Annotated in this window: 54 protein-coding genes (1 of these 54 only partly in view); 9 read left to right on the forward strand and 45 right to left on the reverse strand. The window is 38.1% G+C overall.

What is annotated here, in order from left to right:
* The 5 genes in view from RWU19_RS01655 to RWU19_RS01675 are tightly spaced (at most 15 nt apart) and all read right to left on the reverse strand, a layout consistent with a single transcriptional unit that may run on beyond the window.
* A protein-coding gene (locus RWU19_RS01655; protein ID WP_316002637.1) for an alpha/beta hydrolase crosses the window boundary here: on the reverse strand, window positions 1-145 show its 5' end (the start). 821 nt of this gene lie to the left of the window's left edge; only the first 145 of its 966 coding nucleotides appear in the window; it begins with the start codon at window positions 143-145; its stop codon lies beyond the left edge, outside the window.
* Between the two features lie 4 nt (window positions 146-149).
* Complete coding sequence (locus RWU19_RS01660) at window positions 150-1,517, reverse strand: glycoside hydrolase family 1 protein (RefSeq protein WP_316002636.1); 1,368 nt, start codon at window positions 1,515-1,517, stop codon at window positions 150-152.
* Window positions 1,501-2,415 carry an ROK family protein gene (locus tag RWU19_RS01665; RefSeq protein ID WP_316002635.1) on the reverse strand — a complete coding sequence of 305 codons (915 nt, stop codon included), beginning with the start codon at window positions 2,413-2,415 and terminating at the stop codon, window positions 1,501-1,503. The genes RWU19_RS01660 and RWU19_RS01665 overlap by 17 nt, the downstream gene beginning before the upstream one ends.
* Window positions 2,415-3,761 (reverse strand): PTS sugar transporter subunit IIC, encoded by a 1,347-nt coding sequence (locus tag RWU19_RS01670; RefSeq protein ID WP_070704161.1) that lies wholly within the window; start codon window positions 3,759-3,761, stop codon window positions 2,415-2,417. Before RWU19_RS01670 ends, RWU19_RS01665 begins: the two co-directional genes overlap by 1 nt.
* A 15-nt stretch (window positions 3,762-3,776) precedes the next feature.
* Window positions 3,777-5,981 carry a glycoside hydrolase family 3 N-terminal domain-containing protein gene (locus tag RWU19_RS01675; RefSeq protein WP_316002634.1) on the reverse strand — a complete coding sequence of 735 codons (2,205 nt, stop codon included), beginning with the start codon at window positions 5,979-5,981 and terminating at the stop codon, window positions 3,777-3,779.
* Window positions 5,982-6,187: 206 nt separating this feature from the next.
* Here RWU19_RS01675 and RWU19_RS01680 point away from each other — a divergent pair, with 206 nt between their 5' ends.
* The gene (locus RWU19_RS01680) at window positions 6,188-7,333 is read left to right on the forward strand and encodes an AraC family transcriptional regulator (RefSeq protein WP_316002644.1); all 1,146 of its coding nucleotides are present in this window, start codon (window positions 6,188-6,190) and stop codon (window positions 7,331-7,333) included.
* Between the two features lie 119 nt (window positions 7,334-7,452).
* Complete coding sequence (locus tag RWU19_RS01685; protein ID WP_316002633.1) at window positions 7,453-8,202, forward strand: DNA-binding response regulator; 750 nt, start codon at window positions 7,453-7,455, stop codon at window positions 8,200-8,202.
* 52 nt (window positions 8,203-8,254) lie between these two features.
* On the opposite strand, the gene RWU19_RS01690 is transcribed toward RWU19_RS01685, so the two are convergent.
* The 8 genes from RWU19_RS01690 to RWU19_RS01725 form a co-directional block, all read right to left on the reverse strand.
* On the reverse strand, window positions 8,255-9,514 hold the full coding sequence (locus tag RWU19_RS01690; RefSeq protein ID WP_316002632.1) for a GHKL domain-containing protein: 1,260 nt from the start codon (window positions 9,512-9,514) through the stop codon (window positions 8,255-8,257).
* Between the two features lie 76 nt (window positions 9,515-9,590).
* Entirely contained in the window at window positions 9,591-11,318 is a 1,728-nt protein-coding gene (locus RWU19_RS01695; protein WP_316002631.1) for a hypothetical protein, read from the reverse strand.
* Between the two features lie 13 nt (window positions 11,319-11,331).
* Complete coding sequence (locus RWU19_RS01700) at window positions 11,332-12,348, reverse strand: DUF916 and DUF3324 domain-containing protein (RefSeq protein WP_123861202.1); 1,017 nt, start codon at window positions 12,346-12,348, stop codon at window positions 11,332-11,334.
* Between the two features lie 13 nt (window positions 12,349-12,361).
* On the reverse strand, window positions 12,362-13,036 hold the full coding sequence (locus RWU19_RS01705; RefSeq protein WP_316002630.1) for a WxL domain-containing protein: 675 nt from the start codon (window positions 13,034-13,036) through the stop codon (window positions 12,362-12,364).
* Window positions 13,037-13,077: 41 nt separating this feature from the next.
* The gene (locus tag RWU19_RS01710) at window positions 13,078-13,737 is read right to left on the reverse strand and encodes a WxL domain-containing protein (RefSeq protein ID WP_316002629.1); all 660 of its coding nucleotides are present in this window, start codon (window positions 13,735-13,737) and stop codon (window positions 13,078-13,080) included.
* Window positions 13,734-14,054: an LPXTG cell wall anchor domain-containing protein gene (locus RWU19_RS01715; RefSeq protein ID WP_316002628.1), complete on the reverse strand. Its 321-nt coding sequence runs from the start codon at window positions 14,052-14,054 to the stop codon at window positions 13,734-13,736. The genes RWU19_RS01710 and RWU19_RS01715 overlap by 4 nt, the downstream gene beginning before the upstream one ends.
* Window positions 14,055-14,302: 248 nt before the next feature.
* A complete protein-coding gene (locus RWU19_RS01720) occupies window positions 14,303-15,184 on the reverse strand; it encodes a LysR family transcriptional regulator (protein WP_316002627.1) in 882 nt (293 codons plus the stop codon).
* A 19-nt stretch (window positions 15,185-15,203) separates the two neighbouring features.
* Complete coding sequence (locus RWU19_RS01725) at window positions 15,204-15,581, reverse strand: MerR family transcriptional regulator (RefSeq protein ID WP_002302962.1); 378 nt, start codon at window positions 15,579-15,581, stop codon at window positions 15,204-15,206.
* A gap of 223 nt (window positions 15,582-15,804) precedes the next feature.
* Between RWU19_RS01725 and RWU19_RS01730 the strand changes: the two genes are divergently transcribed.
* Window positions 15,805-16,998 carry an MFS transporter gene (locus RWU19_RS01730; protein WP_316002626.1) on the forward strand — a complete coding sequence of 398 codons (1,194 nt, stop codon included), beginning with the start codon at window positions 15,805-15,807 and terminating at the stop codon, window positions 16,996-16,998.
* Window positions 16,999-17,210: 212 nt separating this feature from the next.
* Here RWU19_RS01730 and RWU19_RS01735 read toward each other — a convergent pair whose 3' ends face one another.
* The 6 genes from RWU19_RS01735 to RWU19_RS01760 all read right to left on the reverse strand — a co-directional run bounded on the left by RWU19_RS01735 (window position 17,211) and on the right by RWU19_RS01760 (window position 22,717).
* Complete coding sequence (locus RWU19_RS01735) at window positions 17,211-19,298, reverse strand: hypothetical protein (RefSeq protein WP_316002625.1); 2,088 nt, start codon at window positions 19,296-19,298, stop codon at window positions 17,211-17,213.
* 4 nt (window positions 19,299-19,302) lie between these two features.
* Window positions 19,303-19,617, reverse strand: a complete 315-nt coding sequence (locus RWU19_RS01740; RefSeq protein ID WP_070770306.1) for a hypothetical protein — start codon at window positions 19,615-19,617, stop codon at window positions 19,303-19,305.
* Window positions 19,618-19,634: 17 nt separating this feature from the next.
* Window positions 19,635-20,669, reverse strand: a complete 1,035-nt coding sequence (locus RWU19_RS01745; protein WP_316002624.1) for a DUF916 and DUF3324 domain-containing protein — start codon at window positions 20,667-20,669, stop codon at window positions 19,635-19,637.
* On the reverse strand, window positions 20,656-21,336 hold the full coding sequence (locus RWU19_RS01750) for a WxL domain-containing protein (protein ID WP_316002623.1): 681 nt from the start codon (window positions 21,334-21,336) through the stop codon (window positions 20,656-20,658). The genes RWU19_RS01745 and RWU19_RS01750 overlap by 14 nt, the downstream gene beginning before the upstream one ends.
* 221 nt (window positions 21,337-21,557) lie before the next feature.
* Complete coding sequence (locus RWU19_RS01755; protein WP_316002622.1) at window positions 21,558-21,872, reverse strand: hypothetical protein; 315 nt, start codon at window positions 21,870-21,872, stop codon at window positions 21,558-21,560.
* Window positions 21,873-21,928: 56 nt separating this feature from the next.
* A complete protein-coding gene (locus RWU19_RS01760; RefSeq protein WP_316002621.1) occupies window positions 21,929-22,717 on the reverse strand; it encodes a helix-turn-helix domain-containing protein in 789 nt (262 codons plus the stop codon).
* Window positions 22,718-23,086: 369 nt separating this feature from the next.
* Here RWU19_RS01760 and RWU19_RS01765 point away from each other — a divergent pair, with 369 nt between their 5' ends.
* The gene (locus RWU19_RS01765; RefSeq protein WP_316002620.1) at window positions 23,087-23,800 is read left to right on the forward strand and encodes a hypothetical protein; all 714 of its coding nucleotides are present in this window, start codon (window positions 23,087-23,089) and stop codon (window positions 23,798-23,800) included.
* 161 nt (window positions 23,801-23,961) lie between these two features.
* On the opposite strand, the gene RWU19_RS01770 is transcribed toward RWU19_RS01765, so the two are convergent.
* From RWU19_RS01770 to RWU19_RS01785, 4 genes are all read right to left on the reverse strand, one after another.
* Window positions 23,962-25,134 (reverse strand): class C sortase, encoded by a 1,173-nt coding sequence (locus RWU19_RS01770; RefSeq protein ID WP_316002619.1) that lies wholly within the window; start codon window positions 25,132-25,134, stop codon window positions 23,962-23,964.
* Between the two features lie 453 nt (window positions 25,135-25,587).
* A complete protein-coding gene (locus RWU19_RS01775) occupies window positions 25,588-27,018 on the reverse strand; it encodes a SpaH/EbpB family LPXTG-anchored major pilin (protein ID WP_316002618.1) in 1,431 nt (476 codons plus the stop codon).
* Window positions 27,015-28,517 (reverse strand): SpaH/EbpB family LPXTG-anchored major pilin, encoded by a 1,503-nt coding sequence (locus RWU19_RS01780; RefSeq protein WP_316002617.1) that lies wholly within the window; start codon window positions 28,515-28,517, stop codon window positions 27,015-27,017. The genes RWU19_RS01775 and RWU19_RS01780 overlap by 4 nt, the downstream gene beginning before the upstream one ends.
* On the reverse strand, window positions 28,514-30,841 hold the full coding sequence (locus RWU19_RS01785; RefSeq protein ID WP_316002616.1) for an MBG domain-containing protein: 2,328 nt from the start codon (window positions 30,839-30,841) through the stop codon (window positions 28,514-28,516). The genes RWU19_RS01780 and RWU19_RS01785 overlap by 4 nt, the downstream gene beginning before the upstream one ends.
* Before the next feature lie 344 nt (window positions 30,842-31,185).
* Between RWU19_RS01785 and RWU19_RS01790 the strand changes: the two genes are divergently transcribed.
* Window positions 31,186-31,842, forward strand: a complete 657-nt coding sequence (locus RWU19_RS01790) for a CPBP family intramembrane glutamic endopeptidase (protein WP_024635493.1) — start codon at window positions 31,186-31,188, stop codon at window positions 31,840-31,842.
* 87 nt (window positions 31,843-31,929) lie between these two features.
* Here RWU19_RS01790 and RWU19_RS01795 read toward each other — a convergent pair whose 3' ends face one another.
* The 11 genes from RWU19_RS01795 to RWU19_RS01845 all read right to left on the reverse strand — a co-directional run bounded on the left by RWU19_RS01795 (window position 31,930) and on the right by RWU19_RS01845 (window position 38,953).
* Window positions 31,930-32,223, reverse strand: a complete 294-nt coding sequence (locus tag RWU19_RS01795; protein ID WP_002335881.1) for a DUF2087 domain-containing protein — start codon at window positions 32,221-32,223, stop codon at window positions 31,930-31,932.
* A gap of 260 nt (window positions 32,224-32,483) precedes the next feature.
* Window positions 32,484-32,831 (reverse strand): 50S ribosomal protein L19, encoded by a 348-nt coding sequence (rplS, locus tag RWU19_RS01800; protein WP_002290284.1) that lies wholly within the window; start codon window positions 32,829-32,831, stop codon window positions 32,484-32,486.
* A gap of 135 nt (window positions 32,832-32,966) precedes the next feature.
* A complete protein-coding gene (gene trmD, locus RWU19_RS01805) occupies window positions 32,967-33,728 on the reverse strand; it encodes a tRNA (guanosine(37)-N1)-methyltransferase TrmD (RefSeq protein WP_002313567.1) in 762 nt (253 codons plus the stop codon).
* The gene (gene rimM / locus RWU19_RS01810) at window positions 33,718-34,242 is read right to left on the reverse strand and encodes a ribosome maturation factor RimM (RefSeq protein WP_002290281.1); all 525 of its coding nucleotides are present in this window, start codon (window positions 34,240-34,242) and stop codon (window positions 33,718-33,720) included. Before rimM ends, trmD begins: the two co-directional genes overlap by 11 nt.
* Window positions 34,243-34,393: 151 nt before the next feature.
* The gene (locus RWU19_RS01815; RefSeq protein WP_047929500.1) at window positions 34,394-35,185 is read right to left on the reverse strand and encodes a hypothetical protein; all 792 of its coding nucleotides are present in this window, start codon (window positions 35,183-35,185) and stop codon (window positions 34,394-34,396) included.
* Between the two features lie 123 nt (window positions 35,186-35,308).
* Window positions 35,309-35,560 carry a KH domain-containing protein gene (locus tag RWU19_RS01820; protein ID WP_002290277.1) on the reverse strand — a complete coding sequence of 84 codons (252 nt, stop codon included), beginning with the start codon at window positions 35,558-35,560 and terminating at the stop codon, window positions 35,309-35,311.
* A gap of 11 nt (window positions 35,561-35,571) precedes the next feature.
* Complete coding sequence (rpsP, locus tag RWU19_RS01825) at window positions 35,572-35,847, reverse strand: 30S ribosomal protein S16 (RefSeq protein WP_002290274.1); 276 nt, start codon at window positions 35,845-35,847, stop codon at window positions 35,572-35,574.
* Between the two features lie 122 nt (window positions 35,848-35,969).
* Window positions 35,970-36,740, reverse strand: coding sequence for an ABC transporter permease subunit (locus RWU19_RS01830; protein ID WP_316002615.1), 771 nt, complete (start codon window positions 36,738-36,740; stop codon window positions 35,970-35,972).
* The gene (locus RWU19_RS01835; RefSeq protein WP_316002614.1) at window positions 36,737-37,639 is read right to left on the reverse strand and encodes an ABC transporter ATP-binding protein; all 903 of its coding nucleotides are present in this window, start codon (window positions 37,637-37,639) and stop codon (window positions 36,737-36,739) included. Before RWU19_RS01835 ends, RWU19_RS01830 begins: the two co-directional genes overlap by 4 nt.
* Complete coding sequence (locus RWU19_RS01840; RefSeq protein ID WP_002290267.1) at window positions 37,639-37,839, reverse strand: PLDc N-terminal domain-containing protein; 201 nt, start codon at window positions 37,837-37,839, stop codon at window positions 37,639-37,641. The genes RWU19_RS01835 and RWU19_RS01840 overlap by 1 nt, the downstream gene beginning before the upstream one ends.
* Before the next feature lies 1 nt (window position 37,840).
* Entirely contained in the window at window positions 37,841-38,953 is a 1,113-nt protein-coding gene (locus RWU19_RS01845) for a helix-turn-helix domain-containing protein (protein ID WP_123837714.1), read from the reverse strand.
* Window positions 38,954-39,132: 179 nt separating this feature from the next.
* Between RWU19_RS01845 and RWU19_RS01850 the strand changes: the two genes are divergently transcribed.
* The gene (locus RWU19_RS01850) at window positions 39,133-39,687 is read left to right on the forward strand and encodes an NADPH-dependent FMN reductase (RefSeq protein WP_002290264.1); all 555 of its coding nucleotides are present in this window, start codon (window positions 39,133-39,135) and stop codon (window positions 39,685-39,687) included.
* A 208-nt stretch (window positions 39,688-39,895) separates the two neighbouring features.
* Here RWU19_RS01850 and RWU19_RS01855 read toward each other — a convergent pair whose 3' ends face one another.
* From RWU19_RS01855 to RWU19_RS01875, 5 genes are all read right to left on the reverse strand, one after another.
* Window positions 39,896-40,417: a dihydrofolate reductase family protein gene (locus tag RWU19_RS01855; protein ID WP_002320325.1), complete on the reverse strand. Its 522-nt coding sequence runs from the start codon at window positions 40,415-40,417 to the stop codon at window positions 39,896-39,898.
* A gap of 18 nt (window positions 40,418-40,435) precedes the next feature.
* Window positions 40,436-41,008 carry a DNA-3-methyladenine glycosylase I gene (locus RWU19_RS01860; protein WP_002320324.1) on the reverse strand — a complete coding sequence of 191 codons (573 nt, stop codon included), beginning with the start codon at window positions 41,006-41,008 and terminating at the stop codon, window positions 40,436-40,438.
* A 111-nt stretch (window positions 41,009-41,119) separates the two neighbouring features.
* Window positions 41,120-42,538: a signal recognition particle protein gene (gene ffh, locus RWU19_RS01865; protein WP_002291602.1), complete on the reverse strand. Its 1,419-nt coding sequence runs from the start codon at window positions 42,536-42,538 to the stop codon at window positions 41,120-41,122.
* A gap of 20 nt (window positions 42,539-42,558) precedes the next feature.
* Complete coding sequence (locus RWU19_RS01870) at window positions 42,559-42,897, reverse strand: putative DNA-binding protein (protein ID WP_002291603.1); 339 nt, start codon at window positions 42,895-42,897, stop codon at window positions 42,559-42,561.
* Complete coding sequence (locus tag RWU19_RS01875; RefSeq protein ID WP_123837713.1) at window positions 42,857-43,360, reverse strand: DUF523 domain-containing protein; 504 nt, start codon at window positions 43,358-43,360, stop codon at window positions 42,857-42,859. Before RWU19_RS01875 ends, RWU19_RS01870 begins: the two co-directional genes overlap by 41 nt.
* 130 nt (window positions 43,361-43,490) lie before the next feature.
* Here RWU19_RS01875 and RWU19_RS01880 point away from each other — a divergent pair, with 130 nt between their 5' ends.
* Both RWU19_RS01880 and RWU19_RS01885 read left to right on the forward strand, forming a co-directional pair.
* Complete coding sequence (locus tag RWU19_RS01880; protein WP_002291606.1) at window positions 43,491-44,195, forward strand: response regulator transcription factor; 705 nt, start codon at window positions 43,491-43,493, stop codon at window positions 44,193-44,195.
* Window positions 44,192-45,931: an ATP-binding protein gene (locus RWU19_RS01885; protein WP_123837712.1), complete on the forward strand. Its 1,740-nt coding sequence runs from the start codon at window positions 44,192-44,194 to the stop codon at window positions 45,929-45,931. Before RWU19_RS01880 ends, RWU19_RS01885 begins: the two co-directional genes overlap by 4 nt.
* A gap of 94 nt (window positions 45,932-46,025) precedes the next feature.
* Here RWU19_RS01885 and RWU19_RS01890 read toward each other — a convergent pair whose 3' ends face one another.
* From RWU19_RS01890 to RWU19_RS01905, 4 genes are all read right to left on the reverse strand, one after another.
* Entirely contained in the window at window positions 46,026-47,495 is a 1,470-nt protein-coding gene (locus RWU19_RS01890) for a C69 family dipeptidase (RefSeq protein WP_123837711.1), read from the reverse strand.
* A gap of 184 nt (window positions 47,496-47,679) precedes the next feature.
* A complete protein-coding gene (locus RWU19_RS01895; RefSeq protein WP_123837710.1) occupies window positions 47,680-50,148 on the reverse strand; it encodes a cation-translocating P-type ATPase in 2,469 nt (822 codons plus the stop codon).
* A 250-nt stretch (window positions 50,149-50,398) separates the two neighbouring features.
* Window positions 50,399-51,289, reverse strand: a complete 891-nt coding sequence (locus tag RWU19_RS01900) for a phosphate ABC transporter substrate-binding protein PstS family protein (RefSeq protein ID WP_002291614.1) — start codon at window positions 51,287-51,289, stop codon at window positions 50,399-50,401.
* Window positions 51,290-51,483: 194 nt separating this feature from the next.
* Complete coding sequence (locus RWU19_RS01905; RefSeq protein ID WP_002291615.1) at window positions 51,484-51,966, reverse strand: hypothetical protein; 483 nt, start codon at window positions 51,964-51,966, stop codon at window positions 51,484-51,486.
* 207 nt (window positions 51,967-52,173) lie between these two features.
* Between RWU19_RS01905 and RWU19_RS01910 the strand changes: the two genes are divergently transcribed.
* Window positions 52,174-52,539 (forward strand): hypothetical protein, encoded by a 366-nt coding sequence (locus RWU19_RS01910; RefSeq protein ID WP_002308708.1) that lies wholly within the window; start codon window positions 52,174-52,176, stop codon window positions 52,537-52,539.
* Window positions 52,540-52,603: 64 nt separating this feature from the next.
* On the opposite strand, the gene RWU19_RS01915 is transcribed toward RWU19_RS01910, so the two are convergent.
* Complete coding sequence (locus RWU19_RS01915) at window positions 52,604-53,179, reverse strand: type II toxin-antitoxin system Phd/YefM family antitoxin (protein WP_123837709.1); 576 nt, start codon at window positions 53,177-53,179, stop codon at window positions 52,604-52,606.
* 73 nt (window positions 53,180-53,252) lie between these two features.
* Window positions 53,253-54,545: a hypothetical protein gene (locus RWU19_RS01920; protein WP_002316391.1), complete on the reverse strand. Its 1,293-nt coding sequence runs from the start codon at window positions 54,543-54,545 to the stop codon at window positions 53,253-53,255.
* Between the last annotated feature and the right edge of the window lie 93 nt (window positions 54,546-54,638).

Below are 54,638 nucleotides of genomic sequence, written 5' to 3' on the forward strand. Positions count from 1 at the left end.
CACTGCAAAATCCGTACCCTCCTCCTGGAATCACTAGTATAAACGGACGTTTGTCAATACGGTGAAATTCGGGCTTTTCTTCATGAAGATAAACCGTTAGAGTCGTATTGGCTTCGTTGTCAATAGTCATCGTATCGATCTGCATAGGCTTACTCCTCTTCGTTTGATCCATTTTCAGCAATCAATTTTTGGTACCAATAAAAGCTATCCTTTTTATAACGATCCAGCGTCTTCAAAGAATCGTCTGTTCGATCAACATAAATAAAACCGTATCTTTTTTCGATTCCTTCATGGGTGCTGATCAAATCGATCGCGCTCCACGGACAATAACCAATCACCTCTACACCATCTTCCATTGCTAGATACATTTGCTGGATATGCTGTTTCAAATAGTCGATGCGATACTTGTCATGGATTTTTCCATCTTCTGTTAATTGATCTTTTGCTCCTATTCCGTTTTCGGTTATCAATAACGGTAAACGATATCTTGAATAGATCTCATTTAACGTATAACGGAACCCTTCTGGATCGATTGGCCAGCCGAATTCAGTCATTGGCAAATGTGGATTCGTTGTCGCTTGAAAGAAGCCGGGGATACCAAAGCCAGATTGCTGATCGATCTTGTTCTCTTTTTGATAATAGGCTGAAACAGTCATGGTATTGTAATAATTAAAAGCGATATAATCGCATGTACCTTCTAACATGATTTTTTTGTCTTCTTCTGTTACTTCAGGACAGGCATTGATTTTTGACAAAATGTTCCAGGCATTATGGTTATAGACACCATAAACCGCAGCATCTAAAAACAACCAGTTTCTTAAAGCACTCATATTCATTGCAGCCAACTGGTCTTCTGGTTTATCAGAAGCAGCATATACACTGGCAATGTTCGGCGCGGGTCCGATCTTTCCTGGATAATTCCCATCATGATAATTTTTCGTGACCAGTGCTTGAGCAACGAGCATATGATGGTTTTCTTGAAACTTTTCTTTCATTGATTTATTACTTGTACCAATGATCGAACCAGCTAAAGCCATGACATTTTGTTCATTGATTGTTTGCCAATAGTTTACTTCTTGACCGAATGTGTCAAAAAGCAGCTGGCAGTAATCAGCGAAAGCTTGGATTGTCGCCCTATTTTCCCAGCCTCCATTTTCATGGATCTCATAAGGCAAATCAAAATGGAACACCGTCACGATCGGCTCGATCTCATTTTCCTTCAATAATGCAATGAGTTTCTTATAAAACTCCAGCCCTTTTGGATTAACCTTTCCATTGGACATGACTCTACTCCAAGAAATCGAGAACCGATAAGCTTTTAACCCTAGCTCTTTAAATAAACGAACATCTTCCTCAAAGCGATGGTAATGATCTACCGCCACTTTGAAATCACTTGTTCCGTCAGGTATTTCTTTCATATCTTGAACAGACGGCGCTTTATCGTCTGCATCCCAAGCTCCCTCTGTCTGATACGCACTAGTGGAAGCTCCCCATAAAAAATCAGTTGGAAATCTCATTCAATCGTACTCCTTTCGCTGCACCGATCAGATTTGCTTCAGACTCAAAGGCGGCAGCTTCTATCGTCATTTTCGTAATCGTTTGTTCGATCATCGGCGACACAGAAAAGATGGCTTCATAGTTTTTCTGGATATCACGGATCAGCCTTTTTTGTTTACTGATTCCACCGCCAATAATCATTTTGTCCAAATCCAGCAAACATTGGATATTGAAACAGAGAATCGCTACTTGATTGCAGTATGTGCGATATAAAGTTTGTGCTTGTTCATCTTCTTTTTGATATAGATAATCAAATACAAGAGGTCCTTCTGGTTCACACTGAAATAATTTTGCCAGTTCTTCTACTAATCGAACAGCTGACAAATTGATTCCTGCAAATGATTCAGCCCCATTTATCCCACGATCTTGTATCAAGAAACTAACTTCTCCAGTTTGACAATGCGGCCCTTTTCTCACCTGCCCATCCAGCAAAAGTCCAACACCGACGCCTGTTCCTAGAATGATCCCTGCACCATTTTCAATCCCTTTTAAATGACCGAAACTTGCTTCTCCCAATACAGCAGCTTTCGCATCATTTTCTATAAACACACGAACGGGCAGCCGTTTTTCTATTTCTTGCTTTAAATTGACTTCATTCAGGCATGCGACTGCTCCACCAAAAAAGACGGTTGACGCTTCTTTCACCGCACCAGGAACAGAAAATCCAACAAATTCAATGGGTTCGAGCTGCTGATAAGAACGGATCAATTCGACAAGGGCAAGGATAAAATTGTCCTTATCTGTTTTTGGTGTCTCTATTTGTCTTTTTTCTCTTATTTGCGTATCCATTATTAAAGCTGACTTGATATACGTTCCACCGATATCGATACTTAATGTCCACATGCTTTTCCCCTTCATTATGCTTCGACTTCTGCATTGATGATTTTTTCTGCTTTCGTTTCTGCTTCTTCTTTTTCCAGCGCCGCTTCTAACTCTAGTTCTTTCTTATCTGCGATCTTAATGAATGGGTACCACATCACCACACCGATTGCCATACAAATAACCATCAGGATCGTGTAGTTCAGTCCGCCTGATAAAGGCATCTTCACAAATGTAGGAGTTGTCCAAGGTAATAGCGACATCGTCGGATTCAAAGAAATCGGCAATATGGTAGTGGTTAATCCCCATGTAACGAATCCTGCAATCAATTGTGTAAAGATTTGTGGAATAAAGAAAATCGGATTCAAGATGATCGGCATCCCAAACATCAATGGTTCTGTCACATTGAATAAGGATGGAACGAAAGATAATTTTCCTAACTGTCGCATTTTGGCTGATTTGCTTTTAATCATGAAAAATGTCACGAATCCCATGAATCCAGCTGCGTACATCCCCATGTAGATAACAGATGGAATTAAATAGGGTAATGCTTTTCCTTCTTGGAAGGCAGCAATGTTCCCAACGACCATCGTCATACTGATTGCGCCTAAAGGTCCTTGCAAAACAGCATTGTGGATACCGAAGAACCATAAAACAGCTAATAATTCCATGATAATGATGATCGATAACGGACTCGCTACTAAAGAGTTCAATGGGGCATTGATTACATCAATAAAGAATTGGAAAATCGTTCCTGATTGTGTCAAACCAAACAATACTCGCAAAGCAAATACAACAACAAAAATGATTGTAACGACAAATACTGGTGACAAAGATTGTGTGACCATCGGCGGCACACTTTCCGGTAATTTGATCATAATATTTTTCTTAGCTAAGAAGGCATAGAAACGGGTAATGAGCAAAGCGACAAGCATACCGATAAACAATCCTTGACCACCCAGATAATCCAATCGCAACGCACCGACTGCTTGTTCGACTGCTTTGCCGTCTTGTGTAACAGTCGTCATGACGGATTGCGGCATCAGCATAATGAAACTTGCCAAAGAGATGATGGATGCATTCCGTTCATTGGTCCCTAATTGTTTTGCATAAGAGAAAGCTAAACTGTATACGACATACAACGAGAAAACACCTGTAGCGCCATTAGTGATTGCTTCCACATGAGGAAAAATCCCCACATTTTTCAAAAAATCGATCCAGCCTGGAAATGGGAAATTTCCAATAATCGTAATGAAGGCAATCCCTAATGTAATTGGGCTTGTTCGGATAAATCCTTCCATCAATGCGGCTAACACTTTGTTCTTTTGTAATTTCTCCGACATCGGCAATAGTCTGCTGCTTAAAAACTGTTCTAATTTTTCCATCTTTCTTCTCCTTTTTTATAATTGAATTGTACGGACATCTTCTGAATCTACTGTCGAGAGAGAAAAAGTAAATTCGCCAGACTCCCAAATTTTTTCCCCTTGATTGTTATAAAACATAAGTGCTTCTTTTGATACTGTATAGTTAATCAATTTTTTGTCATCTGCGTGTATGGAAACGACTTGACTCGCAATCAACCGTTTGACTGGTTGCACAATAGAGGCTGTCTTGTCTTTTACATAAATGTGGATAACTGTTTCTATTGGTGTTGCTGAATGATTAACTGCTTCATAAATAAATTGCAGCTTATCTTCTTGATCCTGTATCTCCTGCCAGTTTGCTTCGACTTTTCCATATGTTTTCCCGGCACCAAAAGCAAATAGCGGCTCATTGGATTCATCAATATACTTAGACACAAAACGGGTCGAATGCGTACTTGTTTCTAAAGGTCGGCCAGTTGAAGCATGTGCATAATAGATTGGGACCTGCCCCTCACTCCGTGGGAACGTCATACTAAGTCGAGCACTTGGCACTGCTTCCCCTGCAAGAAGATTGGCAATACCGATGCCTCCCATCGTTCCAGGATACCAAACGAGCAGCAAACTAGAAAAATAAGGTTCGATCTCTGTTAGGACCAGCGGACGTCCGGTATATAAAATCCCTACGATTGGTTTATCCAATGCTGCTAACGCTTTGATCAAACGTTTTTGCTTTTCAGGTAATCGAAGGTTGGTTTTAGAAGCTCCTTCTCCACTTTCTAAAAATTGTTCACCAATCGTCAGCAAAATCACGTCAGATTTTTCAGCAGTTTCCAATGCTTCTTGGATTAACGTTTCCTCGTCCTCAATCGTTCCATTCAGTTGTTCAATTCCGGCTTTTAACGGTCCAAATGGTTCATAGGAATCAAACAGGTTGAATCCTTTTGCAAATAGCAGCTGTTCTTTTGAAAAATGCTGTTCTAGTCCATCTTTGAGCGGGATACTATCTTGTGGTTTACCACTTACAGAGGCCCAGAACCCAATTGTCAGGCGACTTTTGCCGTAAGGTCCGATAACTGCGATTTTCTGATGTTTTTTTAATGGTAGTGTGTCGTCATTCTTCAAGAGGACACAACTCTTTTCGACTAGCTTGACTGCTACTTCTTTCGATTCTTCCGTCAAGATTTCTCCTGTGTTCTCTTCTTCGAGTCCTCGATACGGATCTTCGAATAATCCAAGTTTGTTCTTCAAGACTAAGATTCGCCATACTGCCTCATCCAACAATTGCAAGATTTCTTTGTTTTCTTCTACTAATTTTTCTAAAGAATTGGCATAGACAGAAGTCATCATATCGAAGTCCACACCGGCTTCTAACGCCTTTTTAGCTGAGTCTGCTTGATCTTTCGTGTAGCCATGTACTTGCAACTCTTCAATAGCCGCATAATCAGAGACCAGTACACCGTTAAAGCCGAACCTCTTTCGAAGAATCTCCCGGTTCAGCCAGCGATTACCGGTAGAAGGTACGCCATTCAACACATTGAATGCGGTCATGACTAGTAAACAATCGGCTTCAACTGCCGCTTGATAAGGAGCAAGGTATTCATTGAAGAGACGTTGGTTGGACATATCGACAGTATTGTATTCCCTTCCAGCTTCTGGGGCACCATATCCTGCAAAATGCTTGATACATGCACCAACACGGTATTTGTCAATCAATTGGAGATTGTCTCCTTGGTATCCTTGGACAGCGTGTTTAGCAAACTCTTTTGCAGTATATACATCCTCTCCTGGAGACTCCATCACCCGTCCCCAACGAGGATCTCTTACTAAATCAAGCATGGGGGAAAATAGAACATGTAGTCCGCTTAAATAACTTTCTTTTGCTGTTTCTTGTGCGGCTTTTTGGATCAATTCAAAATCATACGATCCCGCTTGTGCTAGTGGGATAGGAAAAATGGTGCGAAAACCATAAATAACATCCGACATAAAGAGGAGCGGGATTTTTTTACTACTTTCTTCCATTATTTTTGTTTGGATTTTTTTTAGCTTTTCGGGTTCATTGATATTATAAATGGAACCAATCTGACTTAAATTAAAATCATCAGGAAAACCTAATTCCTTTGTTGGTCCAGTATTCATCACATCACTATCAGTAAACAAGTCACCGTTCAACTGGACTGTTTGTGCGATTTTTTCTTTTATTGTCAAGGAATCGGCTAGTTGCTTTAATTGTTTTTCATCCATTAGTTTCTCCTTTTTTGTAACCGTTTTTACATTTTTAATTATAACGATAAAATTTTCTTTGTTATACAACAAAAGAAGACTTTATATAAAAATAGAAGGAAAATACCTGAAAAATTTAATATTCAATATGTTATTTTTGCGTTACAATGGAAGAAAAAGGATAGACAGGAGGAAAATAATTGAAACAGACAGCGATTTCTAAAATAATGGATTTGTTATACAAAAAATATCTGATTCCCATGGTTTTATTTGATTCAAGCGGCAAAGTTTGCCATCCGGAGATTTCATGGGATATACATCCTATCATGGAGACATTCACCTCACCGAAAGAACATCAGCCCGTATGTTTATTTAATCACTTTCCTTTTATGTTTGCTAAGCTTGATTTTATGACAGACAGCAAACCCTATTCCTTATTGATCGGCCCTTGCGGCATGATTGGAGAATCTCCCGATACATTTCTATTCAAAGACCATGTCTATCACTACGGTATTCACTATACGAAAGAAACAACTGCAGCATTTGAAGAATTCGTTCAGCTTGCCTATGCTTTTCTAACACACCAATTATTGAAAAAAGAGGAATTGCACTGGATTTACCAAAAAGAAATCAAGCAGCGCTCGACCACAGATCAACGATTGGAGGACAGTCTATACGACCGGCGGATGCAAGAATCCACTTTTGATTCTTATCAATTCGAGCTTCGATACACAGAATACATCAAACGGAATCAGCCAGAAAAGATCGATTGGTTATTCAAAAAGATGCAAGAAACGTATCATGTCGAATTATCCGAAAATGAATTAGAAGGTTTGAAGCTGAAATTCTCTGCTTTTGTTGCCATACTGACACGTATCAGTATTGATGAAGGAGTCCCAATCAATCAGGCCTTTAGTTTATCAGATGCCTTGATCCAAGGCTTGTTCCGTATCCATTCTTCTAATGAATGGCACACTTATATGAAAGAGGCGACTTATCGTTTCATGGAACTGATCCATCAGCAACCTCTAGCCGATAAATCCATGCTAGTCAAGCAACTAATCAATTATATAGACAGCCATATTTACGACCGTGTAACGCTTGACGAGCTAGCTGAGACATTTGACAAGCACAAAACACATCTTTCTGCTTTATTCAAAAAAGAAATGGGCCAAACGATCCACTCCTACATCCAAGAACGGAAGATCAATGAAAGTAAACATTTGTTGCTTTTTACGGACAAGAGTTATAAAGAAATCAGCGTATTGCTTTCATTTGCAAGTCAAAGCCATTTTATTCAGGTCTTTAAAAAAACAACTTCCCTTACGCCAAGAGAATACCGCGATCAACATTATGCTTATTCCGTCCATTAAAACGATAAAAGTGTATATTTTCTGATTAATAAAAAAACAAATATCATTTATATGATGAAATTTATAGAAAAAATCTGTTATACTAATCGTAATGAAATCTGTCTTAGGGGAATCGAACCATGAAAATCTACTACATTGAAGATAACTTGTTTCATCAGGAATTATTGAAGAAAGAATTACTAAAACATAAAGAGTTGAGTGCCCTCTCTCTTCAAATATACCCGAACAGCGAGTTGGAAACGATTTATAAGCGTTCAGATACACTGGTCTTTTCTTCTTCTGATTTGTTTATTATCGACATTGATTTAAAGACATTGCATAGTGGCATTGATTTTGCTAAAAAAATACGGAACAAGAATCCAGAATGCTCGATTATTTTTCTATCAAACGATAATACACGCGGATTAGAAATCATTAATCAGCAGATTCGCCCAGATCGCTATCTTGATAAATCAAACTTAGAAGAAGTTGCACAATCATTGAAACAGCTACTTTTAGAAAAATTGGAAGCTCAAAAACAATCTTCCTCTATCATTGAACTGCAAGGCGCCACAAAGGTCTTTTTGATTGCGCCAGATGAAGTCAACTATATCTCAACGATCAATGGTTCTCGTTCCACCTTGGAATTTTATGGAACAAATGAGAACTTCGTTATTCATGATAAAATGAAAAATATCAAACAAAAATTCCAAGACTATCATTTCTTTAATGATCTGAAAAGTTTTTCTATCAACCCATTCAATATCAAAGAAGTAGATAAACAAATGATGGAAGTTCATTTCAAAAATAAAGATACACTTCTTTTAAGTTCTTCTAGTGTAAAAAAATTGTTACGCCATATTGACCAACTAAAACAAACAAACGGGTAGGACATGTCTGTCCTGCCCGTTTTTAACTTCCTTATTCCACTTTGTTAGCTATTCATACAGTTTTACTGATTGACTTCTCATAAATCGTCAATTCCAAGACAAACATTTTCGTACGCTTTAAATATTTGATTCCATAGTTGGCATTCAGATATTTATCCGTGATTTTCGAAAAGTTATAAAGACCGAGTCCCCCATTTTTTTTCGTTGAGCTTCCTCTTTTCATCAATTTAGCTAAGCTTGTTGAGGACATATCAGCAGGATTCTCGATTTTGAAATAAAACCGCTCCTTTGTTTGATTGATCGTAATACTGATTGGCTCTTCTTTTCTTGTTTCATCACAATGCTCAATGGCATTATTCAGTGCAATAGATAACAGACGAAGAACATCGATATAATCTGCCTTGATATTATTGATGATATTCAGAACTTGGATATCATAAGAAATGCCAGACTGATTGGCTCTTTCCATAAAATGATAAAAAAGCCCGCGTACTGCCGGATCACTGATTCGCTTCAAGGGATTGTGTCTCGCATCATCGATCGCTTCTAAAGAATAATCCTTTAAATGCGTCAATAGTTTGATAGAATTCTCCTGACTGTCATTCATCAAGCTGTATTCCAACGCAGAAATATAATTCAAATAATCATGACGGAAATCATCTAATTTCTCGTAGTATTCTTTTGTCTCCTGATTGTCTTTCAAATAAAGTTCGATCACTTGGAACTTTTTCTTATATATAATAAAGACAATAAAAAAAGCAGTATAAAAAATACTATATAAAAGCGTGATGATCGAAGTAAGGATATAATCCAACGAGTAAAAACTAATACCTAAATGAAAGATGTAAATCAGCACATAAATCACAACAGATAACATCGTCAAGCCTTTCAGTTTTTTCGTATAGCCACTAAAATAATCGAATATATCATACTTTTGATCTGCTTTTCTGATCAGCAAAAATAAACTAGTTGCTAGTACTAATTCTACTGAAAGATTCAAATAGCTAGTATAAAATCCCAAATACCTTGGGATATCGATTGCTAAGAAAAAGGAAATACCTACCACATTCAATAAAAAATTTTGTAACAGGATCGATAAAAAAATATTTTCTACCAAAAGATATAAAAACCAACACATTGCAGCATAAGCGATTGCAAAGAAAACGAATGTGTATGGAACAAAAAACATATTAGCTATCATTAGCCCCAAATAAAACAAGAGGAATCGCCATTTTGACGCCTCTTTAAACAACAGACTCATCCAAATAAACAAATTTAGATAAGCAATGAGAACAAACATGATTGACTCCATCAACTAACTCCACCCTTTCGCCCCTATCATAACAAAAATAAGAAGGAAAAACAGCCACGTTTCCCCTTCTTATTTTTTATGGTGCTCTTTCAATCGTCCATTCCAACTGTGACTGATATTCACCAGTATAAGCGCCTGGTGAAACAGCTAATCGGAATTGATGGTTCGCATCTTGTTGCAGAGAATAATCCGTAGCATTGTTTTGAACGACTGGCAAGTCTACCGCTGGGTTATTATTGATTAACAGCTTTTCTTCCCCATTCAGATAGGTCAATTGCGCAGGCAAATCTCTTGTTCCGTCAGAAAAAGATGTGGTCTGTTTGACTTTAAGCTGCCAATCTTTCGGAATTCCTGTCGTATCTTCTACAACTACCCCAACAGTTGCTTGTGGTGAAGAATAAACAGTGGTACCGGAAATAACCATCTTATTGAATTGGATCTCCGGATCGATCGATTTAAAGCTGACGTTTCCTTGTTTCAATATGATTTTAAAACTTTCATGATTAGATAACTGACCTTCTGCATCTTTGGCATAAACTTCTACTTGATTATCACCAGTGTTAAGATCAGCGAGAGAAATCTCTTGTGAGAAAGGAAGCCATGAGTCTTTTGCTGTGTTGCTGACATTGTCTTGCAAGACTCTTTCTTGCCCATTCAGCTTATAAAATAAAGAAACAGCATTACTGTCTTTATCTTTCCATTCCCCATCGATCGTCAATGACTGATCTGTTGGAAACACACTGATGGAGGCATTTGCCAAAGAATCAGAGAGTTTGATTTGTGGTGGAACCAATGTTTGGACAAGTGTAATGACCGCATCGTCTTCCGCGACTTGTCCATTACTATCAGAAATTTTGATATGGACATTATTTGTTCCAATGTTCCCTACATTCTTCAAGTCAACTGGGATTTCAAATGTACCATCTTCTTTAAAACTACCATCTGGAATAGGCACTTCTTTACCATCAATCGTCAATACAGGATGGATATCGTCCTTTGCACCAGCCCAAGAACCGGTTAAAGTAGTTTGATAAGAAGAATCGTCTTTTATATCGATTTTTTTGTCTTTAGTAGCTTCGTCAAATGAGATCCCTAAATTTTGGATACTTGGCATAGATGTTGTTAAGATATGATCCCAGTCAAAATTATCGGCTTTGCTGTCATAAACAGCAGCATGTAAGGTGAATTTGTCATTTTTCAATGCTTCTTCTGTCACGGTTGCTTTGTAGCTCAAAATTACTTTATAGCCTTTTTTAACTAATAGATTTGATAAAGAAAACTTATCTTCATAAGGACCATCGTCGTATTCAGTAGTGACTGGTACTTCTGTCATCCGACCAGCATAAGTTAGTGGATCGTTATACATACTGTTTGCTAATGCATTGAATGCCCACATTAGATTACCATATAATTCTTTTGTCGTATCAATAAATCTACCTGTACCGGTTATACCTTCAATTTCATATTTAAATTCAGGCTCTCCTTGTAATTCTAAGCCTTGTGTCTTATCAGGGAACAACATAAGAACAGAAGATTGTTTATACTGATCGGGCAAAGCACCATCATCCACCTTTTCTAAAGTGGTCGTAACCGTTACCGTATCTCCAACTGCTGTATAATTAGGCGAATGATCTTTTTTGTAAGAAATCGATGCTTCAACATGCCCCCCAAGAATTGGTCCTTCGCTAATTTCTGTATAATCAGCTGCCGAAACATCAACGGCGTGAAAACAAATGCTTCCAAAAACACATAAAAAAAACAAACCTAACACATATAATTTATTTAGTGGCTGATTCAATTTCACTTGAAAGACTCACCTACTTTTTTTGTTTAAGTAATTTGTAACTTAAAAATGCGATGATCAATAATAACAAGATTCCGACTGTGATGATAGCTGGGAGATATGGGATTCCTTTGTCTTCTGTCACTGCTTCTTTGTTGATTTTTTTGGCTTTTTCTGACTGGATCGTAAAATCAGTTGTCAGATGCCATGTTTTATCTGTATTGCCTTCGTTGGCATCGATCGTCACCGTATAATCACCAGCTTCGATCTTCTCCTTATTCAAACTGATTGGAAAGTCAAAGTTCGTATTAGGGGCAATCGACATATTCTCCTTTTTTGTTTCATAAAGAACATCTTTTGACCCTTTTTTCGTGATTTTCGCATCAAAATTAACTTTGCTGATGATTCCAGGTGTTGGATTTTGCACATTAGCAAACACAGTCGTATAGGAATTTTGCAGACCAGCTTTTGCTGAGTTCAGTTTCAAATCGGGCGTGACGGCATCTGTATCGTTTTGCAGTTTCACACCGATCACGTACGCATATTTATTACGGATTGCTGTTCCGTCTACTTTTTCACTCACATTATCTTTTTTACTGATGTGTATTCCACCAAGAATGATTCCTTTGAATCGATCTTTTGGCATTTGAACTTGGAAAGTCACATCTTTGGATTCACCAGCTTGTAATTCAATTTCTTGATTTTTAGGAGTGACTAGCTGATTCAATACATATTTAGCAGACGGATCTTTCTTCAAATCTGTTTGTCCGTAGTCAATGACCCCGTTACTGTTTGTGGCAGCATTATTAACATCTACGTTAAAAATCGCTTTTTCTTTTGCTGAGTTAGCTAAATGGATTGAAATCTCTTTTTTTTGATTTGGATCTAATTGCAAATCAAAGTAAGAAACGTTTTTATTTTTTTGAAAGTCGGGAATATTTGCATTGACGCTATACGCTGATTCATTTGAATCAGCGTATGTCGTCAATGGCATCACTACAATACTTAATAAACTAAGAGCAGCAACAAACAATGATTGAAGTTTGTTCATTTTTCTCTCCATTCTAAGCAGTTGGGCCTGCTGTGAGTGTCCAAGTGATCGTTGCCGTGTATTCTTTTGCTTCAACAGAACCTGAAGGCACTTTTAACTGTATTTTATCATTGTCTCCTTTAGTCCCTTGGAAGACGTCTACCCATGAACCTTGTCCTTGCAAACTGTCGGCGGTCATTACTGGTTTTGCTTCCGTATTGTCAAAAACCACATCGTGTGCTGTTGGGTTTTCGCTAGTGTTATCTGAAGTTGTTTGGATTTTCCCACCATTGAATGATAATTCCGCACCTTTTAATTCTGAATGATCTTCCGCTGTAAAATGAGAAGCTGCTGCTGTTAATATCCAGCCACCTTCTACCCCGCGTTTATCAGTGATTTGGACATTGGCTTCTGTATTTTCTGCATGATAAACTTGCTCACTTGCTGAGATCTCTTGTGTACCGAAAGTGATATCAGATACATGGTCAATTGATAATGGTCCATGATCGCCTGTTCCATGGTCGTCAGGATTATCTGGAATCAATGGATCAACTGGATCATCATTTCCACCTGTAAAACTGATTTTTGCTGTAGAAGTAGCTGAATCTTTTGTTGGCTCTATTTCATTTGCTTGTACGTTCAATGTGCTTAATAATGAGCTTGATAGCAATACTGTCGCTGCTAATGTGTAAAATACTTGTTTTTTCATCGTTGTTATTCTCTCCTTATTCGTTCGTAATAAATGTTTAATTAAGCTGGTGCGTCTGACAAAGTCCAGACAAGTGTAGCTGTGTAATCACCCACCAAGTTACCTGATGGGACTTTAAGGGAAACATTTGCTGTATCCATTTCATCTGCCCATGTTCCTAAACCAGCGTTAGCAGCCGCTGTCATAATGTTTTGTGCGGCATTATTGACTACTACTTCGTTTGTAGCAGGAGCTGTAGAACTGTTATCTGCAACAGTTTTAGGAGTTCCGACAGGTAATGTTAGTTCTGCACCATTCAATGTTTTGTCTTCTGAAGTAAAACCTGGTTTTTCTGTATCGTAACTAACTTGTAAATTCCAGCCAGCACCAGTTCCTCGTAAATCTGAAATTTGGACTTCGGTTCTTAACGATGGTTTTTGGGCAGTATATGTTTCGGTTTTTCCTGAAATCGTTTGTTTTCCAAAATCGATTTTTGACATATAATCGATACGCAAGTCCCCAGTATTTCCAGTTGGATCATTTGAAGGAGTATTATCATCAGGGTCGATTGGATCGATTGGACCTACAGGATGATCTGGATCTTGTGTCGTCAAACCGATCTTTGTAGTGCTTTTTCCATTTAGATCATCTGCATGTACAGCTAATGTTCCTGCCAAAAGTGTTGTACTGATTAATGTTGCAGCTAAAATTGTTTTTTTCATTCTCTATTCCTCTTTCTTTTCCAAAATATTAACAACAAACTGATTACTAAAAGAAATACTCCACCCCAAATAATAAATGATTGCTGAATCTCGTTGGTTTTCGGGTATTTCTTTGGTCTGGATTGATCTGCCGATTGATCGGCATCTTGCGAGGATGGTACGGATGGATCGGTTAAGCTTTGCGGAACACTTCCTTCAAAAGTGATACCTACACTACTTTTTTCACTTGCAGCAAACACCACTTGGTTGAAAGCAGAAAGTTGTATCAAGCAGCTCAACACAAAAACCAATGTCAAACATTTTCTAACTCTTTTCATGAAAGCTCCTCCCATTTTTCTTTTCGAACACCTCCAAAGTTATAATCTTCATTTCTTTGTAATGATTACAATCCAGAACAACGGTTATTATAGCTGATTCATTTCCGTTCTTCTTACGTTTGTAAGCGCTTATTTAACAAGTTATGTAAATCTCTTTATTTTTTTTGATTTAAAAATGAAAAAATACAAAAGCAAGACTGTCATACGTCTCGCTTTTGTATTGAAATTTCTTCGATTAAAGATACTTATTACTGTTCAAAAGCTTCTTTGAAACGGTGAATCAATTCATTGACTACAGGGGATAAAATCCGATTCTTTTTCCAGACTAGCATACAGTTCGTTTCAATCATTGGGTCAAGCGGAACGAATGTCACTCGCTTTGAATGATGACTTACAGCACCTTCTATGACTAAAGCAGCACCTACCTGATTCTCAATTAGCGCAAATACATTGAAAATCAAATTGTACGTTCCTGTGATCAGCAACTGCTCCTTTTTTATGCCTAACCAGTCAGCAAACATTCGCTGTACTTCTGGACGCTTTGAGATCAAAAGAGGTACATTCGCAAAGTCTTCTTTTGTTATCGCATCTTTTTTTGCTAAAACAGAATTTTCTGAAATGAGCAATCCCCATTTTTCCTTTCTTGGTAACAAAATCGTTTCGTATTTCTCTGTATCTACTGGATCTAGCAAAATCGCTAAATCTAACAGGCCTTTTTCTAGTCGCTCCGTGATATCATCACTTGTTCCACTGTGGATATGAAATTGAACGTTGGGATAATCACGGATCAGCTTTTCTAGTAATAGTGCCAATGTATTCGAATTATCAGCTTCCACACAGCCAATCGTAAATCGTCCGCTGAATAATTGTTTTTTTCTGTTCTCGAATTCTTGAGTGGTTTGATTTGTTAAATCTAAAATTTCTTCTGCCCGGCTTTTTAGAAAATAACCTGCTTCTGTCAAGATCATTTTGCGGTTTTCACGTACAAACAGTTCTGTTCCTAGTTCCTCTTCTAGCTCCTTCAGTTGTCGGCTTAAGGTTGGTTGTGTAAGATGTAGAACTTCTGCGGCTTGAGAGATTGTTCCTTCTTCTGCAATTGTCCAAAAATATTTTAGTAAGCGTAACTCCATAGCGATGCTCCTTGATTTTTTACTTGATACATTCCATTTTATTTCTAGATAACACACGATCATATTTCTTGATTTTTCCTTGTAAACGTTCCAAACATTCTTGCATTTCAGCAATTTTTTTCGTCAAAAGTTCACTTTCTTCAATCAAAAGCTTACGCCGCTCAAATACAGTTGCTTCTCCTTCGCTAGATAGGCGAATATATTCAATCAAAGACTCGATCGATAATCCGGCATTTCGCATACAGATCGTAAAGTCGACCCATTTTAGGTCTTCTTCTGTATAATCACGGATTCCGCCTTTTGTCCGATTAACTGGTGGAATCAACCCGATTCGTTCATAATAGCGCAATGTATCGGCCGAAATGCCCTTTTCTTCACTGACTTGTTTGATATTCATCTGATCACTCTTTCTCTTAATTTCTTGCCACTTTACTTATGTATTTTATTTATTCTACAACTTTAAGTGTACTCCAAGTCAATACTCATTTCTATTAAAAGTAGGCTGGATTATCTATATCGGTTGTTTGTGTATTATTTCGAATAAAAAAGACTTGTTTTTTTATTCTTTTTTGGATATACTTTTAACAATTTAGGGAAATTTTAGGAAAAGGGGTATAAAAATGACAACGTATCAGCGAAAGGTATTATTATCGACATCGGCGGGAATTGCTTTAGAGAATATGGATATCATGTTTTTAGCTTTTTCATTATCTTCAATGATTGCTTCTTTTCATATTAGTGGTACGCAAGCGGGTTTCATTTCAACGATCACTAATTTGGGGATGCTCATTGGAGGTATTTTTTTTGGCATCATAGCTGATAAATATGGACGTGTGAAAGTATTTTCTCAAACGGTCCTTCTGTTTTCGATTGCTTCTTTATTGATGTATTTTGCTTCAAACATCTACTTGGTTTATCTCTTTCGCTTTATCGCAGGTGTAGGAGCGGGAGGAGAATATGGGGCATGTATGTCCTTGATTTCCGAAAGTTTTTCAAAAAAACAAATTGGACGAGCTTCTTCGGTTGCTGGTATTGGTGCGCAGGTCGGTGCGGCTTTGGCTGCGATTTTAGCCGCTGTGATCATTCCAACGTTTGGTTGGAAGATGTTGTATGTCGTAGGTGTACTGCCGGTGTTGATGGTCTTGTTCATTCGTCGCGGCTTGACTGAACCAAAGGAATTCAAATCTGCACAATCCGCCGAAAAGAAAACCAAACTTAGCAGACTGTTTGAATCAAAACATCTTGCTTGGCAAACATGTGGCCTTAGTATCATGGTGACTGTCCAAATCGCCGGCTATTTTGGGTTAATGAATTGGCTGCCTTCGATTATGCAAGTTCGATTAGGGCTTTCGGTTTCTGGGTCTTCATTATGGATGGTCAGTACTATTTTAGGCATGTCTTTGGGAATGATGACTTTTGGCATGATCATGGATAAAGTGGGGCCTAAACTAGCCTTTTCTCTGTTTTTGATTTGTTCATCCTTATCTGTCTATCTACTTGTGTTAGCCCATAGCCAGTGGAGTTTGGTAGCAGCCGCTGTGATAGTCGGCTACTTTATCAATGGCATGTATGGTGGATATGGCGCAGTGATTAGTAGTTTGTATCCAACAGAAATCCGCGCGACGGCGAATAATTTCATTATGAACCTTGGACGAGCTGTTGGTGGTTTTTCTTCTATCGTCATCGGTTTTTTGATGGATCATTATAGTTTAACTGCCGTAATCTTGTTTTTGAGCGGTATTTACCTAGTCAGTCTGCTGGTCTTGACAACTCTTACTGGTGTTACAGCATTAAGGGAAAGCTTGCAGCATTGACATTTGCTTTTATAAATGACAAGAAAGAGGTGTGGCAAAAGCTTGCATCTGCGGTAATAAGCCCAGCCAAATCAAAAACATGAGACAGTGTTTCCGTTTGGCTGGTCTTATTACTTGATGCAGGGCAGCTTTTTCACGACCTCTGTTTCACGGTGTTCAATCAGTTTGGTCTTCAGTATTCGTTCAAAGCGCTGATTTCACAACCTCTTTCTTTATATCGGCACATCTTCCATTGTCCAAACTAAAGTTCCTTCATAATCCCCAACTTCATCTGAAGGTCTTAGTTTCAGGTGGATATTTCCTATTTGCCCAAAACTTGCTTTCCCCGTTCCTTGCCAAATCTGTTGATCACTTCCAGTTAATTCGATTGTTTTTCCTTGGATAATGAAAAACAAGGGACATAACTGCTGAGACTTATCATTGATCAGCGTTTTTTCTTCTCGGACTTTGATTGTCCATTTGCTTTGTTCTAAATGGCTAGAATCTTCAACCTGAATTTCTTTCTGGTTTACTGCCGCAACAAATGTGTCATTGGCAGGTATTTCTTGTTCCCCAAAATCGATGCTTTTAGGTAAAAGCAATTGCGGGCCTTTTTCGACTGCTAGTTTCCTTCTATCTGGCGGCGACTGTTCTTTGTCGTCAGTCATTACATAGAATGAAACTTCTTTTCCAATCCAATTTTCTGGAAAAGCTATCTTTATTTCGTCTTCTACTTTTTCTGGTACATGTGAGTAGGTCTGTAGTCTTTTTTCTTCCTCATTACATTTAGCCATCAAATAGATAGTTGAATCTCCTTCATGAGAAAATGTGAATTTGATGGTACAGCTTTTACTAAATCTGGATATCATCAAAGGATTTTCTTTATTCAACAATTCAAATCTCAAGGGTTCGCCTTTGCGGTAGCGATGGATGATCGTTTGTGTTTCTGGCTGGAATCTCCCATGATCAGTTTCTTCATTTTTTATCGGAAAGAACCCGCTTATCTCAGGATAATCCTTCGATAAATCATAATCTGTCGTAAGGATACCGGTCTTAACCACTTCTTGACTCAAAGACCTATCTTGTTCATCTAAAAATTGAATGTGGACTTCTCCTAAATAATTGACGAGACTAGTACCTGTATTTTCTGCAGTCTCCTGTCCATTTAAAATCGTTTTGACTTTAAAAGGCAGCGGTAGCCGATCATTTATGATGGCCGAAGTTTCAACTACATTTTCTTTGCCTGTCCATTCCAACTCGACTTCATATTGCAAAACGGTATCATACAATCGATGATCTTCAGGATTTTTCGCAGTGATCACCATTTCCTGCCCTTCGACCTTACTGCTGAATAATTCCGTTATATCTTCTCCACTAAAATTCGTCACTTTTACTTTTTTTGCTTTGTATTGCTGGGTTTTAGCTATTTGCTCTAAACCGAATCGAACTTGGAGTTGATTGGCTTTTTTCCATTGGCTAATATTAGGAATCGTTTGCTTTGCCTTTAAGCAAACATCTTGGTCTGCTTTTTCAAAAAAAGAATCTGTAGCATAAGCAGAAGGAAACTCTGGCTTAGCCAAGAAATCTGTTCGATATATAACTGAGGATGGTGTGCTGTCATTGTTGTGCACCACAACGTGAAGTTGGGAGACTGGATTTGTGATCACCTCAAAGCTTTGTCTAGGATCTCTCCAAGGTACGTTTGGTGTGATGTTTTTATAATAGCCCCAATAGTCTCCCCACTGACGGTCCCCATCTCCATACACGTCATAAACGATATTCGTCGGATTATTTGTACATAAATATTTGATTACTCGGCTAGGATTGCGATACCCTACATACTTATTGACATTCAATCCATAATAGTTGAAAGAGGTCTCAATCGTTAAAGGATTCCCACTCGTATCTAAAAAGTCATAGGTTATGATCATTTCACCAGAAATATCGATACTTAAAAAGTTCCCTTCAGTAAAAAAAACCGATCCGCCATCTAAGTTACTTTTATTTCTTTCAAGCGTTACTTTCAGATTCACTTCTTGCCCCTTATAGAAACCGACATTTTTGATCAAGGCGCTACTTTTACTTGTACTCCAGTCAACTGTGACAATCTTTCCCGTCACTTTTCCCTCAATTGGCTCCACAGAAGTATGCTCACCATAATGCATGATGAATGTATTGTCCGCAGGAGTCGTGATTTGATTGGCCCATCGGAAATAACCTAAATCCGTGAGAGGTCTAGGAGCTGCTGCTACTTTTGGCGATAGCCATAGCAGGACAATAAGCGTAAAAACCGACAGTACTATTTTTTTAGACTTAGCCATTTTCTTACCTCCTGCTTTGCTTATTCTTTTTTTTCATGTGGTATAACATTTCTGCAATCATGATTAGACAAACGCCTAATATGATGAGCAGCCAGCAAGTATTCTCATTTGTTTTCGGAAATAACGTCTCTTCCATGGCCATCGGCTTTTCTGTACTATTTTCTGTAATCGTTACTTTTTCCATCGGAACATGCTTACCTTGGTTATTTTCTTGATAAAAAGAGATACCAGCTTCACTCGTTGTCTTTTCAGTTGCAGAAACTGGTAATGCTATTCCGAACATGAGTACGAAGAATCCTAACCTAATTGCCCATTTCATGTCTATCTCCTCCTAAACTAGCTTTTCTCTCGTTTCAATTTAGAAATATACCAGACCAGACAAATGATGACGATTAGGCAAAAAGCAAGGAAGAAATACATCATGGTATTCGTTGGTTCATCTTCTTTTTCTACATGTACTGCTTCTTTATTCAGTTTTTCGTCATCTCCTTTGATTTCAAATGCTTTTACCAGTGTCCATTTTTTCCCTAAAGCGTCTTTCAAATGGATCGTTAATTCATAGAAACCTTTTTTCAATGGTTTGTTTTCCCAACTGATTGGTAACTCAAATTTGCTTCTTGGAGCCATAGAAATTTTTTTCGACAATTGATGCAAGACACCATCTTTTCCTTTTTTCGTTATCTCTGCTTCCATTTGCATTTGACTCATTAGGACCGGCTGCTTATTCTCCAGAGTAGCAAATAACGTAAGATAGCCGTTTTGCAAACCTGATTTCACTTTAGACAATGCAAATTCAGGATCGATCTTTTTATCTGAACAACTTAATTGAGCACCAATCGTATAGGCGAACTTGTTTGCCAAACTGAATCCATCATTTTTTTCTTCTTTTTCTTTTGTTTCCTCATAACAATAGAATCCACCTAGTATCGTACCGTCAAATCCTTGCTTAGGTATATCTAACTGGAAGGTTGCTTGTCTTATTTCTTGTGGTTTCAACGTAATGGTTTGTGGCTTCGAAGCAATCTCTTCGAAAGTCGGACTTCCTAGTAACTTTTCCCCGTGCTTGGAATAATCCACTGCACCATTAGAGTTGGTCACAGCGTTATTCGCTTCTACTTTGACATTTACTTGACGATTACTTGTATTCGTTAATTGAATTGTCAATTTTTGCTGTATACCAGCTTGTACTTTCAAGTCAAAATAACTAGCTTCTGAAATCTGGTTTTCAGGTAAAATCGCTTCTGCATCAAAACTGACTTTGTTTTGATCAGCAAATGAACTAGCAGAGAAATACAGTAAGATCAACAGAAACAAGCTACTAAAAAAGATGGGAAAGACATATCCCCATCTTCTTGTTTTATGCTGGAGCATCTGTCAACACCCAAGTTAGTTCCGCTGTATAGCTTTGTGCTTCCACTCCCGCACGGGGTACATGAAGCTTGACGTTTTCATTGCTGCCATCTGTTCCTTCAAATACTGCTGCAAAGGCGCCTGCCCCTTCTCCTTCTTTCGCAAGCATCACGTTTTGGTAGTCATTATTCAAAACAAAAGTTTGTTTTGGCGCATCTGCTAATGTTGGCGGTGTGGATTGATTGTCTTTTGTCACTACTTTTCCATTAGCTAATGATAGTTGTGCGCCAGTTAGCTCATGTCCGTTTTCTCCAATAAATGGTGAGATCGAAACGCCTAATGTCCAACCTTTTGCTCCTCCACGAGTATCATTGACTTGGACATATGGACGTTGATTCAAGGCAAAATAATCTGCATCCCCCTGTTTTATTTCTTGTTGTCCAAAAGTAATATTCGATGCAAATGGAATAGATAATGCTCCTGTATCTCCAGTACTTGGATCATCATCATGCGTATCATTTGGCACGATAGGCGTGACATCATTTCCAGATCCAGCCTTTAACGTCACATCTGCTTGGTTCGTTGTTGCAGAAAGTGTATGATCGTCCTCTTCTGCAAAAACATAGCCCCCTGAGATACTGAGCGCCAACAAACCTAGAGCCGTACACGCAATCACTTGTTTTTTCATTTATAATTCCTCCTAAATAATAATTGGTTTAATTTAACCAAGGCTAATTTTGGCACGGAGAGAACGTCTTTTCTAGTTTAAGAAATTTCTAAAAAAAGGAAAAAAAATAAAAGTAATATGATTAATTCAGTATTTATACGCAAAAAAGAGGCAGACTCTCTCAGAAATTCAAAAATTTGAACTTTCTAAAGAGAAAATCTGCCACCGAAGTTTAAGTCCAGTTATTTTTCTTGAGCGATTCGATAAAGTAACTCTTCCAACTGCCGCCAATTTCGTTCGGTCGGAAGATTTTTCATTAAAAGCAATGGAATATCTTGTGTATCTAAATAATAATTTGAGATAACCAAATCTACTTCTGTGATTGCAGTTTGATAATCATAAAAAGCTAGTAAGTATGAATGACCAAATAATCGATGGATCTTGTTCATCAGCCAAAGACGATGCGTGTGATGCAGATCATCCTGTATGAGAATTTTTATCGGATCCATTGCGCTTAAGAGTAAATCGTAATAGTCAAGAATGTAATAATAATTCAAGAAAAGCTGCTCCCAATTATCTATTACTTGCAGTACCTCTTTTTCAGCATATTTTCTCACCGTTTTTTGGAGTTGCTTGATTCTTTTATATATCCTTGGATTTTCTGCTTTGATTTCTTTTGCATAAGAGCGATTGAAAAAAAGAATGGATCTTTCTTGATGACTTGTTGATCTGTTTTATCGACTATTATCGAAGCAAATGAGCTTCTTTCTAAAATAACAGCCAGCCAATAAGAAAATACTCGTTTTTGAAGAGGATCTAGCTTGATATGATAGATTCTCTCAAACTTCAAGAGATAGTTCTCGATTTTTTCTTTTGGAAACTTGAATGGCCAGCCGCCAGTTCGAGTAGAATGCCAATAAAAGTAATAATAGAAACTTCGAATATACTGTTCTTTTGCTTCAAGTTCTAGTTTAAACGGATGGAATGTGATCCGATACCTCTCAAAGTACTTTACTAATAACTTCGCATAACGAAAAACTGTGGATACACTCGTATATTGAGCGTCTGCATAATCTTCTAAATTTTTCTCAGGATGTTGATACATGAATTCAATCAAATGATAATTATATGATTTTCTGTAGAAATGAAGATAAATAGTGTAGATTGGGAAGTTCTCCTGCTTTTCCATAGAAAAGCGCCGATTATTCTCATTCTTCAAAATGACCTTATCAGGATATTGTTGGAACAATTCTTCTAAATCTGTTAGATAATTCAAGATAGACTTACTTGATACCTTCAATTCGTTTTGTAGCTCTTCTATCGAACACCAACGTTCTGTTTCAAGCAGTAAATGAATCATTTTAATTTTCTTTTGAGAAACTTTTGTTAAAAAAGTCTGCATATCTTCTCCTCCTGTATCTACTTTACTATACTACATACAAGAAAAAAACGGATACAAATATCCCACTGCAAAACAGTTAATGGTGCATAAACCTGTTATTATTTCTCTTTTTTTCCTAACCATTCTCTTGATATGAATCATTTAATCGTTTATTATATAAATGTCAATAATCTAATAATAAAATAACGTACATATTTTATTATTACATACTTAATAACAGAACTATAGCAAAAAATCCCGTGTATCAACACGGGATTAGATTAAGTTTCCTCAATCACTATTCATAACACAATTATTATAACAAGTAAGTAAACAATTGAAAAGGGCATTTATTGAAAACGGTTGTTTTTTACTTAAGGAGGAAATTTAGTGAAAAAATTAGTTGCGTTGTTTTTGGTCGCAGGAAGTTTGTTAAGCGGGTGTGGTGCTACTACATCTACTACTCAAAGCACAAGTTCAGCTCAGGCTTCCAGCAGCAGTACCACGATCTCCGAAAGTACGGCAGATTCATCGAAAGAACAAGAACAAATTGAAAAGAAAAAAGAAGAAGAAAAACAAAAAGCGGAAAAAGCTGCACTAGAAAAAAAAGTGACAGAAGCGGAATCTGCTTTGTCACAAGCTGAAGCAAATCCTACAAAAGAAAACTATGCAACTGCTTCAGCAGCTATCCAAGCGCTACCTGAAAACAAACAAGAGTTGACAAGCCGTCTTGCTGCAATTGATTCCACAATCAAAGCAAAAGAAGCAGAAGAAGAACGGAAAAAGCAAGAAGAAATTGCACGACAACAAGCAGAACAAGCGCAACAAGAAGCAATTGCACAGCAGCAAGCAGAACAGGCGAGGCAAGAAGCAATCGCACAGCAACAAGCCGAACAGGTGCGACAGCAGGCAGCTGCTGAACAGGCCTCTCAGCAGGCGCAAGCCGCAGCTCCTGAGCAAAATAATGAACAAACTGTCTATGTCACACCGACCGGTTCAAAATACCATACACATAAATGTGGAAATGGTACGTATACCCCTGCCACTTTAAGCGAAGCTCAAGCTCGTGGTTTAACCCCTTGCTCCAAATGTTATGGAAACTAATTCAAAAGTTATACTATAATAATAAAATTCTTCTGAAACATAAAAAAATAGAAGCTGGCGTTCCAGATAGTAAACCAAAAATAGCAGTTTACACGTCCATTTCGTCAGCTTCTCTCTTTTTTCATTTAGTCTGTTCCCTCTGCTTTTTTGGACATCTTCATTCATTCTTTCTCAATCAAATAGTACACCTCTTTTTCTTTTCGCAGTTTGTATCTTCCTTTTTTCAATTTCATTGAAAACTGTTTCGAATGTTTATGTTTTACATGGATTTTAAGTAGGAGCTCCTCATGTTGCAAGCGATAGTTCCCGCCTTTTAAATCAGAAAATCTCACTAGTCCGTATTCATCAGAAGCTTTCACAAATGGAACTTTTTCTCTAGTAATATAGTGTTTGCCGTTGAGCGTTTTTACAGAAAAGACCATTCCTTCGATTGGTCGTCCGTTTTTGTTCTTTACATAAAAAGATAAAGGATAGTTTCGCTTAGCGATGGCCAAAGAATCTAAATAAGCGATGAGTAGCCAAACTAAGCCGATCGATCCAAGTAGTATACCGATAAACCAAGTGATAAATTTCCATTTTTTCCATTGATCAATTCCTTGGATCGCTTTTTTTGCCTCTTTTGATTGATAAGGAATACGATGCCCCGTCACAAGCAGTCGATGTGTATTAACCATATATGGAGTGCAGGTAAGCAAAGTCACGAGGTCCTTGCCTTTTTGGATACCCAAAGAATCTACTTCATCAGGTAAGACCACTTGGATTTTTTCTACTTGATACGCCAATGTCTTTCCATTGATCTGGATGAAAAACTGGTCTCCTTTTTTCAACTTAGGCAAATCTGTAAATAATTTTGCTTCTGGGAGTCCACGATGCCCAGAAAGAACGGCATGGGTGCTTTTCCCGCCAGTCGGATAAGAACTTCCTTCCAATAATGACGTTCCTTTTTGCAAAAATATTTCCGTTGTCTGATCGAATATAGGCAAGCTGACATTGATTTTTGGGATTTCGATGACTCCAAGCATATGTTCCATAAAAAAGGCATTACTAGGTAAATCTTTTAATGCTTTTGCATCAACTGCTTGGTTGAAACTGCCTATCCCTGGTGATACGTTTTGCTCTGCCAGCTGTTGGTTTTTCTTTGTCATTTTTTCCTGCTGTTTTTTTATTTCTTCTGAATTCTTACTCGATGCCTGCTTTTGATAATGGATGATCATTTGCTGGGCAAGAAAATCATTCAGTGAATCTTCTACAAAAGGATAAGAAAAGATCCCGATCCCAACGACTAAAATGATTGCCATGAAGATGTCCAGTATTCTTATTCTGCTTTTATTCATCATGTCCACCTATTTTCTAATATGTATATGAAGAGGTTGTGAAATCAGCGCCTTGACCTGAGTATTAGAGAAGCAAACGGAAAAATAGTTCCTCATATTTTGCCGTTTGTTGAGCGAATACCGAAGGTCAGCTGATTGAACACCGTTTAAGAAAGAGGTCGTGAGCCTGCCGTTCAGCTCTGAGTCACAAGGAACAATTTCAAAAAACAGCTTCTCATGTTTGATGAATATTGTGACTTGTGACCGAGGAGTTGGCAGGAGAACACCGTTTAAAGAAGAGGTTGTGAAAAAGCAGTTTAGTTTCGAGTATTAAGATAAATTTTGTGAAAATGGTTCCTCACATTGTTGCATACATTTGACTTAATCCCAAGAGACCGACCACTTCTGTCACAACCTTTCTCCCCATTTGAATCACTGTCGTTTATTTATCGTATGATTTTTGTTTCCAATAGTTTAAGCTTCTGTTTCTTGATGGCGTTTTTTGAAGTAGATCACTGCTCCTCCAACTAAAGCAATACCTACCAAGATGAATACGATGATCCCCATACCACCAGTTGAAGGCAAGATTCCTTTAGGTTGGTTATCGATCGTTGTTTCATCAGAAGTTGTTGGATCATCATCTACTGTAAATTCAGTGTACGCAGCTTCATTCTTAGGTAATGCGTAGCCTTCTGGTGCTTTTGTTTCTTGAAGGCAGTATGCCCCTTGTTTCAGCCCTTCGATTGAAAATTCCCCTTCTGAATCAGAAATCAATTTCACTTCTTCCCAGTCAGAACCTGTGACTTCATCTGACCAAGCATATGGGTATTCTCCTGAGGCAAGGTTTGCTATTTTTTTCATTAATTTAACAGTTGGATCTTTTGCTCTTAGAATAGAAAATTCTGCACCGGCTAATTTTTCTTGCGTGTTCACATCTTGTTTGATGAAGTGGAAATCACCGTAGTTTTGGACATTTTCTACAGTAATCGTGTTATCCGTAGTTGTATTTTCCCGATTGACTACACCGTTTGGATTCCCAAGATCGGCTTCATCCGCGCCATGGATGATTCCGGTTGTTTGTTGCAATTTTCCGTTTTCTACTACAAATGAGGTTTCTTTTTGTGGATTGGTCAATTGATAACCATCTGGTGCTTTTGTTTCAACTAAAGTATAATTGCCGTCTAGTAACCCATTGACACTGATGGATCCTTCAGTATTAGTTGTGAATGTCAATGCTGTTTCGGCAGGACCATAAAGAGCGACACCAGTGTTTTCATCAAAACCAGTCACAAATTGATTGTCTGAATTTTTGATCTGGAATTGCGCCCCTGCTAACTTATCTACCCCTGAAAAGTTCCCAGCTTTTTGGATTTTGATCTTGCTTTCTTTGATGACATTTTTAGCATATAGATGAATCGTGTCTAAAGGTTTGTCAGGGTCTGATGAATCAGGGTTGTAAAAGGGTAAGCTTAACACGATATTTGGCGACGTTTCGACACCAGGTTTTGGTGTTTCTACAAAGACGTATACAGCATCTTTCCCATCAGATTTACCTGGAAGAGTCAAGTTAGCTAATCCTTCACCAGAAGTCGTTACACTTGCAAAGGGTGTAGCGTCTGCTGGAACTGCTGTATCTTTACTTGGATAGTACGTAGCAGTGATATCATATACGTTGAATTCTATGCCGTTCAACGGTTCACTATTCGGAAATGTCAATTCCGTTCCGTTGTTTATTTGATTCTCTGGTGCTGAAGTGAATTTCAATTTATGCAAATTAACCGTGACATTTTCTGGTGTAGGTGATACGGCTGCAGAAACATCTGCAGTTCCTAGGCTGAGAACGAAAGGAAGCAACATAATAGTAGTTCCTAGAAGTGCCCATATTTTTGTTTTGATGTTTTTCATTTTATTTCCCTCCTATTGTTTCCTTTTTGTTGTTTTTTATAAAACCAAGCTGTCCCTGTTGAAAGGACTAGCAACAACCCTAAGATTGAAAAACCTCCAAGCATCTCTTCGTTTGTTTTCGGAAAACTTCCTCCACTTTTTTCATTTGATGGGCCATTCGTCTGCATCTGAACTGGCGTTTTTCCGTTATTTGTCCGATTTGCTTCTGGTTCGTTGATGATTTCCAATGGTATAGGATGAAGCGGATCATAACTGCCTTCTTCAACTTCAAAGAGAATTGGTGCTGGACTCCATACATATCCTTTAGGCGGCTTGATCTCAACTAGTTCGTAGCTTCCAAAAGACAAACCATGGACAGAAAATGTTCCATCTTTACCGGAAGTAAAAATCGTTGCTCTCGGATCATCTTTGGCTACCCAGTGATTTATCCCATTTTCTTGCGCTAAATATTGGTTATCTCTTTTGACTAGAAATTGAGCATCTGCCAGTCTTTGTTTCGTCTGCCGATCCACTTTGACAAATTGTTTGCCGCCTGTTTGGATGGCAAGATGTGTTTCTACTGTTTGATTGTCAGTCGTCAAACGTACCTCGTTGTCAAATGTCGTTTTTTCACTGTTTTCTTTCAATGACATTTGGTAACGGATCGTTAATTTTTTCCCAGCAAACGAACTGAGATCTTTTCCAGAATCTGATAATACAAAACCATGTTTTGTTTTTTGTGTATGAAATGTATGAATCTTTTCTCCACCAATCAAAAGATCGATCGTTTCTGGTTTTAGCCACAACTGAGGATCAGCTGTATCTGTGATCGTATAGGTTCCTATCTCGTTGATGTTCTCAGGAATTGTGGTAGTGATGAGATAAGGTACTTTATCCCCATCTGCAAAATCTGTCTGCTTGTTCTCTACTTTTTTTGTTAATGTGAGTGCAGCAGGTATTTTTTGTTCGCTCTTGGGATACAAGTGGATGGTCGTCAATTTATGATTAGATGAATCTGTCACAGGAAGCACGACGACAAATGGTGCTGATTTTTCTTTTACTTGATCTGAAGATTTTATTTCCGCAAATCGGTAAACAGCGTCACGACCTTGCTCATCTTTGTCCGATACACGAAAAGAAGCAATGCCCTCTTCCCCGTCTACTGTTTTTGTCACACTTTCTGCCAGTATTTTTCCACTGTCACTTTTCTGTGCTAGTTTTCTTTGTGCGTCTTCTATACTACTTCCTTCTGACCGCAGCTTGTAAAATTCATCCGAGACATCATATATAGCGAAAGTAACACCGTTCAACCCTTTTGCCTCCTGAAAGTTATCTGGACTAGCCATTCCGTCGTTTTGACTGATACTGGGCATCTGTTCGCTTTCGAACATTCGATTATGCAAAGTAAATGTAATAGATGATTCTCTGGCTGACACAGTCGGAGAACCAATAAAAAATCCCAGTAGGATAAAAAAGAGAACGGCAAACCTATCCACACGTACGTTTTTTGTTTTTTTCATCGCTGTTCACCTGCTTTTCTCTTACGATGGATAAAATAAAAGAAGCCAGAAAAAATAAAAATCATTCCTAAAAAGACAAAGGGCAGTAGACCTATCCCGCCTGTCGAAGGAAGCAAGAGAGTCGGATTGATCGTCAACTCAGCGGTATCTGTTGAGGTAATCGAATAATTATTGTTTACAGTTCCTTCCCCTAAACTAATCGTTACTATTTGTGTTCCGATATCTGTCCGGCTGTTAGCTGTTAGTGTATAATCCAATGCTTCGCCTGAGACAACACCAGTAACGTGGACATTTCCAACCGGTATCGAGTGACTTTGGGCATCATAATTAAAGGCAGCGTCATCGACAGTAATCACTGCATCAGCTTTATTGATGGTATAGGTTCCTGATGTGTTAGCTATATCAGTAAATGACATCTTGGGATTTGCTGCTTTGACTTTATCTATCCCGCTTTTCGTTAATTTAATTGCATAGCTGCCAACATCAACCATATTTTTTGCTGATTGTGCATCTACTGTGTAGTCCGTGTTGCTAAGGGTCACTTGCATTGGAGTAACCGAACTGGTGACACCTTCTGCTAGCTTGACATGGATCGACGGGATTCCTGCTTTTCCATCATATGTCTTACTGCCACCGAGCTCTACCGTACCGCTGATTGGCTTGATCGTATAGATATCAGATGTCTGCACGATAGTAAATAGATAGTTTGTTCTGGCAGCTAGTTTAGCTAATCCGCTTTCTGTCAATTGCCAAGACGTATAGGTTCCAATTTCAGTAGGCGCAGTTACTTCAACTCCCTTTTCATTCATCGCTTTGAAATCAGTTGGATTCCATGTGATTTGATCAATACTAAGATCGTTGTTTAAAAGGGATGTTGATTCTGTTTTATCATTAAAGGTATATTTAACGATCGGTACAACAGAAAGACCATCATAGTACTTACTGCCATTTGCATTGATTGATACTGTTGCATTTGTCTTATAATATAGGATGACTTCAGAAATCTGTTTTCCATTTGCGTCCTTTACGATTACATTTCCATTTGTATCTAAACTAGCTGAAACACTCGTTGCTGATTGGTTCTTTGTTTCTGTCGCTGAAACAGCTGTAAAGGTATATCCGCTGATAGTAGGCACATTAGTCGTCAGGTCTTGTGCAGCACTTCCGTAAGTAAGATTCATTATTTTAGAAGGAGCAATCGTCTGTCCAAAATAGTCTTGATACTTAATAGTGATTGGTGTTTGTTTGCCTGTATAGGTCACCGTATCGACGTTACTTTCTAGGGCTGTGAAAGAACCGTTTGTTTGTGCAAAAGAATAGCCCGTTACTGCTGTTGGAATAATAACCACTTTGTCCCCCACATGGATTCCAGATAGTGTAGTCCCGTATGTTCCAGTTTGTGCTATCCCGCCATTAACAGTATAAGAGAATGTTCCAGGTTGGTTTGCATTGACCTGAACCGCCGCTGCTTGATAGGTTGGAACAACTGAAATATTCCCCTTGTTATCAACGATCTGTCCATTTTTGATCGAGTACCCTGTGAATGGAATATCGTTTGCTAACTGTATACCGATTGAAAAAGTACTAATACCTCCTCCGGCAGGAAGCCCTCCCCATGTTGAGGGTGTAAAAGAATAACTTTTATCCGCATTGGGTGTAACGGAATCGATCGTATTTCCAGCGGTAGCCACCCCCATATAGATACTTTTTGGGAAGGTGGTAGTAGTACCATTTACCGTAGAGCCAATAAACAGATTATGGATATCTGGACGGTTATCAATAAAAGCGATTGCTTTGGTAACACCTTGTAACATGGTTTTATCCGCACTCATCGTTCCGTTAACCGCAACAATGACTCCATCTTTGGCATATATCACTGTATATCCATCTGGTATGGTATGTCCGTTGAAATTCGCAGTGGCCGCAACAGCACTGAATGTCTGACTTCTACCTGTTTCTGAATAAGCTTTTTCCCCTGCTGCTTTTGCTGCTGCAATTTCTTTTTCTGTCGGATCAATCAGCTGAGTCGAGGATGTGGTTGAGGTTGTCTCGTTGTTGCTAGACTGATCGGTACTTTCTGTTGACTGTATTTCAGAATGGGGTGGACTATTTGTCTCCTCTGTCGTTTGGTTAGCAAAACTTGACGTTTCTGTATAAACGGTTACATTCCTATTGGATAAACTTCCTAAGAAAGTAAGAATCACGATTATCGAAACTGCAATGGAACGCAAGTGTTTTCTTCGAGATACAGCTTTTAGTCTAGAATCAAAATGTTTTTGACATATACGTTGGATTTTGTTTTGAGTTTTCTTGATCATTTTCATCCCTCCTCTCAATAAAAAAACGTTATCAAATAAGCACGTGCACGTTATTCAAAATCTAATTTTTACTATTTTATTGATGCATGGAAAGTTTGGATCATTTCTATTCTCTTTTTATTCTAAGATTATTCTATTCCTCACGCTTAATAGAAAAGATTTATTTTTAAATAAAAAATACTCTTTTTTTACGATTATTAAAAAAAAAAGATAAAACTTGATGAATTGAAGTATTGCTTAATTTTGGAAGCTAGGGGGGAAGAATAAAAGCATATATATTGTTTCAAGAACAAAATCTTGTTATCTTTTTAAAGGACATTTGTCCAAAATCTAATTTTAGGAGGTACGTTTTGACATTTATTCGTACAAATAAAAGAGAATTATCTTTATTCATTCTTTATTTTTTATTCATAGGATTTCAATTAGGGATCCTTCCATTAGCCTTATTATCTATGGTAACGAACAGTGATTTAATACATTCAGAGTTTGTTGTGTTCGCGGTTAACTTATGTATTCCTTCTATTATTGGAATCATTTTGTTTCGTAAAGAGATCATAGAAAGTTTTTCTTATTTCAAAGAAAAAACTTGGCTGAGAATTGCTAGTATATTTTTTTGGGTAGGCTTGATCTTTTTAGTAGATGTCTTCATGCAACACATTTTAGGTCCTACTAACCAATCAGCCAATCAGGAATATTTATCGCAATTAGGAAAACAAACGCCGCTATTTTTGACTTTGATTGTTTTTGCTTTCTTTGGCCCGATTTTAGAAGAACTTATTTTTCGTCATCTTTTAATTAATTGGCTTTCTCAATCTATTGGTTTAATTTTGTCTTCTTTGATTTCTATTTTTCTATTTACATTTATTCATGTAACGCATCCAATTGATTTTTTCATGTACGCTCCTGGAACGATTTTACTGACGATTGCTTATTTAACTGCGAATCGCTCATTAGCTTTTATCATGGCTATCCATATTTTGAATAACGTTCTTGGTTTTGTATTATAGATACAGATGACAAAAAAAATTCAAGTATGCGACATTGGTTCTACGCCGCATACTTGAATTTTTTTCAATTAGTATACATCAAAACTTCTAATTTTCATTTCCCATCAACTGATACGCTCGACCATCCGAACTTCTTTTGAAAAAACCGAATGTGATTAGGTAACGCCTTTGTTCGACATAATCAGCACTAGAAAATACGTCCATCAATATCGAATTGACTTCTGTTTCTGTATAAATTACTCCATGTTCGAATCGTTTCAAGACTTCTTTCAGCAGGATGTATTTCTTTTTTGTTGCGCTTGGTACTTGTTTTACTTTTCCATCCTTCATAAATGTCTCCAAAACTTTCATTTTCTCTTGCTCCGTATAAGTATAAATCATCTTCTTTCTCCTTTTGATTCTAAGAATACTCCATTTATGTTAGAATATTCTATATTTTTTTGTTAAAGCGGTTACTCTCAAGAAAGATATTATCATATGGCTCTTTTTTTTACTAATATTTGTCGATAGACTCATCCTAATAAGTTATTCGCCCAGTCGAGTAATTAAAAAATACTGAATCAAGAATATTGCATTACATGATAAGAACAAAAAAAGAACCCTTGAATACCAAGGGTTCTTTCTCTGTCTGATAACAATGATTAACGACGGATTTCTTTGATACGAGCAGCTTTTCCGTGTAATGCACGTAGGTAGTACAATTTTGCACGACGTACTTTACCGTAGCGAACTACTTCGATTTTTGCAACACGTGGTGTGTGCAATGGGAATGTACGCTCAACGCCCACTCCGTTAGAAACTTTACGTACTGTATAAGTTTCGCTGATTCCAGCACCGCGGCGTTTAATAACAACACCTTCAAATAACTGGATACGTTCACGAGTACCTTCGACAACTTTTGCGTGAACACGCACAGTGTCACCAGGGCGGAACGCTGGGATGTCAGAACGTAATTGGTCTTTTGTTAATTCTTCGATTAATGGATTCATGGTTTTCTTCTCCTTATTCCAAATATTCTTATGAGCTTCTCTCACAGCGGAATATCGTAATAGTTAAGTGCTTGAGCACTCACCATAAAATACTAACATACTATCAATCTACTGTAAAGAAGATTTTAGAAAAAGTTACTTGGCTACATCTGCTGTTTTTTCTTGCTCTTCTTTCTTGATTTCTTCTAAAAATTTCGTCATTTGAGGCGTCCATTCAAGTGTTTCCAAGAGATCAGGTCGGCGTTGATAGGTTCTTCTTAGCGACTCTTTTAATTGCCATTCTTCAATCAATTTATGATTTCCATTTGTCAATACTTCTGGTACTTTCATCCCTTTATATTCTGCTGGACGAGTATATTGGGGATGTTCTAATAGACCAGTTGAATAAGAATCGGTTTGGGCAGAAGTCTGATTGCCTAACACATCTGGCAACAGCCGAACTGTTGCATCGATCATGACCATCGCACCTAATTCTCCCCCAGTAAGGACATAATCCCCTAAGGAAACTTCATCTGTCACTAATGTGCGGATACGTTCATCATACCCCTCGTAGTGACCACAAATGAATACCAGGTGTTCTTCTTGTGAAAATTCTTCTGCCATTTTCTGATCGAATCGTTTACCAGCTGGATCAAGAAGGATGACTCGTTTCTTGACATCAGGTGCAGCTTGTTCAATTGCTTGGATATTATCATAGATTGGCTGGACTTTAAGCAACATACCTGCTCCTCCGCCATATGGATAGTCGTCTACTGTCTGATGTTTATTATCTGAATAGTCGCGGAAGTTAGAGATATTGATGTCTAATAAACCTTTATCTACAGCCTTGCCGATGATGGATTCACCCATAGGACCTTCAAACATTCGTGGAAATAAAGTCAATACATCAATCTTCATCGTCAATCAGTCCTTCTGGAATTTCTACACGGATCACTCCAGCTTCTAAATCAACTTCTTTGACGACAGAAGCGATATATGGAAGCAAGATATCAGCCTTTTTCGGACGTTGAACGACCCAAACATCATTAGCGCCTGGTGACAAGATTTCTTTTACTTTACCTAGTTCCGTTCCATCTTCTTCCACCACACGCAAACCGATGATCTCGTGGTAATAGAATTCATTTTCATCTAGATCTACAGAGTTGTCTTTTGACACTTTCAATATGCCATCCCGATATTTTTCCACATCGTTGATGGAAGGATGACCTTCAAAACTCAATAAGTCAAAATTTTTATGTTTACGATGACTTTTGACCGTTAATTCAATAGGTGCTTTTCCATCTTGGAATAATGTCAGCACCGTCCCTTTTTTGTAACGTTCTTCTGGGAAATCCGTTGTTGAGATCACACGGACTTCACCTTTGATACCTTGTGTGTTTACGATTTTTCCTACATTCAAGTATTCAGTCAACTTATATCCCCATTTCTTTTTTGTCTGTTTTATTTTAGCATGTGCGGAGAGGCAATTCTAGTTTTCTTTTAGGGTATTAAGCCAAATTTATTGCAAAAATGTGGCGTACTGTTTTTGATGACTTCTTATTTCTTGAAGCTCAGCACTTCTGTCATGGCTTCTTCATAGAAACTGCCATCTTCAATGCAGCCATAGGGTCTTGACGAGTGATCGTATAGACATTTTTCGGTTCTTGCCAACTTACTTCTACGGCTCGATTCGTCGTATCTCCCATATCAATAGTTATCTTACCAAATTGTTCAGGTGCTGGCAGCCTGTTTTCTTCCAAATAGGCTACGATTTCTTTAGCTAACGGCAAGGGTTCTTGACCATCAATATTATTCCCACGGATCCGAATACGCCAATTTCCTTCTTGCCATTCAAGGTAGCTTGAACCTGCTGCTCCTTGCTGATACCCCGTGATTTGATGACCTAAATCCATTTTCTGCCCATTTGTATCGATCTCAAATGGCTGCAAGACTTGTATCGTTTCTTGACTAGAAGCAAATCCATATTGATAGAGATAAGTTGCAATAGGCGTTTCTTGATTCAATTCGTCAGCATTCAACCTGAGGGGACGATCTGATCCGTAATATAAAATAGAATAGCCTTGCTTTGTTTGTGCCGCTGCGACATTGAGATAGCCAGAAGAAATCGGTATATCTAAAGGCATGGGCACGTTTGGTTGTTGTTCTTTCAATTGGTTTAAAGCAGTCTTTTCCTCATTATTTGAGGTAGTCCTTGTTTGTTCAGTAGATGAAGCCGTTTTAGTACTACTTTTTTCTGTACTTGTAACAGTTTCAGATGTACTGCTTGATGGTTGCGTATTGTCTGATCTTTCAGTAATCAAACTACAGGCGCTTAACAATAAGACAAACGGAATAAATAACATAGTATTTCTCATTATCTGCTCACTCCCTCCTATTATAAGGATACGCTTTCTTGCTTCTTTTGCCAAATAATCATTTCTTCAATTAATAAAAAAACAAAAAAGCTGTACTCGAAAATTCGAGTACAGCACGTTTATTTACTTTTCCTTATCATCGATGATATTCAAACGCACTTTTTTTGGTGCATTGATCCGAACACCGTAAACGATCGTGCGGATTGCTTTGGCAACACGCCCTTGTTTTCCGATGATACGGCCAATATCTTCAGGTGCCACTGTTAGGTTGTACTCGTAAAAATCTTTCGACTCTACGACATCTAACTTGACTTGATCAGGATAAGTGACTAGCGGACGAACGATTGTTAAGACTAAGTCGCTTAAATCTTTCATATCCGGTCACCTTATTTCTTTGAGAATTTAGCTTCGTGGTGTTTTTGCATAACGCCTTCTTTTGAAAGGATGTTACGTACAGTGTCAGAAGGTTGTGCACCTTTTGATAACCAGTCAAGAACTAAGTCTTCTTTTAAAACTACTTCTGCAGGGTCTTTCAAAGGATTGTAAGTACCTACAGTTTCGATGAAACGTCCATCACGAGGAGAACGTGAATCAGCTACGACGATACGGTAAAAAGGACTCTTTTTAGAACCCATACGTTTTAAACGGATTTTAACTGCCATTATTTATTTCCACCTCCATTGTTTTATTCACAAGATGTAGTGTAACAGTTTTTTTTTACCCTGTAAAGCTTTTTTTCTTTACAGCTTGATTAAATTCGATTTTTTTTAGGAAATAGCAGATTTTAGACTTCTTTTTTGTTAAAAACAAGCCACCCAGCTACGATGGATATGACGATAGAACAACATGACACTGCTAATGACTGAGTATAATCTGTAAGGTGGATTTCTTTCGTAAGATAATTTGAGGAAGAAATCAAATAAGTCGGTACATATTCTGCTACTTTAGAGAACAACCCAGCACCATAACTCAGAATGACCGTTCCCCCACTAGCCAACAGAACCGCATAATTGGAAGAAAGAAAAGCTGAATAAAATAAAATCAATGAATAAAGCCAACAGCCAAAAAAATAATAAGTAAAACTGATAAATAAAGGATGGGAGATAATCGACTGGTCCCAATAATAAATCGTGTATGCTAGCGTAATACTATAACAGCACCAATAGCTGACACTCCAAAACAGTATACCCATGATCCATTTCAACAGAAATATCTTCCAGCGTTTCATCCCTTTTGTCAGCAAGTTGATGATTGTTCCGTTTTGGTATTCGCTTGTCAATATCCCGCTGAATAAAAGAAGGAAGAAAATCAGCAACATCGGAATATTTTTATAAAATTGTGTCCATGAAGTCGTTGCATCAACTGTGATTTTCTGAACAGAAATCCCTGACTCTGCCAGAGTTGTTGACATAGTTTGCACTAAATAAGGAGTCAATTTAGCTAGCAATGGATTCATTATACCGAAAATCACTGTGAGCGCACTTAGCGTGATGATTTTTCCAGTACGCCAGTTTTCCTTCAGCTCCTTTTTGGCGAAGGCAATGAGTTGTCTCATGATTGAACGACCTCCAAAAAGAGTTTTTCTAGCGTAGGTTCTTCCATCTGGACCGATTGGACTGGCAATTGATATTTGGCTAGCAAATCCATAGCAAAAAGCATTTCTTCTTTACTTTTTTGTGGATAAGCTATACGCAGTTCACTTCGGATCATCCCTCCAGGTAAAAGCTCTTCAAATTGTTCGCACTCTTTTTTGGAAAAAAATACGATCTCAAACCCACTAGCATTTGTTTGCTTTTTCAATTCGTCCACTGATCCAGACAACACGATTTTTCCATTATCCAAAAAAGCAACTTTGTCACAGATACGCACCACATCAGATAAAATATGAGTAGAAAATAAAATCGTCGTTTGCTCTTTCACAGAGGATAAGATATCTAAGATTTCTTTTCGACCAACAGGATCAAGAGCAGAAGTTGGTTCATCGCAAATGAGTAATTTGGGCTCGTTCAACAATGCTTGAGCAATCCCTAAACGTTGTCGCATCCCTCTGGAAAATTTTTTGATCCGCTTCTTTTCATTCGACAGACCGACAAGTGACAACAGTTCATTGGTTTTTTCCTTTATCCGCTGTTTAGGCATTCCTGTGAGTTCGCCGCAAAAGATCAAATACTCAGAAGCGGTCATATAATCATAAAAAACCGGTACATCAGCTAAATAGCCGATTTCTTGATTGGTCGTTGTTTGTCCGTACTCTACTTCTTTTCCGTTCACTCGGATCGTTCCGCTGTCTTTTTTGATAAGACCTAAGATCAGTTTCATAGTTGTCGTTTTTCCAGCACCGTTTTTACCGATGAAACCAAAAATCGTCTGTTTTTCTACAGAAAAAGATAAATCATCCAGCAATTTGTTTGTACCAAAAGACTTTGAGACTTTTTCAAGTGTCAAGATAGCCACTACGCATCCTCCTTGCCAAAAATCAAATAAAGGACAGGGCCGATGAACTGCATACCAACAATAACAATAATCACCCATATCATTCGATTTCCATGTTTATATGCAGAATGTGTAAAGATATGATGAAGTACATAAATAAGTAATCCAAACTGTACAATGATTAAAGGAATTAAAAACGGAAGAAATTCTTTGATGCTCATATTACTCGCCCGCCAATCGTTTTTTTAGTTTTTCAATTTTTGATCTTTCAATTTGTTGAAAAATCGGATTTTCTAATGCACTCAATGCCCCTTCCCTGATGATTTTCGTGTCTCTTATTTGCTGTACCCCAAGATCTGCTCCTTCAAATATCTCAGTTATCTCATCAAAATACCTATCACCATGAAGGATCCTGCCTTCCTCGCTTAAAAGTATAAGTGTCAAATCCACAAACTGTTTTAAACACTTTATTACTTGTTCTTCTTTTTCATGTTTCGCATACGCACAGGCTGCAGCGTAAGAAAATTGAGCACAACTGTTGGGATGGACCGCCGTCAGGTTGAATGCTTGGATCACAGCATCTATTCTATTGACAGTTTCTTCTATAACCGGTAATTGAATGATTTGAATCAATAGATAATGAGTGGCTGAAGATACGAGATTGATTAAATGAGAAAACATACTGAATTGAGTATAGCTTACCGCTTTTTTTGTTTGACCAGCGGCTCGGTACGCTTGGATAAGTAAGGTGTCGCTTTGCTGGGCAAAACGATAAGGGTCCGCTTTTTCTTCGATTTCAGATAAAGCTTCTTCTGGTTTGCCTAACTGGAGCATGACCGCTACTTTTAACAAAGAAGCATTATTGCATAGAGATAATTCTGTTGATTCTTCAACGATTTTCGTACATAACGCTTCTGCTTCAGACAGAATTACTTGTTGTTCCTCCAGATCCTTTGTTAGCATAAAATGATTCAACCACAAAACGACTACTTGTAGAAGAAAAGGATAACATGAGTAATATTGTTTGACCGCTTTTCTACAGTCCTCCATCACATATTCAAAGGGCTCTTCAGAAAAAGCGGTGGTCCACTGCTGATAAAAGTGTCTGATTTGCTCTTTCGTCAATTGAGGATGATAGCCGAGCAGTTCATCAACAGACACATCAAAAAAACTGGCTAATTTAGGCAATATGAGTACATCAGGCATACTTTGGCCTGTCTCCCATTTGGAAACAGAAGCTTTTGTCACACCTATGAATTCAGCTAGAGTTTCTTGAGTCACGCCTTTTTTCTTTCGTAAATTTGCTACATTTTTCGATAATGATAATTCTTCCATCTTATCCCTCCTTTTTCTTCATTATATAGACTTTCTAAGAGGGTTGGCAATGGAGACTAACGATACTTCGCGATCATTTGTCAACTAAAACGAAACTTTTGCCAGTAAGTGTTTTTATTTGCTCCAGTTACTTATTTTTTGTAAGATTATTATAGATAGTTTGAAGGAGGAAAAATCGTATGACAAAAAAAATTGGATTTTTTATTGGTAGTTTAAGAAAAGATTCTTACAACAAAAAAGTAGCAGAAGCTTTTGCGAAATTGCTTCCTGAAGGGTACGAAAGTGTATTTGTAAAATTCGATGATCTGCCATTTTACAATGAGGATCTTGAAACCCCAGAAAAAGCTCCTGCTGAATGGACTCGTTTTCGTGAGGAAGTGAGCGGATTAGACGGTGTCGTTTTCGTTACTCCTGAATACAACCGCTCTGTGCCAGCAGTATTGAAAAATGCTTTAGATGTAGGCTCAAGACCTTATGGACACAGTGTTTGGGATCATAAACCAGGTTTAGTCGTTACTGCATCACCAGGTGGGATTGGCGGCTTTGGCGCAAACCACCATCTACGCCAATCACTTGTCTTTTTGAATGTGCCAACCTTGCAACAACCGGAAGCATATATCGGAAACGTTGCGAATCTAATTGATGAAAACGGCAATATCGTTGAAGGAACATTAAGTTTCTTCCAAACGATTTTAGATGCGTATCTAGATTTTTCTAACAAATTAGCAGAATAAAATCAGAACAATTAAAAAAAGAGGCTGGGACAGAAGCGTTTAACTCCAAGAAATAAGAAGGAATTCACGAAAATTGCTTTTCAAATTTTTGTGAATTTCAGCTTATTTCCGAAGGAGTTGCTTCTGCTTCCGCCGTTTATACGTGTTTAGAGCGTGAGACAAAAGTAAAGAACACTTTTGTCTCACGCTTCTTTTGTTTTATTTGCTTCTACTTTCGTACATAATGTAATTCGATAAATTCACCGAATCGTGTCGTATCTAGCAATTCAAAACGTGCTTCATAGGTTCCTTTTTGGAATAAAGGGATTCCGTCCCCTAATAATACAGGGGCAATCTGGATATACCATTCATCAATCATTTGATGTTCTACTAACGGTTTGATCAATCGACCGCCACCCACGACCCAGATATCTTTTCCTTCTGCCATTTGTAGATTTTTTAGAAAAGCAACAGGCTCTTCGTGTACGACCTCAGCATCTGGCAATTGTAATTGTGCATTGGTTGAAAAAACGAAATTCTTTTTCTCTGGATAAATTGCTTCGGTTTCCAAATATTTTTTTGCTTCTTGATAAGTTTTCCTGCCCATGATGGTCGTATCGATTGTTTCATAAAAAGCTTCATAAGTGGTTTGCTCACCTGTCGGAGTGTCAAAAAGCCATTGAAGGTCATCCGTTTTCGTTGCCAAATAACCATCTAAACTTACAGCGCCATAAAATATGATTTTTCGCATGTTTTATTCGCCCTTTCTTTATTTTCTGCCGATACGTACGACCTCTTCTTTGCGGAAACAACTGTCAAGGTGATCATTGATGATCCCGACTGCTTCTAAAAAAGCATAGATTGTCGTACTGCCAATAAATTTAAATCCTCTTTTCTTTAGATCTTTTGCTAATTCATCTGAAAGAGGACTTGTTGTCGGGACTTCTTCTTGTGAATGATAAGAAGAATCAACGATTTTTCCATTAGAAAACGACCAAAGATACTCAGAAAAACTGCCGAATTCTTCTTGAATCTTCAAGACTGCTTTAGCGTTTTGGACAGCTGCTTCGATTTTTCTGCGGTTCCGAATAATTCCTTTGTTTTCCATTAGTTCGCTCATTTTTGTTTCTCCATAATTTGCGACTTTTTGGATATCGAATTGATCATATGCTTCATCGAATGCGTCACTTTTATTTAAAATCGTCTGCCAACTCAATCCTGCCTGATTGATGTCGAGCATCAATTTTCGGAACAGCTTTTGGTCATCATGTTCAGGAACACCCCAGACAGTATCATGATATTGCCGCATACTTTCTGTTTGTTCACTCCACGGACATCTCATTTGTGCCACCTCTTCGTTTAGAGTAATTGTATCAGTAAAGAATAAAAATTGCTGATAGAAAAGCTCCGGCAGTAGACATTTTCAGTCTGTACCGAAGCTGTTTTTTTCATCTTATTTCCGTTTTTTCTTTTTCTTCTTATTTTTCTTGATCATTCGATTCATCGCCATTTTGCCTAGTTTTCCTTTGACGCCTGAACCAAACATTTGGTCCATACCTGGGATGTTCATATCCCCTTTGGACATTTGTTGCATCATTTTTCTTGATTCCTTGAATTGCTTGATCATTCGGTTTACTTCAACCACACTGTTTCCAGAACCGGCAGCAATTCGGCGACGACGGCTTGGATTCAACAGATCAGGATTTGCTCTTTCTGCTGGTGTCATAGAATAAACCATCGCTTTTTTGCGTTCAACGTCTTTTGGATCTACCTTGACGTTTTCGATTCCAGGGACTTGATTCATTCCTGGGATCATTTTGATTAGATCTTCCAGTGGGCCCATCCCCATCACTTGATCGAGTTGTTCAATAAAGTCATTGAAATCAAATGAGTTTTCCCGCATCTTCTGTGCAAGTTCTTCCGCTTTTTTCTCATCATAGTCTTGCTGCGCTTTTTCGATCAGTGTCAGCATATCCCCCATACCAAGGATACGGCTAGCCATACGATCTGGGTGGAATACTTCTAAGTCAGTCAATTTTTCACCAGAACCGATGAATTTGATTGGTGCACCTGTCACTGAGCGGATCGATAAGGCTGCCCCGCCTCGAGTATCCCCATCAAGTTTAGTGATGACGACTCCAGTAATCCCTAATTGCTGATTGAAGCTGTCAGCTACATTGACGGCATCTTGACCAGTCATGGCATCGACAACTAGCAAGATCTCATTTGGTTGAGTCAATTCTTTGATTTGTTTCAACTCATCCATCAATGTTTCATCGATGTGCAGACGTCCTGCCGTATCGATCAATACATAGTCGTTTTTCTTTTCTCTTGCTAACTCCATCCCTTGACGAACGATTTCTACCGGGCTGACTTCTGTCCCCATGTCAAATACAGGAACATCTAGCTGTTGACCTAATACTTTCAATTGGTCGATCGCTGCTGGCCGATATACGTCCCCTGCGATTAGGAGCGGACGAGCATTTTCATTTTTCTTTAAATAATTCGCTAATTTACCGGTAAAAGTTGTTTTACCTGCCCCTTGTAGACCAGCCATCATGATAACAGTTGGTATTTTTGGTGATTTATTTAACTCTGCTGTTTCAGAACCAAGTGTGATCGTTAATTCTTCATCAACGATTTTTACGATTTGTTGTGCTGGTGATAAACTTTCCAGCACTTCTGCCCCTACCGCACGTTCGCGTACGCGTTTAGTAAAGTCTTTGACTACTTGCAAGTTAACATCGGCTTCTAGTAAGGCAAGGCGGATTTCCCGCATCATTTCTTTTACGTCAGCTTCTGATACTTTCCCTTTTTTTCTTAGTTTTCCCATCGCCTGCTGGAGACGTTCAGTTAAGCTTTCAAATGCCATATTTTCTTCATTCCTTTTATTTATTCTTCGATTGCTTGAATTTGCTGTACATATTCAAGCAGTTTTTTATCTTCCGGATACTTATCTGTAATATATGCGGTCATCTTTTCTAATATCTGTTCTCGGACAATATAATCAGAGAACAGATGGAGTTTTTTTTCATAATCCTCCAAGATTTTGCTTGTCCGCTTGATATTGTCATATACTGCTTGTCGACTTACTTCGTATTCTTCCGCGATCTCACCTAATGAAAAATCATCTGCATAATATAACTCCATGTAGTTCATTTGTTTTTCTGTCAATAAGGTCGAATAAAATTCAAAGAGCGCGTTCATTCGATTGGTCTTTTCGATTTCCATTCTGCTCACCTCTAGTTTTCAGCCATTCTTCATCAGAGAGCACAGTCATTTTTTGCTGAATAAAATAAGCAGTGGCCACTCCCGCGCCATTTTTTGTTATTCCAGAAAAGCTTCCATCATAAATCGAATGGGTCCCGCATGAAGGGCTTTTTTCCTTCATGATGACTAGATCAATGTGCTTTTCCTGCAATTTTTGATATGCTTTAATCGCGCCGTTTTTGTACGCTTCCGTTACATCTTCGCCGCTTGTCGTCCATACTTTTGCTTGATCTTCCCACACATCGAACCCATTTCCACCAATGATTTCAGCAGGATCTCTAGGGATTGGCAATCCACCGATTACTTCTGGACAGACCATGACAGCTTCGCCAGTTTCAACTAGTTTCATCAATTCTGGTACTTCTTTTTTCTGTCCATCATAGCGACAGGCTAGACCGCCTAAACATGCACTGATTCCAATCATTGACTGCTCTTCCTTTCTATTCAGCAAAGTGCCTTCCTATTATACCATTTATTTCTTTTGTAAAATAGCCCCTTGTACTGATTCTATGCTAAAATATAAACAGAATGAAACCTATTTAAAGGAGATTTGAATGAAAAAAATACTAGTTGTTGATGATGAACCTTCTATTGTGACGCTCTTGACGTTCAATTTGGAAAAAGAAGGCTATAAGGTAACCAGTGCCGCAGATGGAGGCGAAGGATTAGAATTAGCATTAGAACAATCATTTGATTTCATCATTTTAGATGTGATGCTTCCAACGATGGATGGCATGGAGATCACTCAGCGGCTGCGTCAAGAAAAAAATGAAACACCGATTTTGATGCTGACGGCTAAAGATGATCAAGTGGATCGGATCATTGGTCTGGAGATAGGTGCTGACGACTATTTGACCAAACCATTTAGTCCACGTGAAGTATTAGCCCGTATGAAAGCCATATTCAGACGGATCGAACCTCGTAAGCAATCAAAAGATGAAGCTGAACCTGAATATCTATCGATTGGACAAATCACTGCTGATTTGACCAATTATCAAGTCACCGTAGACGATCATCTGATTGAACTCACACCGAAAGAATTTGAATTACTCGTTTATTTCATGAAACGAAAAGACCGTGTGATCGATCGCGACACATTGCTAGACCGCATTTGGAATTTTGACTTTGCAGGACAAAGCCGAATCGTAGATGTGCACGTTAGTCATTTGCGAGAAAAAATCGAACGAGATCCAAAACATCCAAAGTACTTGGTGACTGTTAGAGGATTTGGCTATAAGTTTCAGGAACCAAAACGATGAAATGGAAAAAAGTTTATGAACGTCTCTTCTTTCTTATTCTTTTGATTAGTTTATTTTTTGGTGGTTGGCAATTGATCTCCCATTATTTCCAACAACAGATCGTCGAACAGCAAGAAAGCTACCTGACAAAAAAAGCACAACTACTGATCCGGCAATTAGATTTCGAAAACCTCCAAGCGGCGCAAAACAAAACTGCTTTGGAAGAATTCGTCCATCAGTCGAACGAACGGATCACTTTAATGGATGCTACTGGAAAAATCTTATTTGACACAAACAATGAAACATTGAATGAACAGCGAAGTTCTCGTCCAGAAATAAAAGCTGTATTGAATGGTGGGAACCTAGGTAGCGCTTTGCGCAAAAGTACTACTTTGAATGAGGATCTTTTATACGTCGCATTACCAGTCAAAAAAGGAGGCCAGTTAGAAGCCATTTTACGTATCGCAGAACCGACAAGCGGATTTTTACCGAGAACGGAAAGTTTTCGCCGTTGGGTCTTTTTCTTCTTTCTGTCTTTCTTCCTTGTTCTTGCAGGAATGATCTATTACCTGATCTACCAAAAAAATCAGCCTTTGAAAACTGTCCTGCCTGTTCTTAGAAAAATGGTACAAAATCCAAACCAAGCAGAAGTAATCATGCAGACACCTGACCAATGGGAGGAATTGTATCAGACGATCAATGCGCTGAGCGAACAAATGAGTAAGATGTATCGAGCGTATACTACAACAGAAGAACAATTGTACACATTATTAAATGAACTGATGATAGGCGTATTCCTGATTGATGATGCTGATTCTCGTTTGCTACTGCTTAATCCAAAGATGCAGTTGCATTTAAACGTGACAAGCTATGAACCCGAACAACGGTACACAGAAGTCATCCAAGAGCCAAAACTCATTCAGCTGATTCACCAAGTGACTCCTGAGCATCCGCTGATCCATCAGGAGATCACCATCACTGAAGGACGACAGACATTAGACTTGAGCTTGCGCTACTTTACTAATTCAGAAGGTACCGGACAGATTCTAGGGGTGGCGTATGACTTAACGAAAGTGCGACGTTTAGAAAAGCTACAAAAGGATTTCGTTGGCAATGTCTCTCACGAATTAAAAACTCCTGTGACTTCACTGATTGGTTTTACCGAGACTTTACTGGATGGTGCAAAAGATGACCCGCAAACTCTGACTTCTTTTCTTGAGATCATGCAAAAAGATGCGATTCGGTTAGATAAATTGATTCGGGAAATCATCCAGCTGTCAAAAGACGGTGAGAATTCTTACGAGATCCAGACGATTTATACAGAACCTTATTTCCAGCAAATCGTTCAAAATTATCAGCCAATCATCGAAAAGAAACGGTTGACGATTCGATTGATTGGAAAGAACGAACCATTTACTACTAAAACAGATATCCTTTATCCAATCCTCAAAAATCTGATTGAAAATGCTGTCCAATACTCAAAAAACGACAGCGAGATCATTATCCGTTATCAGGCAACAGATGAATTATCGTTTTCTGTCCAAGACTTTGGTATAGGTATCGACATTGAGGATCAGGAACGGATCTTTGAGCGTTTTTACCGCGTAGACAAGGCGCGAAGCCGGCATTCAGGCGGGACCGGACTAGGGTTAGCGATTGTAAAAGACTACGTGCAGCTCCTTCATGGGACGATTACTGTAGACAGTCATCTTGGAACAGGTTCGACTTTCACCGTTACCATTCCGAAAAGCAATTAAATAAGGCCTGCTTGCAGCAATGTTTAGATGTCTAACGATCATCTACTACGCTGAAAAGCAGGCTTTTTATTAGCTAAAAATGCTGAGCCACATGTTATAAATCTTTGTCATGATGTGTAGCTGTCTTTTCTGACATCTTTACAATCAGCTCCTGGTTCATTTTCTGATAAGCATCTATAGCATAATCAGCAAAACTTTGTGTTTTTTGATTCAAATAATCCGTTAATTTTTCGGGATGATTTACTATTAATTCTCTTGCTTGTTGGTCTGTACTTGCTAACTCTTTCGATAGATGGTCTCGAACTTTTTGGCGAGTTGGTAAAGTAATATTTTTCTTGAAATCACTATAGTATGGCTTCGTCAAGATGTTCGTCAACCGATATGTCCAGTAAGCAGAAATATCATCTGGCATATCTGTTCCTTTTTGATAAGCTTCGGGTGTCTCGCTTATATTGCTATAAAATGGTATATAATTGCTTGTATCAGGAATCCCCAACGCTAACCAATGGATACCACTGATTTCTTCTGGTACATTGTTTCTTATCTGTAGAATATGAGATTCCATCGTATTCGGCACAGAGATTGGACGATACTTATCTGGCTTTGTCCCTTCGATGGTATCATATTCAGTACCATTAAAGTGTAATGTCATGATATAAGCTGTTTCTGCAATTGAAATAGGTTTATCTGGTTTGACGAACATCTCAAATGAACGGTTTGTTATTTTTTGTTTCTTTGAAGGTGTCAGTTTTCTCTGTGCATCCCATATCCTAGGAAGATTGTATTTTTCATCCTTTGACTTATCTGCAAATATGTCTCTTAAAGAAATATCCCGTTTCGTATTTATCAGTTGATTCTTTTCTAAAAAAGATTCTAAATCTGCTGAACAAAGATAAGAATCTTTGTCCTTCAAATCAAATGAATCAATTGACAACATATTAGGAATAACTGCATAACAGTCATCTGGAACTTTGACAGCTGCCCACTGATGACCACTAAGTATCTCCATATACCAGATTTCATTTTTATCAGAGAAAATCACACCATTTGTCTCTGCAGCTCCTTGCTTAGCAACGATTTTTCCTAATCGTTCTACTCCTGCTCTTGCTGAATCAATATAAGGAAGGATCACTGTCAACATAGAGTCTTCTGCGATACCATGCGCAGTATATGGATCTTTTTTCAATATCTCTTCCTTTGTCGTAGCTGATTCAGTAGCGCTCATTGCAACGTTCTTGCTATTGATACCATCTTCTTCAAATAATCCTTCTGACGTATCCCATTCTGGGGTCGCTGTGTACTTCAGCTGTTCTTTCGGAAGATCAAGGGTAAATCCATTCCCTTTTGATACAAAATGTGAAGGATTCGTATTTTCTTTTCTGACAACAAAGTGTTTGGACCAAGCCGTGTTCAGATCTTCATTTCTAGCAATCATCGTTGATCCATCTACTGAAGCATTTTTTCCTACTAAAACCGTCGTACAAGCATCAATGGAAACGGATAAGAAAATCCCATACAGTACACCTAAAAATAAACTAAATTGAAGCAATCTTCTATTTTTCATTTGAAGCATCCCTCCCAATTTTATAAAAACGCTTTCAAAATGATTATAGGACACCTGAAGTAAAGATTTAATTGGTTTTCTATAAGTTCTAGATAAAAATTTGCTTTGTTTTTTATACAGAAAGAAGCTTAGAAAATACAATTTTTTGGTTAATGTATTTTTTAAGCTTCTTTTATCTTATTAGTCATTTATTTCTTTTGAATAATCGAAGGAACCGAGGCAATTTATTTATTATCTCCGGCTCTTTTTCATTTTTACGTTCAAACAAATATTCTACCAATGTAGTCAAATGCCTAAAGATCGAATCTGCCGAGAAAAATAGAATGCTCAATAGCAAAAGCGATACAGCTGAGATACCGGTGATTGAAAACAGTTTATGCAAAAAAACCACCGAAAAAAAGATACCGCTAGCACAGAAAAGAATGATCTGACTTCTGAATTTATTCAGCGGTGAACAGATTTTATAGAGAACGAGAAATCCTACTGCAATCAAAAGCATAGTAGATGCTGTAGAAACATCTGTTTTATTTAGATTCAAAGTCACCCCGCAGATCACCAACGCACCGACTACGATCATATCTGTCAGTCCACCTGGCACAGCCTTTTCCATCACATTCATGATGAATTTCCCTTTGATTCGCTTTTTGTTTTCTTCTAGAGCAAGCAAGAAAGATGGGAGTCCGATCGTAAACAAACTAATCAGTGTGATCTGTGATGGTTCTAAAGGATAGGTCAAAGCAAAGATGACTGAAAACAGCGAAAGTAAAAAGGAGAAAATATTCTTCACTAAAAACAAGCTGGCTGATCGCTCAATATTGTTCACGACGCGCCGTCCTTCTGCAACAACTTCCGGCATGCGTGAAAAGTCAGAATCAAGCAAGACCACTTGTGAGGCCTGCATGGCGGCTTCATTGCCAGAAGCCATCGCTATACTGCAGTCTGCTTCTTTCATGGCTAGAATGTCATTCACGCCATCACCTGTCATAGCTACTGTATTGTTACGCTTTAGCAATTGAACGAAGATTTTCTTTTGTTCTGGCTTGACGCGTCCAAAAACTGTATATTTTTCGACAGCTGCTTCATATTCTTCTTCTGATAATTTAGACGCATCAACGTACTGATCAGCATGTGAAATCCCTGCTTGGACAGCTACATTAGATACGGTGAGCGGATTATCTCCAGAAATCACTTTGATGGCTACTTGCTGTTTTTTGAAGTAATCGAATGTGGCTCTTGCTTCTTTTCTGATAGGATTAGCGATCAGGATATAGCCTAATGGTGTGACTGCCTCCGTTAATACTGGTTCTTCAAGAATCCCATCGTATACACCAAAGACCAACACGCGATAGCCTTTTTCAGCAAAAGAAACAAACTCTTCCGCATATTCCGGCAACTGATCTCGCAAAACCATTTCGGGTGCTCCTAAAACATACACCTTATCTTCCAACGCTACACTGCTGAATTTTTGGACAGAAGAAAAAGGAATGACCTGGTGATAGGATTGATCAGTGGTTTTTGTAAAGTATTCTTTGACGGCTTCCATTGTTGCATTGTCTCCTGCCATCGCTTTTGCATAGTCAGCAATGCGCTCTTCCAGTTGATCTGATTGGCTGATTATTTCTTGTTTTTTAGAGACAATCACTTTTTGGACAGACATTTTGTTTTCTGTGATCGTTCCTGTTTTATCTACACAAAGGACATTTACTCTTGCCAATGTCTCAATGCTTTTCATATTGTGTAAAAGAACTCTTTGCTTTGCTAGTTTAGTCGCACTTAATGCTAATGCGATCGTCGTTAGCAAGTACAGTCCTTCAGGTATCATACCGATCAATGCTGCTTCCATTGCGACGACACTTTCTTTCATCGTGTTTCCATTAAAAAAGTAACTTTGAGAAAAAAGCAGAATACCGATAGGAATAATGATGATCCCAATCCATTTGATCAATTGATTAAGAGAAGCAATCATCTCCGACTGTTCTCCTTCTCCCATTGTCTTGGCTTTGACTGTCAATTGGGAAATATACGAATCCGCTCCGACTTTGTCTAATCGGGCGTAAGCTTTTCCGGAAACAACGAAACTGCCGGACATCAATGGATCACCTATTTCTTTGGTTATCTCATCTGCTTCACCTGTTAATAAAGCCTCGTTGACTTGCAGTTTTCCTTCCACGACCTCTGCATCTGCTGGAATCTGATGTCCAGTCTCTAGAATAACAATGTCATCTAATACAAGGTTTTCTATATCTACTGTTTGCTCTATCCCCTCTCTTATGACATTGACTTTTGCTGTATTCAATACATTCAATTCATCCAAGATTTTTTTGGATCGAATTTCCTGAAAGACAGCGATTCCTGTATTGGCTATGATAACTGGTAAAAAGGTCAAGTTTTTATAAGATTCTACTAGGCAAAGCAAAATGGCTAAGATAAGAAAGATCAAATTGAAATACGTAAAAATATTTTCCAATATAATTTGTTGGTTTGTTTTGAATGTGGGATCGACTGAATCGTTTGCTGCACCTTTTTCTATTCGTTCCTTGACTTGTTCTGCTGTCAATCCTTCTTTGTACGAGGGAAAAAGACGGATAACTTTGTCAGATGATTTTTGTGTTCTTTTCTTTTTTTTACTTCGATTTGTCCATTTATTCTTCATGTGGCTACCTCGATCAATTTCATTTTCTGGATATTTACAAACTTCTCCTATCCAGTATAGAACAGATATGAAAAGTGTTCCTCTTATTAAGCTTGCATACACCTTTCATTCCTGTCATATAGCAAAAAAAGAGCGACGACAGTTCTATGTCGTCGCTCTTTTTCTCAATTATAGGAAAAATCTATATGCGGGGAAACATAGTTGATTTTTCCTTGATAGTCACGATAACTGTAGCATATTTATCTGCTAGTTATTTGATATTTCCTTCGTGGTCACGTTCTACTTTCATCATTGTGATTGGTAAATAGCCCAATTCTTTGACAGGTCCTTCTTGGATTTCTTCTGTCATCATGTAGTCTAAGAATTTTTGGACTTCAGGGGAAGGTTTTCCGTTCGTGTACATATGTTCATAGGACCAGATTTTCCAGCTGTTATCTGCTACATTCTCTTCTTTTGGTTCTACACCGTCGATACTTAGTGCTTGTGTGGAATCATCGAGATATGAGAAGGCTAAATAGCTGATTGCTCCTGGTGTTTGACTTACAAGCTGCCGAACAGTTCCTGATGAGTCTTGTTCTTGGGACTGTATAGGTGTGGCACCATCTAGTCCCCATTTTTCAAATGTCGCACGGGTACCGCTGCCGTTTGCACGGTTCACAACGTTGATCTTTTGATCTTTCCCGCCAACTTCATTCCAATTAGTGATTTTTCCTGTAAAGATATCAATCAATTCCTGTTTTGTGATATCTTTGACACCTGTATCTTTGTTGACGATGGGTGCCATCCCAACTACTGCTACTTTATGATCCACTAGTTTAGAGGCATCGATCCCGTCTCTTTCTTCTGCAAATACATCAGAGTTTCCGATAGTAACTGCTCCAGCTTCGACTTGGCTCAAACCAGTTCCGCTTCCTCCTCCTTGTACAGAGATTTGATAATTCGGATTTTCTTGTACAAAGCTTTCTTGCGCTGCATCGACCAAAGGCTGCAATGCTGTCGAACCTACCGCAACGATTTTTACTTGTTCATTTGAGTCACTTGAATTATTTTGTGTGGCAGAGCCATCTGTATTTCCTGATCCTGAGCCGCATCCGGCTAAAAGAATTCCCATCATACCTAGAGTAAACAATACTTTTTTCATTTTATTGCTCCTTTCTTATTTACAACTAAAGTTTATCAGTCGACTGTAAATCCCTCGTATGGTTGCTGTAAAAATATAGTTAAGTTATGTAAAAATCATGTAAACGTTTTTCGGATTCTTTACACGAGAATAAAAAAGCATATGAGAAACAGGCGTTTTCCGCCGCTCATATGCTTGTTACCGATGATCCACCATCAACGGTTATTTTTTATAGATACAGATCGTTCACTTTTTATCCGGATCTCTGTCCAGAAGTAAAAGAATGTCGCAAGAATAAATGAGACAATGACTAAATAGAAACACGGTTTAATGGTCAAGAAATACATGGAGGGATATGCTGAATCCTTCAGTCCGCTCTCGCTCAAACCATTAGGACCGATGATCATGCGAGGCAACAAGGAAAACATAGATGTGAATATGAGTAAACAAGAGAAATAAAGCAGCTGCCAATTATAATGATTGATCAGAGATTTTGGCAGTAATAGACCTACACTTATCACTAAGTAAAAAACAGTCAAAGCTGGAAAATTTCTAGAAACCACAAATCCACTTCCTTGGATCAGCCCTAATATCTCGGCACCTTGCACAACAGCATTTACCCATGTAAAAGGTAGCAAAACGATAGGAAAAAACCAAAAAAATAAATAAAGCCGATCGATTACTGCTTTTCTTCTCATCAATGTTCCCCCAAACCAATTTTTCTTTCATCATACTATACAATTTTCTATCTAAAAAAATTAGGGGGAAAAACTTTTTTTTTAGAGATAATGGCATGAGAGTTTATTCATTTAATCTAGAAATAATGAAAAAGTAATTGATTATTATATGATTCAATTTACAATAAAACTAACAAAATAATAACACTTGTTAGGTGGTGACAAAATATGATAAAAACGTGTTGGAAGAATCTTCCATTGCTTTTATCTTTTGTTCCTTATGTGCATTTCGCTTTACTGCTTGATTTCCATTATCATTCCGTAAGCGGATTCATCACGTTGATATTTTTATCTCTTTTTGCTGGGTATTATTTCCAAAAAAGCAGGCGTATTTTATCTTTATTTATCGCCAATATTATATCTACTGTCACTTCCTATTTGTTTTGCGTCAATTTTGCTGAATGGCGTTACTTTTATCATCCTTTAAAACCGACCCAACTGATTTTGATTCTAGCCGGCATTTACTTAGTTCCACAAATCCTCGGGTCGTTATGGGCGGTAGCCTTATCTTATAAAAAAGCACGGCATCCCTAAAAAAACAAACCCTATATGTACAAAGAGAAGCTGTTTTTCTTCTTTTTGTACATATAGGGTTTTCTTATAATTCATGTAGAAAAATTTTCTTGATAATGATCTTATCCATCAATTGGGATTGACTGTTTTGCTCCCCTATGATTTCAGCGATGATGGTCCGATTTTGCGGTTTTCTTCTTAGCTGGTAATTGATTTTCCCGGTTTTCATCAACTCGCTGAGCATATCCACGACCCCGCCAAATCCAGTTTTTTTCGTAATAAATCCAAGTGCGACCATTCGTTCATCTAGATTTTTTGCTGTAATCGTCACACCCGTAATAAGCGAGTGCTGTAATGTTTGAGCCAACTCTTCCATCCCTTCAGCATTGGATACGACGGAAGCTGTTTTATTGACAGATTCTTCGTGTATTTCTTTTTCCTTTGGTTCCTTCAATTCCTCTTTCACTGTTTGACGAAGGACATCTAGTTCTTGCACGAGCGTTTCGTATTGTTCTTGGGTCAGCATCACACCAGCTACTTTTTCCCGATTAAATATATATACGCCAGTTCCCGCGTCTCGCGCTTGAGCAAATACATCCATCGGCGATCGTTTTACTTCTGTGATCGAAGATGTGGGAACTTCTAATTTCTTTAATTCCAATGGATTTCCTCCTTTACTAATCGCTTTTTATTATAGCATAGACTGACTTGTTTTGATCTGTTTTCCAAAGGTTTTATCGGTTTTTCCCTAACCAGTAATTGATATCCGTAAGAAGTCTTTCGATACCAAATGAAGGATGGTACAGATACGTTTTTTGATCTTCGTTATGGTCTAATGGAAAAAAATGATCTGTAATCACTAGATCTGCATAACGAGGTGGTTTATTTCGAGTGCAGACATGGATCGAAATCCGCTTTCGATGTCTTAGCGTTTTGTTCAGTACCCCGGCAAGTCTTCTTGCTTCCTGATGTTCATAACGAAAAAAAAAGACGATTTTCACTTCAGGAGGATGGACATCTAAATAGCCCCGTTCTTGGAGTGTCTTAAGTAAAAGCATTCCCCATTCAACTGCGGGGTGTGCAAGTGCTTGTTGGATTGCTAGACGAAATTGATAGAGTTTATCTTTGGAATTAGGAAACTTTTCTAATGTTTCCTGATAATAACGAACTTCTTCTTCCACCAGTCGGTCATGGATACCAATCACATAACGAAGCCATTCTTGGTAAAGTACTTTTGTCAGCTTTGATTTATTTCCACTTTCAAACTCACTATTCAGCCAAAACAGCGAATCAAGCTTTTCAGTTACGATCGTCAATTTCCGATAGTCTTGTGTCTCTTCTATCCGTTCCCACCGTTTTTCAGTAATCTGATTACAGCTCAAGCGCAAAATCGCTAGATAATTTTTTTCTTTTATTGGCAAAATCTGCTCTTCTCTAAAAAGCAATTCTGGAAACAACTCAAAGAAAAGGGTTCGACTGTCTCCTAAAATCTCGATTTCTGCCGGATCCTTTCGTTGCTTCAATAATTGGATGAATGTCTCTGAAAAGGATTGCTCTCCATCGTCTGCAAAAAAATGGGGGAAATCTTTCAAGAAACAAAATAGCAGGTACCGTATTTTTCTTTCTGAACCAAAGATCTGCGCTTTTTTATAAGAAAACGAAAGGTGATACTCACCAAACCATTTTCTCAACCGCTCTTGTGTCGAACGATCATACTCCTGTTCATAAGGTTCATTCAACAGCAGATTTTTCAGTAGACAAAAAGGTGGTGATTGGATCAGAAAAACAAAAAGGAGGTAAGGTTCGCTATATCCTTGATCATAAACTAACTGAACGGTTTTCTTATGAAGAATCAGTTGGATTGGACAGTCGCTTTCTGCCAAACGTTTTAGATGCCGATCAACTGTTTTGACATCGATTTTCAGTTCTTCAGCTAAATCCGTTTTTCGCCAGATCAGATCTTTCATTAGGTTGATTAGTGAAAATAAATTCTGTGCATTTTTTGATAATAGTTTTTGCCATCTCATTGATCATCTCTCACCTAGTTTCTAAACATATTGTTTGATCAGAAAGGGCTCTTTTCTAAAAAGATAAAAAGTCCCTTTCTATTTACTTAATTA

The sequence above is a fragment of the Enterococcus sp. 2STP genome, assembly GCF_032465635.1.
Lineage (GTDB): Bacteria > Bacillota > Bacilli > Lactobacillales > Enterococcaceae > Enterococcus_B > Enterococcus_B lactis.

Bases quoted from the DNA above. Each gene is read 5' to 3' on its own strand.
- RWU19_RS01660 (WP_316002636.1), bottom strand. From the start codon at position 1,517: ATGAGATTTCCAACTGATTTTTTATGGGGAGCTTCCACTAGTGCGTAT.
- RWU19_RS01665 (WP_316002635.1), bottom strand. From the start codon at position 2,415: ATGAAGGGGAAAAGCATGTGGACATTAAGTATCGATATCGGTGGAACG.
- RWU19_RS01670 (WP_070704161.1), bottom strand. From the start codon at position 3,761: ATGGAAAAATTAGAACAGTTTTTAAGCAGCAGACTATTGCCGATGTCG.
- RWU19_RS01675 (WP_316002634.1), bottom strand. From the start codon at position 5,981: ATGGATGAAAAACAATTAAAGCAACTAGCCGATTCCTTGACAATAAAA.
- RWU19_RS01680 (WP_316002644.1), top strand. From the start codon at position 6,188: ATGGATTTGTTATACAAAAAATATCTGATTCCCATGGTTTTATTTGAT.
- RWU19_RS01685 (WP_316002633.1), top strand. From the start codon at position 7,453: ATGAAAATCTACTACATTGAAGATAACTTGTTTCATCAGGAATTATTG.
- RWU19_RS01690 (WP_316002632.1), bottom strand. From the start codon at position 9,514: ATGGAGTCAATCATGTTTGTTCTCATTGCTTATCTAAATTTGTTTATT.
- RWU19_RS01700 (WP_123861202.1), bottom strand. From the start codon at position 12,348: ATGAACAAACTTCAATCATTGTTTGTTGCTGCTCTTAGTTTATTAAGT.
- RWU19_RS01705 (WP_316002630.1), bottom strand. From the start codon at position 13,036: ATGAAAAAACAAGTATTTTACACATTAGCAGCGACAGTATTGCTATCA.
- RWU19_RS01710 (WP_316002629.1), bottom strand. From the start codon at position 13,737: ATGAAAAAAACAATTTTAGCTGCAACATTAATCAGTACAACACTTTTG.
- RWU19_RS01715 (WP_316002628.1), bottom strand. From the start codon at position 14,054: ATGAAAAGAGTTAGAAAATGTTTGACATTGGTTTTTGTGTTGAGCTGC.
- RWU19_RS01720 (WP_316002627.1), bottom strand. From the start codon at position 15,184: ATGGAGTTACGCTTACTAAAATATTTTTGGACAATTGCAGAAGAAGGA.
- RWU19_RS01725 (WP_002302962.1), bottom strand. From the start codon at position 15,581: ATGAATATCAAACAAGTCAGTGAAGAAAAGGGCATTTCGGCCGATACA.
- RWU19_RS01730 (WP_316002626.1), top strand. From the start codon at position 15,805: ATGACAACGTATCAGCGAAAGGTATTATTATCGACATCGGCGGGAATT.
- RWU19_RS01735 (WP_316002625.1), bottom strand. From the start codon at position 19,298: ATGGCTAAGTCTAAAAAAATAGTACTGTCGGTTTTTACGCTTATTGTC.
- RWU19_RS01740 (WP_070770306.1), bottom strand. From the start codon at position 19,617: ATGAAATGGGCAATTAGGTTAGGATTCTTCGTACTCATGTTCGGAATA.
- RWU19_RS01745 (WP_316002624.1), bottom strand. From the start codon at position 20,669: ATGCTCCAGCATAAAACAAGAAGATGGGGATATGTCTTTCCCATCTTT.
- RWU19_RS01750 (WP_316002623.1), bottom strand. From the start codon at position 21,336: ATGAAAAAACAAGTGATTGCGTGTACGGCTCTAGGTTTGTTGGCGCTC.
- RWU19_RS01760 (WP_316002621.1), bottom strand. From the start codon at position 22,717: ATGCAGACTTTTTTAACAAAAGTTTCTCAAAAGAAAATTAAAATGATT.
- RWU19_RS01770 (WP_316002619.1), bottom strand. From the start codon at position 25,134: ATGAATAAAAGCAGAATAAGAATACTGGACATCTTCATGGCAATCATT.
- RWU19_RS01775 (WP_316002618.1), bottom strand. From the start codon at position 27,018: ATGAAAAACATCAAAACAAAAATATGGGCACTTCTAGGAACTACTATT.
- RWU19_RS01780 (WP_316002617.1), bottom strand. From the start codon at position 28,517: ATGAAAAAAACAAAAAACGTACGTGTGGATAGGTTTGCCGTTCTCTTT.
- RWU19_RS01785 (WP_316002616.1), bottom strand. From the start codon at position 30,841: ATGAAAATGATCAAGAAAACTCAAAACAAAATCCAACGTATATGTCAA.
- RWU19_RS01795 (WP_002335881.1), bottom strand. From the start codon at position 32,223: ATGATTTATACTTATACGGAGCAAGAGAAAATGAAAGTTTTGGAGACA.
- rplS (WP_002290284.1), bottom strand. From the start codon at position 32,831: ATGAATCCATTAATCGAAGAATTAACAAAAGACCAATTACGTTCTGAC.
- trmD (WP_002313567.1), bottom strand. From the start codon at position 33,728: ATGAAGATTGATGTATTGACTTTATTTCCACGAATGTTTGAAGGTCCT.
- RWU19_RS01815 (WP_047929500.1), bottom strand. From the start codon at position 35,185: ATGAGAAATACTATGTTATTTATTCCGTTTGTCTTATTGTTAAGCGCC.
- RWU19_RS01820 (WP_002290277.1), bottom strand. From the start codon at position 35,560: ATGAAAGATTTAAGCGACTTAGTCTTAACAATCGTTCGTCCGCTAGTC.
- rpsP (WP_002290274.1), bottom strand. From the start codon at position 35,847: ATGGCAGTTAAAATCCGTTTAAAACGTATGGGTTCTAAAAAGAGTCCT.
- RWU19_RS01830 (WP_316002615.1), bottom strand. From the start codon at position 36,740: ATGAGACAACTCATTGCCTTCGCCAAAAAGGAGCTGAAGGAAAACTGG.
- RWU19_RS01840 (WP_002290267.1), bottom strand. From the start codon at position 37,839: ATGAGCATCAAAGAATTTCTTCCGTTTTTAATTCCTTTAATCATTGTA.
- RWU19_RS01845 (WP_123837714.1), bottom strand. From the start codon at position 38,953: ATGGAAGAATTATCATTATCGAAAAATGTAGCAAATTTACGAAAGAAA.
- RWU19_RS01850 (WP_002290264.1), top strand. From the start codon at position 39,133: ATGACAAAAAAAATTGGATTTTTTATTGGTAGTTTAAGAAAAGATTCT.
- RWU19_RS01855 (WP_002320325.1), bottom strand. From the start codon at position 40,417: ATGCGAAAAATCATATTTTATGGCGCTGTAAGTTTAGATGGTTATTTG.
- RWU19_RS01860 (WP_002320324.1), bottom strand. From the start codon at position 41,008: ATGAGATGTCCGTGGAGTGAACAAACAGAAAGTATGCGGCAATATCAT.
- ffh (WP_002291602.1), bottom strand. From the start codon at position 42,538: ATGGCATTTGAAAGCTTAACTGAACGTCTCCAGCAGGCGATGGGAAAA.
- RWU19_RS01870 (WP_002291603.1), bottom strand. From the start codon at position 42,897: ATGGAAATCGAAAAGACCAATCGAATGAACGCGCTCTTTGAATTTTAT.
- RWU19_RS01875 (WP_123837713.1), bottom strand. From the start codon at position 43,360: ATGATTGGAATCAGTGCATGTTTAGGCGGTCTAGCCTGTCGCTATGAT.
- RWU19_RS01880 (WP_002291606.1), top strand. From the start codon at position 43,491: ATGAAAAAAATACTAGTTGTTGATGATGAACCTTCTATTGTGACGCTC.
- RWU19_RS01885 (WP_123837712.1), top strand. From the start codon at position 44,192: ATGAAATGGAAAAAAGTTTATGAACGTCTCTTCTTTCTTATTCTTTTG.
- RWU19_RS01890 (WP_123837711.1), bottom strand. From the start codon at position 47,495: ATGAAAAATAGAAGATTGCTTCAATTTAGTTTATTTTTAGGTGTACTG.
- RWU19_RS01895 (WP_123837710.1), bottom strand. From the start codon at position 50,148: ATGAAGAATAAATGGACAAATCGAAGTAAAAAAAAGAAAAGAACACAA.
- RWU19_RS01900 (WP_002291614.1), bottom strand. From the start codon at position 51,289: ATGAAAAAAGTATTGTTTACTCTAGGTATGATGGGAATTCTTTTAGCC.
- RWU19_RS01905 (WP_002291615.1), bottom strand. From the start codon at position 51,966: ATGAGAAGAAAAGCAGTAATCGATCGGCTTTATTTATTTTTTTGGTTT.
- RWU19_RS01910 (WP_002308708.1), top strand. From the start codon at position 52,174: ATGATAAAAACGTGTTGGAAGAATCTTCCATTGCTTTTATCTTTTGTT.
- RWU19_RS01920 (WP_002316391.1), bottom strand. From the start codon at position 54,545: ATGAGATGGCAAAAACTATTATCAAAAAATGCACAGAATTTATTTTCA.